55 protein-coding genes, 1 tRNA gene, 1 other RNA gene, 2 pseudogenes and 1 riboswitch (2 of these 60 cut by a window edge) are annotated in these 55,304 nt (G+C 66.3%); of the genes and pseudogenes, 35 read left to right on the top strand and 24 right to left on the bottom strand.

What is annotated here, in order from left to right; translation table 11 throughout:
* The 4 genes from pyrE to PUN71_RS13200 form a co-directional block, all read left to right on the top strand.
* Positions 1-152 carry the end of an orotate phosphoribosyltransferase gene (gene pyrE / locus PUN71_RS13215; protein WP_277798814.1) on the top strand. It extends 433 nt beyond the left edge of the window, so only the last 152 of its 585 coding nucleotides appear in the window; its start codon lies off the left edge, out of view; it ends in the stop codon at positions 150-152.
* Between the two features lie 223 nt (positions 153-375).
* Positions 376-1,122 carry a GAF and ANTAR domain-containing protein gene (locus tag PUN71_RS13210; RefSeq protein WP_277798785.1) on the top strand — a complete coding sequence of 249 codons (747 nt, stop codon included), beginning with the start codon at positions 376-378 and terminating at the stop codon, positions 1,120-1,122.
* An 82-nt stretch (positions 1,123-1,204) separates the two neighbouring features.
* On the top strand, positions 1,205-1,825 hold the full coding sequence (locus PUN71_RS13205; RefSeq protein ID WP_277798784.1) for a hypothetical protein: 621 nt from the start codon (positions 1,205-1,207) through the stop codon (positions 1,823-1,825).
* Positions 1,826-1,893: 68 nt separating this feature from the next.
* Positions 1,894-2,934: a thioesterase domain-containing protein gene (locus PUN71_RS13200; RefSeq protein WP_277798783.1), complete on the top strand. Its 1,041-nt coding sequence runs from the start codon at positions 1,894-1,896 to the stop codon at positions 2,932-2,934.
* Here PUN71_RS13200 and PUN71_RS13195 read toward each other — a convergent pair.
* On the bottom strand, positions 2,931-3,767 hold the full coding sequence (locus PUN71_RS13195) for an HAD-IIA family hydrolase (protein ID WP_043451206.1): 837 nt from the start codon (positions 3,765-3,767) through the stop codon (positions 2,931-2,933). The two genes, PUN71_RS13200 and PUN71_RS13195, sit on opposite strands and share 4 nt — an antisense overlap.
* 72 nt (positions 3,768-3,839) lie before the next feature.
* Here PUN71_RS13195 and PUN71_RS13190 point away from each other — a divergent pair, with 72 nt between their 5' ends.
* From PUN71_RS13190 to PUN71_RS13180, 3 genes are all read left to right on the top strand, one after another.
* Positions 3,840-4,496 carry a TrmH family RNA methyltransferase gene (locus tag PUN71_RS13190; RefSeq protein WP_277798813.1) on the top strand — a complete coding sequence of 219 codons (657 nt, stop codon included), beginning with the start codon at positions 3,840-3,842 and terminating at the stop codon, positions 4,494-4,496.
* A 182-nt stretch (positions 4,497-4,678) separates the two neighbouring features.
* The gene (fbaA, locus tag PUN71_RS13185) at positions 4,679-5,698 is read left to right on the top strand and encodes a class II fructose-bisphosphate aldolase (RefSeq protein WP_277798782.1); all 1,020 of its coding nucleotides are present in this window, start codon (positions 4,679-4,681) and stop codon (positions 5,696-5,698) included.
* A complete protein-coding gene (locus PUN71_RS13180) occupies positions 5,699-6,121 on the top strand; it encodes a DUF3151 domain-containing protein (RefSeq protein ID WP_043451201.1) in 423 nt (140 codons plus the stop codon).
* 149 nt (positions 6,122-6,270) lie between these two features.
* Here PUN71_RS13180 and PUN71_RS13175 read toward each other — a convergent pair whose 3' ends face one another.
* Positions 6,271-6,903, bottom strand: coding sequence for a uracil-DNA glycosylase family protein (locus tag PUN71_RS13175; RefSeq protein WP_277798781.1), 633 nt, complete (start codon positions 6,901-6,903; stop codon positions 6,271-6,273).
* Positions 6,904-7,102: 199 nt separating this feature from the next.
* On the bottom strand, positions 7,103-8,311 hold the full coding sequence (locus tag PUN71_RS13170; protein WP_277798780.1) for a cobalamin-independent methionine synthase II family protein: 1,209 nt from the start codon (positions 8,309-8,311) through the stop codon (positions 7,103-7,105).
* Positions 8,312-8,321: 10 nt separating this feature from the next.
* Positions 8,322-8,426: riboswitch (SAM riboswitch) on the bottom strand.
* A gap of 257 nt (positions 8,427-8,683) precedes the next feature.
* On the opposite strand from PUN71_RS13170, the gene PUN71_RS13165 reads away from it, so the two are divergent.
* The 10 genes from PUN71_RS13165 to PUN71_RS13120 all read left to right on the top strand — a co-directional run bounded on the left by PUN71_RS13165 (position 8,684) and on the right by PUN71_RS13120 (position 17,939).
* Positions 8,684-9,391 (top strand): SipW-dependent-type signal peptide-containing protein, encoded by a 708-nt coding sequence (locus tag PUN71_RS13165; RefSeq protein ID WP_277798779.1) that lies wholly within the window; start codon positions 8,684-8,686, stop codon positions 9,389-9,391.
* A gap of 119 nt (positions 9,392-9,510) precedes the next feature.
* A complete protein-coding gene (locus PUN71_RS13160) occupies positions 9,511-10,023 on the top strand; it encodes a S24/S26 family peptidase (RefSeq protein WP_277798778.1) in 513 nt (170 codons plus the stop codon).
* A 232-nt stretch (positions 10,024-10,255) separates the two neighbouring features.
* Positions 10,256-10,753 (top strand): hypothetical protein, encoded by a 498-nt coding sequence (locus tag PUN71_RS13155; protein ID WP_277798777.1) that lies wholly within the window; start codon positions 10,256-10,258, stop codon positions 10,751-10,753.
* On the top strand, positions 10,750-12,414 hold the full coding sequence (locus PUN71_RS13150) for a choice-of-anchor G family protein (RefSeq protein WP_277798776.1): 1,665 nt from the start codon (positions 10,750-10,752) through the stop codon (positions 12,412-12,414). The genes PUN71_RS13155 and PUN71_RS13150 overlap by 4 nt, the downstream gene beginning before the upstream one ends.
* Before the next feature lie 169 nt (positions 12,415-12,583).
* Positions 12,584-13,669, top strand: a complete 1,086-nt coding sequence (locus tag PUN71_RS13145; protein ID WP_277798775.1) for a M14 family zinc carboxypeptidase — start codon at positions 12,584-12,586, stop codon at positions 13,667-13,669.
* Positions 13,670-13,904: 235 nt separating this feature from the next.
* Positions 13,905-15,194, top strand: coding sequence for an adenylosuccinate synthase (locus tag PUN71_RS13140; protein WP_043451331.1), 1,290 nt, complete (start codon positions 13,905-13,907; stop codon positions 15,192-15,194).
* A gap of 176 nt (positions 15,195-15,370) precedes the next feature.
* On the top strand, positions 15,371-15,739 hold the full coding sequence (locus PUN71_RS13135; RefSeq protein WP_277798774.1) for a YegP family protein: 369 nt from the start codon (positions 15,371-15,373) through the stop codon (positions 15,737-15,739).
* Between the two features lie 251 nt (positions 15,740-15,990).
* Complete coding sequence (locus PUN71_RS13130; protein WP_277798773.1) at positions 15,991-16,542, top strand: RNA polymerase sigma factor; 552 nt, start codon at positions 15,991-15,993, stop codon at positions 16,540-16,542.
* The gene (locus PUN71_RS13125) at positions 16,539-17,441 is read left to right on the top strand and encodes a hypothetical protein (protein ID WP_277798772.1); all 903 of its coding nucleotides are present in this window, start codon (positions 16,539-16,541) and stop codon (positions 17,439-17,441) included. The genes PUN71_RS13130 and PUN71_RS13125 overlap by 4 nt, the downstream gene beginning before the upstream one ends.
* Positions 17,442-17,513: 72 nt before the next feature.
* The gene (locus PUN71_RS13120) at positions 17,514-17,939 is read left to right on the top strand and encodes a CoA-binding protein (protein ID WP_277798771.1); all 426 of its coding nucleotides are present in this window, start codon (positions 17,514-17,516) and stop codon (positions 17,937-17,939) included.
* 4 nt (positions 17,940-17,943) lie between these two features.
* Here PUN71_RS13120 and PUN71_RS13115 read toward each other — a convergent pair whose 3' ends face one another.
* On the bottom strand, positions 17,944-18,981 hold the full coding sequence (locus tag PUN71_RS13115; protein WP_277798770.1) for an isopenicillin N synthase family dioxygenase: 1,038 nt from the start codon (positions 18,979-18,981) through the stop codon (positions 17,944-17,946).
* Between the two features lie 45 nt (positions 18,982-19,026).
* Between PUN71_RS13115 and PUN71_RS13110 the strand changes: the two genes are divergently transcribed.
* From PUN71_RS13110 to PUN71_RS13090, 5 genes are all read left to right on the top strand, one after another.
* Positions 19,027-19,440: an MmcQ/YjbR family DNA-binding protein gene (locus tag PUN71_RS13110; protein ID WP_043451181.1), complete on the top strand. Its 414-nt coding sequence runs from the start codon at positions 19,027-19,029 to the stop codon at positions 19,438-19,440.
* Positions 19,433-19,987 carry a DUF1990 domain-containing protein gene (locus tag PUN71_RS13105; RefSeq protein ID WP_277798769.1) on the top strand — a complete coding sequence of 185 codons (555 nt, stop codon included), beginning with the start codon at positions 19,433-19,435 and terminating at the stop codon, positions 19,985-19,987. Before PUN71_RS13110 ends, PUN71_RS13105 begins: the two co-directional genes overlap by 8 nt.
* The gene (locus PUN71_RS13100) at positions 19,984-20,304 is read left to right on the top strand and encodes a putative quinol monooxygenase (protein WP_043451178.1); all 321 of its coding nucleotides are present in this window, start codon (positions 19,984-19,986) and stop codon (positions 20,302-20,304) included. The genes PUN71_RS13105 and PUN71_RS13100 overlap by 4 nt, the downstream gene beginning before the upstream one ends.
* 15 nt (positions 20,305-20,319) lie before the next feature.
* On the top strand, positions 20,320-20,613 hold the full coding sequence (locus PUN71_RS13095; protein WP_277798768.1) for a DUF503 domain-containing protein: 294 nt from the start codon (positions 20,320-20,322) through the stop codon (positions 20,611-20,613).
* A 117-nt stretch (positions 20,614-20,730) separates the two neighbouring features.
* Positions 20,731-21,828: a type IV toxin-antitoxin system AbiEi family antitoxin gene (locus PUN71_RS13090; protein WP_277798767.1), complete on the top strand. Its 1,098-nt coding sequence runs from the start codon at positions 20,731-20,733 to the stop codon at positions 21,826-21,828.
* Here PUN71_RS13090 and purL read toward each other — a convergent pair.
* Genes purL through purS form a run of 3 tightly spaced genes read right to left on the bottom strand, consistent with a single transcriptional unit; the run spans position 21,752 to position 25,084 of the window.
* The gene (gene purL / locus PUN71_RS13085; RefSeq protein WP_043448899.1) at positions 21,752-24,061 is read right to left on the bottom strand and encodes a phosphoribosylformylglycinamidine synthase subunit PurL; all 2,310 of its coding nucleotides are present in this window, start codon (positions 24,059-24,061) and stop codon (positions 21,752-21,754) included. The genes PUN71_RS13090 and purL overlap by 77 nt on opposite strands.
* Positions 24,058-24,831: a phosphoribosylformylglycinamidine synthase subunit PurQ gene (gene purQ, locus PUN71_RS13080; RefSeq protein ID WP_277798766.1), complete on the bottom strand. Its 774-nt coding sequence runs from the start codon at positions 24,829-24,831 to the stop codon at positions 24,058-24,060. The genes purL and purQ overlap by 4 nt, the downstream gene beginning before the upstream one ends.
* A gap of 1 nt (position 24,832) precedes the next feature.
* Complete coding sequence (gene purS / locus PUN71_RS13075) at positions 24,833-25,084, bottom strand: phosphoribosylformylglycinamidine synthase subunit PurS (RefSeq protein WP_003798434.1); 252 nt, start codon at positions 25,082-25,084, stop codon at positions 24,833-24,835.
* 268 nt (positions 25,085-25,352) lie between these two features.
* On the opposite strand from purS, the gene PUN71_RS13070 reads away from it, so the two are divergent.
* On the top strand, positions 25,353-25,538 hold the full coding sequence (locus tag PUN71_RS13070) for a hypothetical protein (protein WP_043448904.1): 186 nt from the start codon (positions 25,353-25,355) through the stop codon (positions 25,536-25,538).
* A gap of 249 nt (positions 25,539-25,787) precedes the next feature.
* A complete protein-coding gene (locus tag PUN71_RS13065; RefSeq protein WP_277798765.1) occupies positions 25,788-28,919 on the top strand; it encodes a S8 family serine peptidase in 3,132 nt (1,043 codons plus the stop codon).
* A 104-nt stretch (positions 28,920-29,023) separates the two neighbouring features.
* Here PUN71_RS13065 and PUN71_RS13060 read toward each other — a convergent pair whose 3' ends face one another.
* The 4 genes from PUN71_RS13060 to PUN71_RS13045 all read right to left on the bottom strand — a co-directional run bounded on the left by PUN71_RS13060 (position 29,024) and on the right by PUN71_RS13045 (position 31,385).
* The gene (locus PUN71_RS13060) at positions 29,024-29,356 is read right to left on the bottom strand and encodes a serine protease inhibitor (RefSeq protein WP_277798764.1); all 333 of its coding nucleotides are present in this window, start codon (positions 29,354-29,356) and stop codon (positions 29,024-29,026) included.
* Complete coding sequence (locus PUN71_RS13055; RefSeq protein WP_277798763.1) at positions 29,349-30,293, bottom strand: 3-methyladenine DNA glycosylase; 945 nt, start codon at positions 30,291-30,293, stop codon at positions 29,349-29,351. Before PUN71_RS13055 ends, PUN71_RS13060 begins: the two co-directional genes overlap by 8 nt.
* Positions 30,262-30,843: an SSI family serine proteinase inhibitor gene (locus tag PUN71_RS13050; RefSeq protein WP_277798762.1), complete on the bottom strand. Its 582-nt coding sequence runs from the start codon at positions 30,841-30,843 to the stop codon at positions 30,262-30,264. The genes PUN71_RS13055 and PUN71_RS13050 overlap by 32 nt, the downstream gene beginning before the upstream one ends.
* An 86-nt stretch (positions 30,844-30,929) precedes the next feature.
* Positions 30,930-31,385, bottom strand: a complete 456-nt coding sequence (locus tag PUN71_RS13045) for a MarR family winged helix-turn-helix transcriptional regulator (protein ID WP_277798812.1) — start codon at positions 31,383-31,385, stop codon at positions 30,930-30,932.
* A 140-nt stretch (positions 31,386-31,525) separates the two neighbouring features.
* Between PUN71_RS13045 and PUN71_RS13040 the strand changes: the two genes are divergently transcribed.
* Positions 31,526-31,768, top strand: coding sequence for a hypothetical protein (locus PUN71_RS13040; RefSeq protein WP_043448913.1), 243 nt, complete (start codon positions 31,526-31,528; stop codon positions 31,766-31,768).
* Positions 31,769-31,901: 133 nt separating this feature from the next.
* Positions 31,902-32,117 carry a hypothetical protein gene (locus tag PUN71_RS13035; protein WP_043448916.1) on the top strand — a complete coding sequence of 72 codons (216 nt, stop codon included), beginning with the start codon at positions 31,902-31,904 and terminating at the stop codon, positions 32,115-32,117.
* A gap of 76 nt (positions 32,118-32,193) precedes the next feature.
* On the opposite strand, the gene PUN71_RS13030 is transcribed toward PUN71_RS13035, so the two are convergent.
* From PUN71_RS13030 to ffs, 4 genes are all read right to left on the bottom strand, one after another.
* Entirely contained in the window at positions 32,194-33,552 is a 1,359-nt protein-coding gene (locus PUN71_RS13030) for an aspartate kinase (RefSeq protein ID WP_043448918.1), read from the bottom strand.
* 230 nt (positions 33,553-33,782) lie between these two features.
* Positions 33,783-34,382 (bottom strand): recombination mediator RecR, encoded by a 600-nt coding sequence (gene recR, locus PUN71_RS13025; RefSeq protein WP_043448920.1) that lies wholly within the window; start codon positions 34,380-34,382, stop codon positions 33,783-33,785.
* A gap of 87 nt (positions 34,383-34,469) precedes the next feature.
* The gene (locus PUN71_RS13020) at positions 34,470-37,883 is read right to left on the bottom strand and encodes a DNA polymerase III subunit gamma and tau (RefSeq protein ID WP_502860648.1); all 3,414 of its coding nucleotides are present in this window, start codon (positions 37,881-37,883) and stop codon (positions 34,470-34,472) included.
* Positions 37,884-37,904: 21 nt separating this feature from the next.
* Positions 37,905-38,001, bottom strand: an RNA gene (gene ffs, locus PUN71_RS13015) — signal recognition particle sRNA small type.
* A gap of 394 nt (positions 38,002-38,395) precedes the next feature.
* Here ffs and PUN71_RS13010 point away from each other — a divergent pair.
* Positions 38,396-38,480: transfer RNA gene (locus PUN71_RS13010), tRNA-Ser, on the top strand.
* Positions 38,481-38,566: 86 nt separating this feature from the next.
* Here the strand turns inward: PUN71_RS13010 and PUN71_RS13005 are convergent.
* Positions 38,567-39,502 carry an oxygenase MpaB family protein gene (locus PUN71_RS13005; RefSeq protein WP_277798760.1) on the bottom strand — a complete coding sequence of 312 codons (936 nt, stop codon included), beginning with the start codon at positions 39,500-39,502 and terminating at the stop codon, positions 38,567-38,569.
* A gap of 81 nt (positions 39,503-39,583) precedes the next feature.
* On the opposite strand from PUN71_RS13005, the pseudogene PUN71_RS23090 reads away from it, so the two are divergent.
* Positions 39,584-40,441 (top strand): annotated as a pseudogene (locus PUN71_RS23090) (M23 family metallopeptidase); the annotation flags it as partial.
* A gap of 74 nt (positions 40,442-40,515) precedes the next feature.
* Here the strand turns inward: PUN71_RS23090 and PUN71_RS12995 are convergent.
* Entirely contained in the window at positions 40,516-41,085 is a 570-nt protein-coding gene (locus tag PUN71_RS12995; RefSeq protein ID WP_277798816.1) for a hypothetical protein, read from the bottom strand.
* 73 nt (positions 41,086-41,158) lie between these two features.
* On the opposite strand from PUN71_RS12995, the gene PUN71_RS12990 reads away from it, so the two are divergent.
* Positions 41,159-41,671 (top strand): glutathione peroxidase, encoded by a 513-nt coding sequence (locus PUN71_RS12990; protein WP_277798759.1) that lies wholly within the window; start codon positions 41,159-41,161, stop codon positions 41,669-41,671.
* Positions 41,672-41,830: 159 nt separating this feature from the next.
* The gene (locus PUN71_RS12985; RefSeq protein WP_277798758.1) at positions 41,831-42,760 is read left to right on the top strand and encodes a phosphodiesterase; all 930 of its coding nucleotides are present in this window, start codon (positions 41,831-41,833) and stop codon (positions 42,758-42,760) included.
* A gap of 67 nt (positions 42,761-42,827) precedes the next feature.
* On the opposite strand, the pseudogene PUN71_RS12980 reads toward PUN71_RS12985, so the two are convergent.
* Both PUN71_RS12980 and PUN71_RS12975 read right to left on the bottom strand, forming a co-directional pair.
* A pseudogene (locus tag PUN71_RS12980) lies at positions 42,828-44,462 on the bottom strand (stealth family protein); the annotation flags it as partial.
* An 84-nt stretch (positions 44,463-44,546) separates the two neighbouring features.
* Positions 44,547-45,476: a Cof-type HAD-IIB family hydrolase gene (locus PUN71_RS12975; protein WP_277798757.1), complete on the bottom strand. Its 930-nt coding sequence runs from the start codon at positions 45,474-45,476 to the stop codon at positions 44,547-44,549.
* 163 nt (positions 45,477-45,639) lie between these two features.
* On the opposite strand from PUN71_RS12975, the gene PUN71_RS12970 reads away from it, so the two are divergent.
* Together PUN71_RS12970 and PUN71_RS12965 are read left to right on the top strand one after the other, a co-directional pair.
* Positions 45,640-45,939, top strand: a complete 300-nt coding sequence (locus PUN71_RS12970; protein WP_205622207.1) for a type II toxin-antitoxin system VapB family antitoxin — start codon at positions 45,640-45,642, stop codon at positions 45,937-45,939.
* A complete protein-coding gene (locus tag PUN71_RS12965; protein ID WP_277798756.1) occupies positions 45,932-46,594 on the top strand; it encodes a LytR C-terminal domain-containing protein in 663 nt (220 codons plus the stop codon). The genes PUN71_RS12970 and PUN71_RS12965 overlap by 8 nt, the downstream gene beginning before the upstream one ends.
* Before the next feature lie 14 nt (positions 46,595-46,608).
* Here PUN71_RS12965 and PUN71_RS12960 read toward each other — a convergent pair whose 3' ends face one another.
* Both PUN71_RS12960 and PUN71_RS12955 read right to left on the bottom strand, forming a co-directional pair.
* On the bottom strand, positions 46,609-47,259 hold the full coding sequence (locus PUN71_RS12960; protein ID WP_110544300.1) for a TetR/AcrR family transcriptional regulator: 651 nt from the start codon (positions 47,257-47,259) through the stop codon (positions 46,609-46,611).
* Positions 47,260-47,295: 36 nt separating this feature from the next.
* Entirely contained in the window at positions 47,296-47,994 is a 699-nt protein-coding gene (locus PUN71_RS12955) for a DsbA family oxidoreductase (RefSeq protein ID WP_277798755.1), read from the bottom strand.
* Positions 47,995-48,205: 211 nt separating this feature from the next.
* On the opposite strand from PUN71_RS12955, the gene PUN71_RS12950 reads away from it, so the two are divergent.
* On the top strand, positions 48,206-49,267 hold the full coding sequence (locus PUN71_RS12950) for a glycosyltransferase family 4 protein (protein WP_277798754.1): 1,062 nt from the start codon (positions 48,206-48,208) through the stop codon (positions 49,265-49,267).
* A 59-nt stretch (positions 49,268-49,326) separates the two neighbouring features.
* Entirely contained in the window at positions 49,327-51,507 is a 2,181-nt protein-coding gene (locus PUN71_RS12945; RefSeq protein ID WP_277798753.1) for an amylo-alpha-1,6-glucosidase, read from the top strand.
* A gap of 4 nt (positions 51,508-51,511) precedes the next feature.
* Here PUN71_RS12945 and PUN71_RS12940 read toward each other — a convergent pair whose 3' ends face one another.
* Together PUN71_RS12940 and PUN71_RS12935 are read right to left on the bottom strand one after the other, a co-directional pair.
* Entirely contained in the window at positions 51,512-52,045 is a 534-nt protein-coding gene (locus PUN71_RS12940; protein ID WP_277798752.1) for a GNAT family N-acetyltransferase, read from the bottom strand.
* A gap of 30 nt (positions 52,046-52,075) precedes the next feature.
* Complete coding sequence (locus PUN71_RS12935) at positions 52,076-53,035, bottom strand: D-2-hydroxyacid dehydrogenase family protein (protein WP_277798751.1); 960 nt, start codon at positions 53,033-53,035, stop codon at positions 52,076-52,078.
* 142 nt (positions 53,036-53,177) lie between these two features.
* On the opposite strand from PUN71_RS12935, the gene PUN71_RS12930 reads away from it, so the two are divergent.
* Positions 53,178-54,371, top strand: a complete 1,194-nt coding sequence (locus PUN71_RS12930) for an MFS transporter (protein ID WP_277798750.1) — start codon at positions 53,178-53,180, stop codon at positions 54,369-54,371.
* Positions 54,372-54,492: 121 nt separating this feature from the next.
* Here PUN71_RS12930 and aceB read toward each other — a convergent pair whose 3' ends face one another.
* A protein-coding gene (gene aceB, locus PUN71_RS12925) for a malate synthase A (RefSeq protein ID WP_277798749.1) crosses the window boundary here: on the bottom strand, positions 54,493-55,304 show its final stretch. Its footprint extends 841 nt past the window's final position; 812 of the gene's 1,653 nt are visible here — the last part of the coding sequence; its start codon lies beyond the right edge, outside the window; it ends in the stop codon at positions 54,493-54,495.

Here is a 55,304-nt window from a genome sequence, read left to right as displayed (position 1 = left end):
CCGCGGTGGAAGGCGTCCGCAAGGCCGGCGGCAATGTCGTGGCCGTGGCCGTGATTGTTGACCGCGATACCGGCGCCAAGGAAAAGATCGAAGCCGAAACAGGTGTTCCGTACCTCTTCGCGTTCGGCAAGGACGAACTGGGACTCTCCTGATCCAGGCCGCTTTCCGGGCGCCGGCGGTTTGGCGTCGGCGCCCGGCCGAACCGGTGCCCGGCTGGCCGGCAATAAAGGGCCAGGGCTCCGTGACACTGCTCCGTGACGCCCAGGAGCCGGGGCTGCGCCACTGGTGCTGGTCGGGCGTTCAAGGCTGCCATATCATTGGGATAACCCGTTCAGCACTTGGAGACCGTGTACCTTGCTCCCCCCAGAACAGCCCTTGAGCGCAACCGATCAGATCCAGAACCTCATCCTGGACAGCGCTGATTTCGAAAATTTCCTCAACGAACTGGCCCGGTTCTCCGCCCACCAGATGGCGGGCGACGGCGATGACGCCCTCTGCGGCATCACGCTGCTGCGCGACCGCAAGGCAGCAACCATCGGCTGGAGCAGTCCTTCTGCCCGGGAAGTCGACGAAATCCAGTACTCCCTGTCCCGGGGACCCTGCCTTTCGGCCGCCAAGGAAGAGCGCGAAGTTTACGTTCCGGACTTGTTCCAGGAGGACCGGTGGGGGCCCGACTACGCCGCCGCCGTTGCCTCCCACGGGCTGCGGTCAGTCTTGTCCCTGCCCTTCAACCTGCAGGGCGAGGCAAAGGCCGCGCTGAACCTCTACTCCGATGTCCCGCGCAAATTCGACGGTCCTGCAGCGGCCCGGGCCAGGGACTTCACCCGCGAAATCTCACAGGCCCTGCGCCTGGCCGTGCGCTTTTCGCTGCACGCCGACAGCGCGTCCAACCTGCGTGCCACGCTTGAATCCCGGACCACCATCGACATTGCTGTTGGCATCGTCATGGCGCAGAACCGCTGCAGCCAGGAGGCCGCGGTACAAATCCTGACCGAGGCGTCCAGCAACAGCAACACCAAACTGCGGGACGTCGCCAGGTCCATCGTGGACTCGGTGGGAGGTGCCGGCTCCCGCACGTTTTACCAGGAACCGGGGAAGGTCAGCCCCGGCACAAGCGCCTGAGGTCCGGGTTGTGCCGGGACTCGGGCGGGGGTTACGCTTGCGGAGGTTGAGCCGTCGGCCATAGACCTCTTTTGGAGTACCTATGGACCGCGCATTAGACGCTCTCGTCAATCTCGATGTTCCTGCAGACATCGTCCGGATCGAAGTCCGGGGGACCCTTCACCACGATTCCCGTGCTGAACTGGTCCACATCATCCGCCGCGTCCGGAGGATGGGGATGCGATGCCGCATCAGCGTCGACCTGTCCCAGGCGGCGCTGATCGAATCCTCCGCGCTCGCCGGCCTCCGCCACGATCTCAACGCAGTGGACTGCGGTTCCCTGCTGGGAGCCGCCTCCGCCGGAGTCTCCCTCCAGCTCGCGCCCGGCGCCCGGGACTGGGCCATGGAGGACACGTCCAGCCGCCGGCCGCTGGCGATGGACGACGACGTCACGGAACTCTTTCCCGGCGCAGACCTTCCAGGCGGGTTTCCCCAGCTTCCCATGATGTGGATCGAGAGGCTGTACGGCCGCCCGTTGACCGAATACACGGATGAGGAACTGCTGCTGGCCAGTGACGCGCTTTTCGCGCTGCTCGATACCCCGCAGGCGCCGGATGGCGCGGACCTTTTGGGACGCTACAACGACATCGGGCTGGAGATCCACCGCCGCCGCCAGCAATCCGAGGCCCCGTTCCCGGCCGCCGGAGGGCAGGCCGCCTGCTGAGATCCGGTTAACCTAACCTTTACCCGTCCCGTTGCGGCGGCAGGTTTGGCTGGGCTTACGGTAGGAATGTGCCGTATGAGGGGGAGGTCAGTCCGCAGGGCCGGCGCGCGGTTTCCGACGCCCGGCTGCTGTCGGAGGCTGCTGCCCTGAAACGCTTCTCCCGGCGTACCTTCCTGGCCGGAGCCGGGGCGTCCGGGCTGCTCGCTGCGGACATGATCGTCACCCGTGAGGTGCAGTCGCAGCGCCGCTCCACACGGATCCTGCCTGTCGCGGACGACTTCGCCGACGCCTACTATCCGGACGCCAGCTGGTTCCTTTTCCCCGGTTACAAGACCAGCTGGGAGGAGGCCCAGTGGATCCTCAACACGCTCCGGGGTGCGCTGAACAAGCGCGCCCGGCTGGCCGCCGTCGGGTATTCCAACCTGGGGTTGAACGTCACCGAGGTGGTCAACGCCATCACCGACTACGTCACAGCGGAGAAGATCACCAAGCTGTTCTTCTACGGGCACAGCTTCGGAGGCATGCTCGCCACCCAGGTTGCTGCCCGGCTCCTTGCGCTGCAGGGGCTGCAGGTGCAGTTCATCGTGCTGGACTCAAGTCCCTACAGCGCCCACGACGTGCTGGACCAGAGCTGGTTCGACGGCGTGGTGTTCCTTTATGAGCGCGGCGTCCGGTTCCCCTCCACGCTGCGCGGCGGGTACGAACTGGGGGAGCGGATCATCCACAAGGACGAGCGGAGCTGGCGGCAGATCCTGGACCAGACCCTGGAACAGCTGTCCCCGATCGCGCCGTCCAGCGTGCTCATCCAGACCGAGTCCGCCTACATCTACCACTTCGAGGCCAGCCAGTTCGCCGGGAAACTGGGGACCGCGAAGATGGCGTACATCGGCAATCCAAAGGACCGGACCGTGGACTACGAAACCGCAGCGGAAACCTGGGCGGTGGTGTTCAAGGACAACATGGTCTCGAGCAACCTGCAGACCACCGGTGCGTCACCCGCCCATGCCAGCCCCGGCTGGAACCCGCAGATCTACCGGCCCCTGGTGACGGGGCTGCTGGACGAGTACTTCCCCCTGCCCCGGGGCGGCTCCCGGGTCAGCATCTTCTAGATCTGGTTCTTCAGGTCCGCCACCGAGTTCAGCACCTGGTTGGGGCGGAACGGGTACGCGGCAATATCGTCCTTGTGCGTGATGCCGCTCAGGACGAGCACGGTGTGCAGGCCCGCCTCCATGCCCGCAATGATGTCCGTGTCCATCCGGTCACCGATCATGGCGGTGGTCTCGGAATGCGCGTCGATCTGGTTCATCGCGGAGCGGAACATCATGGGGTTCGGCTTGCCCACGATGTAGGGTTCCCGTCCGGTGGCTTTGGTAATCAGGGCGGCGATCGCTCCGGTGGCCGGCATCGGGCCGTCCTTGGACGGGCCCGTGGCATCCGGGTTGGTCGCAATGAACCGGGCGCCGGCCAAGATGAGGCGGATCGCGGTGGTGATCGCCTCAAAGGAGTAGGTCCGCGTCTCGCCAAGCACCACGAAGTCCGGGCTCTGGTCGGTGAGGATGAAGCCGGCCTCGTGCAGCGCCGTCGTCAGCCCTGCCTCGCCGATGGTGTAGGCGCGGTTCCCGGATTCCGAACCGCCTGCGGACACCTGGTCCTTCAGGAACTGCGCAGTGGCAAGGGCCGAGGTCCAGATGTTTTCCTCGGGAATCTCCAGCCCGGATGCGCGCAGGCGGGCGGCCAGGTCGCGCGGCGTGAAGATTGAGTTGTTGGTCAGAACCAGGAACCGCCTGGAGGTGTCCACCCAGCGCTGGATCAGCTCCGCCGCGCCCGGGATCGGCTGGTTCTCGTGGACCAGGACGCCGTCCATGTCCGTCAGCCAGCACTCAATTTCCTGGCCGTTGCGGTAAACCGCCGGGTTGCCTGCCACCTGGTCTTCTTCTGCCATGCCTGTCCTCCACGTGATGATGGTTGCCCGAATGCTCCAGTCTAGTGTTGAAGGGTGAACCAAACGCCCGGAATGACCGACGAACCGCACCACGAGCCCGGGGAGGCCGAATCCGCAAAGGCGGAGGTCGGCGTCGGGCCCTGGGAAGGGGAACTGCCTGAAGGCGACCACTGGGACCCGGACCTGCTGGCGGACGGCGACCGGCGCAACGTGCTGGACAAGTACCGGTACTGGAAACACGAGGCGATTGTTGCCGAGCTGGACTCCCGGCGGCACAACTTCCACGTGGCCATCGAGAACTGGCAGCACGACCTGAACATCGGCACCGTGGTGCGCACCGCCAACGCCTTCCTCGCCAAGGAGGTGCACATCATCGGCCGGCGGCGGTGGAACCGGCGGGGGGCGATGGTCACCGACCGCTACCAGCACGTCAGGCACCACCCCACCGTCGGGGACTTCGTGCAGTGGGCGCAGGGGGAGGGGCTGGCCATTATCGGGATCGACATCTTCCCGGATTCGGTGCCCCTGGAGACCTACGAATTACCCCGTGACTGCGTGCTGGTCTTCGGCCAGGAGGGCCCGGGGCTGACCCCGGAGGTCCACCAGGCCGCCGTCGCCACCCTGTCCATTGAGCAGTTCGGCTCAACCCGGTCCATCAACGCCGCCTCCGCCGCCGCGATCGCCATGCACGCCTGGATCCGCCGGCACGTCTTCGACCAGCACGTGTAGCCAGACCTGCGGGTGGCGGGCCCACTCCCGCGGGGTTCCCTGGCCGAGCTTGCGAGGCCAGGGTGCGGGTGGGGCGTAACCCAGAGCACTCCCGGCCCGGGAATGGCTAGGATGGTGCCAAGCCGTAAGCGGTCTATTTGAGGGTCATCCACCCACAGACGAAACTCAGCAGAGGAGCCAGCATGCCCATTGCAACCCCAGAGATCTACGCCGAGATGATCGACCGCGCGAAGGCGGGCGGCTTCGCCTACCCGGCCGTGAACGTCACGTCCTCGCAGACGCTGAACGCCGCACTGCGCGGCTTCGCCGAAGCGGAGTCCGATGGCATCGTGCAGGTGTCCACCGGCGGTGCCGCCTACTGGTCGGGCGCCTCCACCAAGGACATGGTTGCCGGTTCCCTGGGTTTCGCGGCTTTCGCCCGCGAAGTGGCCAAGAACTACGGCGTCAACATCGCCCTGCACACGGACCACTGCCCCAAGGACAAGCTGGACGGCTTCGTCCTGCCCCTGCTCGAAGCCTCCGAGGCTGAGGTCAAGGCAGGCCGCAACCCGCTGTTCAACTCGCACATGTGGGACGGCTCGGCAGAGACCCTGCAGGAGAACCTGCGCATTGCCCGCGAGCTGCTGCAGCGCACCGCCGCCGCCAAAATGATCCTCGAAGTTGAAATCGGCACCGTCGGCGGCGAGGAAGACGGCGTCGAGAACGCCATCAACGACAAGCTGTACACCACGGTGGAGGACGCCCTGGCCACCATCGACGCCCTGGGTTCCGGCGAGAACGGCCGTTACATCACGGCCCTGACCTTCGGCAACGTGCACGGTGTGTACAAGCCCGGCGGCGTGAAGCTCCGCCCGGAGATCCTCAAGGACATCCAGGCGCAGGTTGGTTCCAAGATCGGCAAGGAGAACCCGTTCGACCTGGTCTTCCACGGCGGATCCGGCTCCTCCGACCAGGAAATCGCCGACGCCGTCTCCTTCGGCGTGATCAAGATGAACATCGACACGGACACCCAGTACGCCTACACGCGTCCCGTGGCTGACCACATGTTCAAGAACTACGACGGCGTCCTGAAGGTTGACGGCGAAGTGGGCAACAAGAAGACCTACGACCCCCGGGTGTGGGGCGCCTCCGCCGAAGCCGGCCTGGCAGCCCGCGTGGTGGAAGCCACCAAGCAGCTCGGCTCGGCCGGAAAGACCTTCTAAATGTCGGACGAGTTCCGCCGGAACCTGATGGGGCCGGAGCCCACGCTCCTGCCTGCCGAAACAGAGGTATACGGGCAGCTCGAGGCCGGGCACGAAGCCCTGGACCTGGTGGAAAAGCACCCCACGTCCTCGCTCCTGTGGGCCATCCTGGCCGAGGAAGCGTGGACCGAGGGCCGCACCATCGACTCCTACGCCTACGCCCGGGTGGGCTACCACCGCGGACTGGACGCGCTGCGCCGCAACGGCTGGCGCGGCGTTGGTCCCATTCCCTGGGAGCACGAGCCGAACCGCGGCTTCCTGCGTGCCCTCTACTCCCTGGGCCGGGCCTCATCGGCCATCGGCGAAGCTGACGAGCCGGAGCGGATCGAGAAGTTCCTCAATGACTCCGACCCCAAAGCCAAGGCGGCCATCGAAGGCTCCTAGATCCCCACCGCCTCCCTGGCGTCGACTCGCTCAGCCAGGGAACCCCCGGCGGCGGAGGCCCCTCCAGATGGACGACGGCGGCCGGTCACCTTTCACATGAAAGGGGACCGGCCGCCGTCGTCCTGGCTATGAAGTCCGTCGAAACGTGGCTAGCCCTTGTTGGCGATGCCCGTGCGCGCCATGGCATCGGCGTAGGCGGCGCGCATGTCCTCGAGGTATTCCTCCTGGCGCGCCGGGGAGCCGGCGAAGGCGCGGCCGCTCAGGGACCGGACTTTGTAGGTCTTCAGGCCGCGGCGCCACAGCAGGGGCACTTCGGTCTTCAGCAGGAGGTTCGCCAGGCGGTTGGCTTCGGTGCCGTGCGCCACGATGACCGAGGCGCGGGGCACCAGGGCCAGGAACTTCAGCAGGGGCTTCAGGCCGGCCTGGATCTGGTCGGGAGTGAACTTGCCGTTGACTTCACCCGGGACATGCCAGGGGTGCATGTTCCACGGCATGACGAACTCGGGGCGCAGGCCCAGCTTCCACTGGATGCCGAGCATACGGGTGGCGGCGTCCTGGTCCCCTGCCGTGATGAACCCGGACTTGTCCGCCTCGCCGATGTTGGAGAAAAGGCTGATGATGCGGCATTCCTCCACGTCGTGCATGGGGTCCACGTAGGGAACCGTGGTTCCGGGCTTGGCTTCCCGCAGGGAGTCGCACAGTTCGTTGACGGCGGCCACGCTGGGTTCGTAGCGGCGGCTCATGAGCTGTTCGTGGAATGTTTCGGGGGCCAGGGCTGTCATGAAGGGCTGGTTCTCCTGCGGGGATTGGCATTGCTGCCGTCACCGAAACGGGCACGCGGGCGCGCGTCATGTCGGTGGCGGTTGGTTGGGGTGGGCCGGCTCCTGGCCGGCCTTGTCCAGTTTAGCAAGCCGCGGGAAGCGAAACGCCGGCCGTGCCTTCCGGTGATGGAAGGCACAGCCGGCGTTTCGGGCTTCAGTGCTACCAGAGATGTTTGGTGGCGCGGCGTGCGCCCTCGCCCAGGGCCTCCAGTTTGGCGAAGGCGATCTGCGGGTGGACGCGGCCGCCCAGGCCGCAGTCGGTGGAGGCGACGACGTTCTCGCGGCCCACGATGTCGGCAAAGCGGACAATGCGGTCTGCCACCAGGTCAGGGTGTTCCACCACGTTGGTGGCGTGCGAAACGACGCCGGGGATGATCGCCTTGCCCTCGGGGAGCCTGGTGTCCTCCCATACCCGCCATTCGTGTTCGTGGCGGACGTTGGCTGCTTCGAAGGAGTATGCGCCGGCGTTGACCTGCAGCACTGACCCGATGATGTCGGCAAGGGGGATGTCCGTGGTGTGCGGGCCGTGCCAGGAACCCCAACAGACATGCAGGCGGATCTGTTCCTGCGGGAGGTCGCGCAGCGCCCAGTTGGTGGCCTCAACGCGCAGCTGGATGAACTTCAGGTAGTCCTCCAGGGACGGTTCGGGGTTGATCTGGTCCCAGCTTTCGGCCAGGGACGGATCATCGAGCTGGACCGTGAGGCCGGCATCGATAATGGCCTTGTATTCCTCCCGCATGGCATCGGCACAGGCGTAGACGAGCTCCTCATCCGTCTTGTAGTACTCATTGGCCAGCCGCGCGCAGGAGCCGGGGGAGAGGGACGCAACGAAGCCGTCCGAGAGCCCGGCCGCAGCCAGTCCGGTCTTCAGGTTCCGGACGTCCGATGCCACCAGGTCCTGGCCGGTGTAGGTCAGGGGCCCGGTGATCTTGGGCTGGGCGACGCTCTTGCGGTGCGTGAGGATGCCGGAGGAGGGGTCGTTGTAGGCCTCGTTGAACGCCTGCCGGTCCCGGCGGTCCGGGAAGGAGGTCAGGACGATGTTGCCGGGGGAAGAGCGGTGCACCTGCGCATCGGCCCAGCGGTCCACATTCGTCGGCTCCAGGCCGCCCAGACGCGCAAAGGAGTAGTTCCACCACGCACCGTAATCCACGGAACTGGACATGGTGTGCCCGTACTCGCCGTCATTTGGGATGTCGATGCCCAGGTCCTTCTGGCGCTGCACCACGTCCACCACGGAACCTTCGAGGAGTTCCAGGAACCCCGGGGTAATTCCCTCGGCCTCCCTGGCGGCGTTGGCCGCGATAAGCTCCGGCGTCCGGGGCAACGAGCCGGCGTGGGTTACGCGGATGTGATCGGTGTTCAAAGACATGCTGGGTTCCTTTCCATCGGTCCTGGCAGTAGCACCTTCGGCCGGCGGCTGTGCTGCCGGACCGTGGTTGCTGCGGCGTCACTGAGCCAGGTCTCTTGGCCGCTCCGGATGGTTCACTCCCACCTAAAGCGACAGCAAGGCGGCGGGGCAAATCGGTTTCAGAATGTGGCGCGGCGCCGTCAGGGGCAGCGGGTCCGCCCCATTCAACCGCGGGAAAGCGGCCGTTGATAACATTTAATACACCGACTTGACTTTAATTAGTAAGTAATGATGGTGTAGAAACATCGGTCTTTTGGGGGAAATACCGATAATCCCCCATACCCGTGTCCCGGTTCTTACCGTTCGGGGTTTAATTCTAATTTGGGGGAAAGCATGGTTGAATCAACCAGCGCTAAGCCGCGCTCGCAAAAAGCTAATAAAGTCCGCGCCATTCTTGCCGGCGGGCTTGTCTTGGGGATCGGCGCGGCCTTCACACTGGCTGCGTGGACGGATAACGAGTGGGTCTTCGGCCAGAGCGAAAACGGCGGCGGCCCGGGCACTAAGGTGTACCAGATGCAGCAGAACACCTGGAGCGGCACCGGCGGCACCGAAGCGTGGAGTGATCAAGAGCTTCGTCCCGGTGGAGCGCTGACCTTCAGTGTCAACGCGGACGATCTGGTGCCCGGCAGCACCGTATACGCGCCTATGCAGCTGCGGGCGGTAGCGGGCTCCGAAGCCCTGGTTGCCAGCTTGACGGAGGCAGCTCAATTACTTCCGATTGACAGCGTCACCAACTCCTCCCAGCTCTACACGGCCCTGCGCTACGAGGCCAAGCAGGGTGTACCCAGGTCCTCATGCAACGCCACCGGCTTTAGTTCAGTACAGAACGGAAACATCGTGCCGGCAGGCTCAAATCTCAATACCATTTCCGTGCCCGGGGCAGCGACAAATATCAACTTGCCCAAGGGTGACAACGTGAACAGTGGCACCGCGGTGGATGTGTGCTTTGCCCTGACCCTTCCCACGGATGCCCCGGCAACGCTGCAGGGGATGAAGACCGTCCCGCTCTGGAAGTTCTCAAGCACTGTAGGCCTGCCGTAGCACCCCGGGTGGGGCGGATATTGGCCATGCCTAAGTCCGGGTTCCGGGCGGCGGGCGTGCCCTCCGGAACCCGGGTCCCGCCGGCTGTTCGAGGCGCGGCCAGGGGGCTCAGGGAGGTCTTGCTTTCCCTCGTTGCCCTGCTGGGACTGGCATGCATCCTCTGCCTGGTCCTCGGCTTTTTCTTCAAGGCGTCCTTCATCGTTTTCCGCACAGGATCGATGGAGCCGCTCTATCCGGTCGGAGCGCTGTCCCTGACCGTGCAGGTCACCGCCAAGGATCTCGTCCCGGGCGACGTCGTGTCGGTCCGCCGGGAAGCGGCGACCGCCCTCGTGACCCACCGCGTGGTGGCAGTTGACCCGCCCAGTGTGGAGGGGGCCACCGCATCGCTAAGGCTTCGCGGCGACGCCAACACGTCGGATGACCCTTTGCCCTACGAGGTGGCCACGGCCCAGAAGGTGCTGTTCACTGTTCCCGGCTTAGGAGCCTGGGTTATGGCTTCACGGGGGCCGGAGTTCCTGGGCGCAGCAACGCTCGCTGTGACGATGCTGGTGACATGGGCCTACTGGCCGCGGCATGGTGCAACTGGCCAGGTGGAGGTCGACGACGAACCCCCGGCGAAACCACAACAGTAAGGTCGTAATTGACATGGCGGGACCCAGCTTCAGGCACGTCGCAAGAGCCGCGGGGGTTATCGCAGTTCTGCTGGCCACCGCTGCGCCCGTCGCAGCGGTGGCTGACGAACCATTGGTGCCGGTTCCGGAGACGGGAGCGGCAGGTTTCCTTTCCCTTTCTTCGTCGGTGTATCCATTGGCCCTTCCTGCGCTTCAAGCAGGGGAGTCCTTCACTTGGCAGATTGGCGTTTCGGTGGACCAGCCCAGCGGTCAGTCGACCCTGCAGTTGACTGCTGATGGCGGGATCGCCGGCACAAACACTTACCTGGTTTCTGTGGACGAATGCGATGTCCAGTGGCAGGGGAGCAGCGGCCTGGGCGGGGATTTGCGCTGTCCCACCGGGTCCACACCGCGCATAGCGCCGGTGGCGCTGGCCGAACACCGGCAGGATGTGCTGGTTCCCTTGCGGGATCTGCGCGGCGGCACTTCACCCTACCTCCGCTTCATCCTGTCCCGGCCTGGGGGTTCGCAGGATCCGCGGGACACATCACTGACCTTGGGTATTGGAGTCACCGCTGCAGGCAATGACGACGCCGTGACCCCGCCGGCGAAGCGGCCGCCAGTACCGCTGGCGAACACAGGGGCAGCGGTGCTCCAGGGACTGCTGGCAGGCAGCGGCCTTCTGCTCCTGGGCGCGGCGGCCGTGGCGGCCGGCCGCCGAACCAGGGCCCGGACCGGGAGAACATCATGACAGCCCCACGCAGGAACCTGCGTCACCGCGCGGCCAGGAATCCGCGCACCTCCCTGGCGATAGCAGCGGCGGCTGCGGTTTCCCTGGTGGCGACCGCCACGGTCACCACGGCGGCGTGGGTGGACAACGAGTGGGCCACCGGCAGCGTAGGCGTTGGCTCTCCGGGGGACTGTGCCACCAACACGCTCTTCAGCGGCGAGGCATCGGCCACCCAGCTCACGGGGAGCGTCCTGGGCACGAACCTGAATTCCATAGCCGGAGTTGAGGGTCTCACCGTTACCAACGCCGACGGTGCGGCGTCACCGCTGCCGCTCACGGCTACTCCGGTGACAGGCGTTCCGGACGCCTTCATCAGTAAGCTGCCTGTCACGGCCCTTGGCACTAATCCGGTGACGGTGGGCCTGGGCCTGGGGCTCCCCGTGGGTGGCCTGGGCACCTACACACAGTGGGCCCAGGCCCTGGACAGCGGGCAAGCCCGTGCTGCAGCCGGGCTCGTCACCGACCAGTCCGGGGCCGTGGACGTGGGTGGAACTGCAGCCGGGGCTGCCACCGCGCCGCAGGCGGCCGCAATCTCGCTGGGAAATATCGTTCCCGCGTCACTGGCTGGCGTAACCCTCGACGTAGGTGCCGTGGCGTCCTCCGCGTCGGTCCAGGCATGCGGCATGATCAACGGCTGGCCTGCGTTGGCCGCGTCCCCAGGCTTCTCAAGGGAGTACGGGGTGGCAAGCCTTGACCTGGGTGCGGATGTCCCCGCCGCCGGTACGATCATGGACGCAACGAACACCGCGCTTGTTGGCGTGCCTACGCTGCAGGATCTGCAGAGCAACCTCATCAGTGCACTGAATACCGGAGTGCAGGAGGCGCTCGGATCTCTGGGCCTTGTCAGGACCACAACAACCGCCGCCGTCGTAGGCCTAGATCTCAGTCCGGTCCGTGCGCTGCTTGAACAGCCGCAGACCCAAGGCGCTGTGACGCTCAGCCTTGACACGGGCCGCCTGACGATAGATCTGGCCAGGCTTCCCGGCGCGGCTGCGCTGAGTAAGGGGCGGCCCCCGAACACTCCGGTGGTTCTGACGCAGGCCGACATCACGCAGTTGCAGGAAGACGTTCGATCGCTCCTTGCACGGGTCGCCACGCGGCTTGGGACCGCAGTCGATGCTGTGACAGTATCGGCGACCGTTAAGGCGAGTGTTGAAGTTCCGCTGGTTGGCACTGTCTTGGGGAGCACCGATATCCAGATCGCCGGAACCGTGGGGCAATACCGGGCGGGCACAGTGCAGCCCGCTATCACCGCCGTCGGGCTGGATCTTACGCCGTTGCTTAGCAACCTCGTGGGGGCGGTTTTGGGAGCTGTCACCACCTCCGTTGTGGTGCCATTGAGCGCAGCGGTGTCCAATCTGGACACGGCACTGGCACCCCTCATTGCGGGCGCCCGCGCCGATGCCGGGGCCATTCTGGATTCAGTGGGCGCCCTGGTGTCCATCCATGTCAACGTTCAGCCTGACCGGCCCTGGCCCGGGGTAAAACCCGCTGATGTGTCAGCCAAAGCAGGGGAATACAAAGTGTCGGCTGTAAGGATTGGCCTGATTAATGATCCGGAATTACTGAGTCTTTCGCTTGGCACTTCTTCCGCTGGGCCGGTTGGTTACCGGCCTTCGTAATTTGCGCCGGCGCGCGGGAACTTTCTTCCGTTATTAACCGTTATTAGCCCTGCTGCCGCTGAAAATAAGAAGTAAACAATTTTTGTCAATGTAATTGACCAAAAGTAGTTTCCTTGGTTGGCTTTCTGTCACAGCCCGCAATGGGGGACATGGCGGCTGGACGCACCCAATGCACTCGAAAGAGGTACCGCACGTGAAGAAATCCTTGGCTACTTTCAGGACCCTTGCCGCTTCAGGAGCCTTGGCGCTGGCCGTTGTTGCCACAGCCGCCCCGGCCCACGCTGTGGGGGAAGGGCCCAGCTACGGCGACAACGGCCAGATCACTACCTCTAAGCTGGCCACCTACGACCAGATGGTTTCCTTCCTGAAGGACCAGGACGCCAGGCAGCCGGCCATGGAGCTCGAAGTCATCGGCCAGACCGTCAAAGGCCGGGACATCCACCTGGTCAAGTACATCTCGGACCCGGCCAAGCCCACCATCCTGTACCTGACCCAGCAGCACGGCAACGAGCAGCTGACCACCGAGGGCGCGATGGAGTTCATCAAGCACCTGGGGACCGGCAAATCCGCGGACATCCTCAAAGGTGTGAACATCCTGGTGGTGCCCATGCTCAACGCGGACGGCGCCATGGGGGACGTGAACTTTTCGCTGGATGACTACCTCGCCAAGGGGGACCGGCACCTCACCCGCTACAACGCGGAGGGCGTGGACCTGAACCGCGACCATGTGGCCAAGGTCCAGCCGGAAACCCAGGCGCTGCACAACAACGTGATGCGCAAATACCGGATCGACTACATGATCGACCTGCACCACCAGGTCACCCGTGCGGAACGCGACGGCAAGCTGGTGTCCGGCTCCATCCTGTATCCCACCACACCCAACGCCGACCCCGCCGTCGTCGAAAAATCCAAGCAGCTGGGCGCTGTGGTCTTCAACAACGTCGACTCCACCGGCTGGGGCCATCTGGGCAAGTACCAGGGCGGCAGCGCCGAGACCATCAGCCGCAACGGCATTGCCGTGGAGTACGGCATCGCCACCCTCCTCTTCGAGATGCGCGGGATGTCGGACCACTACCTGGACGGTTACGCCCTTGGGCAGCGCAGCAACGGCTACCTGATCAAGCAGACAGTCACCACGCTGACATCGACCGCCGCAGCGATCGCGGACGGATCCATTGCCGGCGCCGACACCTCCTTCTGGGACACGCTCGCCGAGCAGACCTCGCGGCCTGCGGGGGAAGCAGAGGACGAGTAGGCGTCTCCGGCCGGCCGCGGTCCAGTTATCCACGGGACCGCGGCGGGCCACACGCTGGACAAAGTGCCCAATCCGCTAAACTTGGGTGGTAAGAGCCCCCGAACTCTTGCGTCGCTGCGCCGCAACGCGGCCTGGCGAAGGCCGGTCTGTTCGGGGCATTCTCATGAACGGCGCTGCACGGGCCCGCCACCTGGTGGCTGGACGCGGGCAGTCCGAACGAATGGGGGAGGATCCCATGCCAGCAATTGTGATCGTAGGAGCCCAGTGGGGCGACGAAGGAAAAGGCAAGGCCACCGACCTGCTGGGCGGCCGTGTTGATTACGTCGTCAAGCCCAACGGCGGCAACAACGCCGGGCACACCGTCGTCGTAGGCGGTGAAAAGTACGAACTCAAGCTGCTGCCGGCAGGCATCCTCAGCCCCAATGCCGTCCCCATCATCGGCAACGGCTGCGTGGTGAACCTGGAGGCACTCTTCCAGGAGATCGACGGACTCCAGGCCCGCGGTGCCGACACGTCCAAGCTGCGGGTATCCGCAAACGCCCACCTGGTGGCCCCGTACCATCAGGTCCTGGACAAGGTGACGGAACGCTTCCTGGGCAGCCGGGCCATCGGCACCACCGGCCGCGGCATCGGCCCCGCCTACATGGACAAGGTGGCCCGCCTGGGCATCCGCGTTCAGGACGTCTTTGACGAATCCATCCTGCGCCAGAAGGTGGAGGGTTCGCTGCGACAGAAGAACGAACTCCTGGTCAAGGTCTACAACCGCCGCAGCGTGGTGGTGGACGAGATCGTGGAGTACTTCCTGTCCTTCGCCGAGCGTCTCCGGCCCCTGGTCATCGACAGCACCCTGGTCCTGAACTCGGCCCTGGACGAAGGCAAGGTGGTCCTGATGGAGGGCGGCCAGGCCACCTTCCTGGACGTCGACCACGGCACCTACCCGTTCGTCACCTCGTCCAACCCGACCGCCGGCGGCGCCTCGGTGGGCTCGGGCATCGGCCCCACCCGCATCTCGCGTTCCATCGGCATCATCAAGGCCTACACCACCCGTGTTGGTGCCGGCCCGTTCCCCACGGAGCTCTTCGATGAGATGGGCGTCTACCTGCAAAAGACCGGCGGCGAGTTCGGCGTGAACACCGGCCGCCCGCGCCGCTGCGGCTGGTACGACGCCGTCCTGGCCCGCCACGCCTCGCGCGTCAACGGCTTCACGGACTACTTCGTCACCAAGCTGGACGTACTCACCGGCATCGAGCAGATCCCGGTGTGCGTGGCCTACGACGTCGACGGTGTGCGCCACGACGAGATGCCCATGACGCAGACCGAATTCCACCACGCCAAGCCCATCTTCGAGTACTTCGACGGCTGGACCGAGGACATCACCGGTGCCCGCACCCTTGCGGACCTGCCGGAAAACGCCCGGAACTACGTCCTGGCGCTGGAGAAGCTCTCCGGCACCCGGTTCTCCGCCATCGGTGTGGGCCCGGACCGGGACCAGACCATCGTGGTGAACGACCTCATCAACGACTGACACGCTCCTCCACAGCAGGATCACGACGGCGGCAGGCCACCTTCCACGGGTGGCCTGCCGCTTGCCGTGGCGGGGTGGAAAGCAATTTACACAGGCTTAACGTGAACGGCCTTGTGGGGTCGCCGCCGTCGCGGCCAGACTCTTTGGTACCCCCTGGTGCCCAAGGAAGGACCGTCATGGCCGGAAAATTCGAAGCTTTCGTTGACGCTGATTCCCTCTTCCGGTTCCGGCTGCTGGCGCCGGACGGCGCCGTGGTGGCGGTTTCCGGACCGTACCAGGACAAACAGGCGCTCGCCGCCGGAATCGCTGCCGTGCGCGAATGCGCGGGGACCGGCCTGGTCACTGATCTTTGTCCCGCAGGGGCTCCGGTCCGTCCCGCGGCCGTACCCCTGGGCGGCGCCGACGCACCCGCCGACGTGCCCCCCGCCGTCGTGCCCGCCTGCGGCGAGGAACGGATGCCCGGCAGGCTGCATACCTTCCCCCTGGCGAAGGTGCCGCGACGGCAGGGGACGGCACCGCGGTGGACCCGGGCAGCGGCCCGCTGACGAACGAAAAAGCTGGTTTCAAAAAAGTTCTTGAAAACGCGTAACCCTTTCGCAGTGCGCAGCGATTACCTCTATGAAGTGCCGGTCTGGAACCTGTCCCCCATCACGTTCCAGGCCGGCTCTTTTGTCTTTCGGCGGGCTTGTGGCGGTACCACCTCCGGTGGTTACCGGAGGGTAAAGTGGGGGCAGCGTTCCGGATGTACTGAACGCCTGCCTAGCCAACACCTTCTTTGACGGAAAGTCCTACGTCAGTGACCGATGCCCAGAAAGATGAGGCCCAGGACCGGTCGGTAACCGGGACCGTTGCCTTCAGCCTCGTCTACAAGACATATGCGTCACAGGTATTGGGTTATCTCACGGCCCGGGGAGTCGAGGATCCGGAGGCGGCAATGCAGGAAGTGTTCCTGTCCGTCCTGCCCCGGCTCGACACTGTCCATGGCGGGGAGGGCGGTCTGCGTACCTTTATCTTTTCCGTTGCCCACGCCCGGATGGTGGACGACCACCGACGCCAGAGCCGGAGCCCCGCCAAGCTGCCGTTCGAGCCGGAACTTGACCAGCGCGAGGACACCTCGGCGGAAAACGAAGCCCTGCAACGCATCTCGCCGGGGGAAGTCCTGGAGCTCCTGGATGGACTGTCCGCTGACCAGCGCGAAGTGTTGTCGCTGCGCCTGGTGGGCGGCCTGACGCTTGAACAGACAGCGGAGGCCATGAATAAGAGTGCCGGTGCCGTGAAACAGCTCCAGCGGCGCGCCCTATTGAAACTCCGGGACCTTGCGGCAGTGAAGGAGTATCTCGCGCCATGACATCCGCTTCCGATAACCTCGCCACCCGTGTCGATGGCATGTTGCAGGACGCAGGCCTCGGCCAGGACGTGGAACTCCGCGGCGTCCTGCTCTCGCTGGGCTCCCTGGCGGCCCTGCCGGCGCCGGAACCTTCCGGTGACCTGGCGGCGCTGCTTCAAACAGGAGACGCGCCAAGGGCCGGAGAGCCTGCCCCCGCCAAACAGCCCGGGGATGAGCTGGCCCGCCGCCGGCGCCGCCGTCACCGTCCCACCGCCCTTGGCCTGGTCCTGGTGGCCGGGATGGGGTTGGGCGTTGGCGGGGTGGCCGCGACCTCCACGGTCTCCGGAAACAATGGCGTGGAGCACCTGCTGGAGGAATGGGCGCCATGGAACAGGCCTGCCACCGCGGCGCCCGCTGCCCCCGGCTACCGTGCCACGGATCCGGCAGCCGGCGCAGAACCGGCAGGTGCCGCATCAGCAGCCGCGCCTGGTGGCACTGTCCGCGCCGGAAGCCATGCCTTCCGGCTGTTGCGGGATCCATCAGGCGTGCCTGCCGCCCCGGTTTGCGCCGGACCGCTTAAGCACGGCACCGGCGCCGCAGCATGCGCGGCCGGCTCCGCCGCATCCTCCACCATGGATGCCGCAACCGGGAACGGCAAGGATCTTGCGGGACCGTCCACAGGTGACCGAACGCCTGCGGAGGCAGCTGGAACCGGCGCCGCTGCGGGGACCGGTGCGCCCGCCGTGCCGGGTGGCGCCAGGACGCCTGAACCAAATCCGGCAGGCGGACTGGACCCCGGGGCTCCGGCACAGAATGCCGGCTCCGCGGACAATGCAGGCCAAGCCCAGAGCCCGCCACAGGGTGCAGGACAAGGCGACGGCCCGGGGAATGGCCGCACCAACGCAGTCCCGGCGAAATAGCCGGTATCCAGCCAAACGGGTGCGCGTGGGCGGGCCCGCGTTGTTGGACAAGTTGCAGCGTAGGCTGATCCCATGGGCCACACGAACGATCCCGCAGTCATCGAACGCCTCCTCCGGACCAAAGGCCGCTGGGCCATCGTCGGCCTGACCACCAATGAGTGGCGGTCGGCCTACGACGTCTCGCTGTTCATCCGTGACAGGTTGGGCATGGAGATCATTCCAGTCAATCTCCGCGGGGATGCCGTCCACGGCGAAACCGGGTACCGCACCCTCGGTGACATCCCGGCGGAAAAGCAGCCCATCGACGTCGTGGACTGCTTTGTGAATTCGCAGAAAGTGGGCGAGGTGGTGGACCAGGCCATTGCCGTCGGGGCAAAGGCGGTATGGATGCAGCTGGGCGTCATGGACGAAGCCGCGGTGGAACGCGCCAAGGCGGCAGGCCTGGACGTGGTGGTCAACGCCTGTCCTGCCCAAGTTGCCTGGAAGTACAACCTTTAGCGCTTCACCGGGTCCGGCCCTTCACCATGTCCGGATAGTGCCGTTCGGTGACGTCCGGGTGTGCGCGCATGCGTCCTTTGAGCATGTTGAGGCCGAATGACGCAAGCAGCGGATTGTCGGGATCGTCGGTGATGCCACGGGCCGCTGCCTTCAGCCCGGGCGCCAGCGGGACGGGCTTAATGACGGCGTCGAGGCGGGGCGACCAGAAGAACGGAACCGAATACCGGTCCACGCCCGGCGGCGGGGCCTGCACGCGGTGGATGGTGGCGGCAAGGTATCCCTCCGTGGCCACCTCCAGCATCTCGCCGAGGTTGACCACCAGCGCGCCCTGGAGCGGCTCCACGGGCAGCCACTGGCTGGTGCCCGGCGGCAGGACCTCGAGGCCGCCCACTTCGTCCTGCAGCAGGAGGGTCACGAATCCGTAATCCGCGTGCGACCCGACGCCCTGATCTCCGGCCGCCTCCACCACCCCACCCACATAGTGCACCAGCTTGCCCATCCAGGCGGGAGTGCCCTGGAAGGGTTCGTCGAAGTAGTCCTCCGGCAACTCCAGGGACACAGCGATAGCGCGCAGGAGTTCCATCCCTACCTCGGACATGAGGTCCGCCCATTCCATGGCCGCGGGTTTCAACTCGGGTAAGGCGTCGTCAGGCCAGAGGTTGGGGCCCTGCAGAAGCCAGTAGGGCTGGTCCGCAGGATAGTCCCTGACCGGTTCACGTTCCGGCGAATAGTCGATCTGTTCCCGTGCGTCTGCCCGACCCTGCGTCACCTCAGTGCCCATGCGGGTGTAGCCGCGGAAGTGGGGAGACAAGCGGTTGTCGAGCTTCAGCCGCTCCTCGAGCGGCAGGTCGAAGAAGCGCCGGACGATGTCCAGTAGGTGCTCTGCCTGGCCCGGCCGTCCGCCATATCCCGTGACCTGGAAGAACCCGACATCGTGGGTGGCATGCCGCAGTTGCTCTATAAACCCGGCACTGAAAGTCCCGTAGGGCTGCCGTGCGGAACTCAGATCCAGAACAGGTATGGCTCCCTGATCGCGTGACATCCTCGCAGACTAGCACCGGGCAGGTCCTGTTTATAGGCTTCCCTTATGGACCCAAATGCGCTGCGCAGGATCTGCCTTTCGTTTCCCGGCGCATACGAGGATTTTCCCTTCGGACCCGAGACTTCGGTCTTCAAGGTCCGCGCCAGCACCGCCGGTGGAGCCCGCCACGAGGCAAAATTGTTTGCCCTGTCCTCCATGGACAAAGACGACTTCTACGTGAACCTCAAGTGCGAGCCGGCCCTGGCGGTTCAGCTGCGCGCGGTCCATCCCGCGATCACCGGCGCATGGCACATGAACAAGACCCACTGGAACGGAGTCCGTCTGGACGGCTCGCTGCCGGATGGGATGATCCGCGACATGGTGGAGGACTCGTACGACCTGGTGGTGTCCGGCTTGAGCCGGAAACAGCAGGAGCAACTGGGCTGGGCGCGGTTCGAAAGGGCAGGCCGCAATGACTGACAGGGAACAGACGGAGGCCGGGCTGGACTACCCGGACGTGGGCGGCACAGAACACGGCCTCGCCCCGGAAGGGTACAGCCGCATCCTCGAGGAGGCCCGGCTGGGGAACGGACTGGACCTCTACCGGCGGGTTGCTGACGGCATCCTGGGCTGGGAGCTGCAGCGGCGGGCAGGGCTCCGGGTCCGCGCCGATTCACCCAGGGCGGTGCCCGGGGCGCGCGTGGTGAGCGGATTCGGCGTCGGGCCGTTCCGCCTGCCCGCCCCCTGCCAGGTGGTGTGGGTGCACGAACCCCTGCCGGACGGTGTTCCCCAATCCGCCGGCTTCGGCTACGGAACGTTGCCCGGCCATCCCGCCCGCGGGGAGGAGTCCTTCGAAGTGGAGATCAACGGCCAGGGGGAAGTGTGGCTGCGGATCCGGGCGTTCAGCAGGCCAGCCAACTGGTTCTACGCCGCCGGCGGTGTGGTCACCCGCGCGGCGCAGCGCCACGTTACTTCCCGGTACATTGAAGGGGCACGCAGTCTCGCCGCGGAAGGAACATCCCAGTGATCTTTATCGTCGTCAAGTTCAAGGTCAAGCCCGAGTGGGCCGAGCGCTGGCCCGCCCTGGTGGCGGACTTCACCGAAGCCACCCGGCAGGAGCCAGGCAACCTGTGGTTCGACTGGTCCCGCAGCCTCGACGACCCCAACGAGTACGTCCTGGTGGAGGCCTTCAAGGACGATGCCGCCGGCGACCACGTCAACAGCGCACACTTCCAGAAGGCCATGGCGGATATGCCGCAGGCCCTCGCCGAAACACCCAGGATCATCAGCCGGCAGCTCGACGGCGACGGGTGGGACCTCATGGGTGAACTCACCATCGAATAACCAAGGGCCAGTGCCATGTGGATCGGCTGGATCGAGTTCGACATTCTTCTGGGCGACGTGCACAGCCTGAAGGAGAAACGCTCGGTCGTGCGGCCGCTCGTTGCTGACGTGAAACGCCGTTTCGAGGTCTCCGTCGCTGAGGTGGGGGACCAGAACCAGTACCGGCGCACGAAGCTGGGGGTGGGGCTGGTGGCAGCTGACCGCAGGCACCTCGTGGAGGTGCTCGACGCCGTCGAACGCTTCGTGGCCGGCCGCCCCGAGCTTGAGATGCTCAGCGCGCGCCAGCGTGAGCTGCACAGCGAGGATTGACTCATCGACTGCTGAGTACTTGTCGTTTTCGGGCCTCAAAACGACAAATACTCAGCAGTCGATTGAGGGTGTGGATAACTTCTGCGGGTGTTGCCGGGATTCTGCTGTCATGGATCGATGAAGACTCCACAGCCGCTGCCGGAGGAACTCCGGGGACGCCCCTTCACTCTTAGTGACGCTTCGGTTGCCGGAGTCTCCCCACGCCGCTGGCGGCACGGATCGCTGACATACCGTGGCAGGGGTATCAGGATGGAGGGCCCGACGGCGGAGCTTGCGTTGGGCGCGCGCGTCCGGCCTTTCATCGAGGTCAACGAGCTTTGTGCTGCCTCTCACGTTACGGCCGCGGAGCTTCATTCACTGCCGCAGCGGCGGCGGGACGAGGTCTCCGACGTCTACCACCTCATACGCCCCGAGGGCGCAGCCTACCTGGACCGGCCCCACGTCATCGTGCACCGCATGAAGCTGTACGGGGATGAAGTCACGGCAATGGACGGGCTTCCGGTCACAACGCCGGCGCGGACCTGGCTGGACATGGCCGGGCTGCTGTCCGTCGACGAGCTCGTGGTGATGGGGGATGCATGCGTCCGCGTGCCCAGGCCGGATTTTGAGGGCCGGGACATGCCGCTGTGCAGCACAAGGGACCTGCAGCGGACGATCGACAGGCACCGGGGAAAACGGGGGCTCCGGAAGGCGAAGGAGGCCCTGGCACTCATTCGGGTCGGAGCTGATTCACCGCAGGAAACCCTGCTCCGGCTGGCGATTGTCCGCGCGGGCCTGCCCGAACCGGAGCTGAATGTGCCGATCATTACTGAGGATGGCGCAAGGCATCATGAGCCGGACCTGTCCTACCGCAAATACAAGATCGGAATCGAGTACGAGGGCGGCCACCACGGCGAGGACAGTCAGATCGCCAGGGACATCACACGATCCGAACGGTACGCCGCGTTGGGGTGGACTGAGGTCAGGATCTCCAAGCGGCACATGGTCAACGACGCGAAGCCTGCCGCCGCCAAAGTGCTTGTTGCCTTGGCCAGGCCGGCTGGCGAAGGGGTTCTTAAAAACGACTGCTGCGTACTTGTCGTTCTGACGGTTCAAAACGACAAGTACGCAGCAGTCGATAGGGAGGCTGTGGGGAGAATCAGCCGAAGTACTTCGGGAGGGTCCCCTCGTGGGCTTCGCGGAGGGCGTCCAGGGACAGGCCCTCCACGCCGTTGATCTCCAGCTTGCCGCTGGCCGCGTCCACCACGCCGATGCGGGTGTGCGCGAAGCCGCGGGCGGTGCACATATCCGTGAAGCGGACTTCCTCGGAGCGGGGAACGCCCACCACGGCACGTCCCTGGGACTCGGAGAAGAGCGCTGTGAACAGGTCCACGCCGTCCCGGTCCATGACGTCCTGCAGTGCGATCCGGGCACCCACGCCGTAGCGCAGGGACGACTCCACCAAGGCAGCCGCCAGGCCGCCCTCGGAAAGGTCATGCGCAGAGTCGATCATGCCGTCACGGGACGCATTGATCAGGATCTCGCCCAGGGCACGTTCTGCCTCGAGGTCCACCTTCGGCGGCTGGCCACCCAGGTGGCCGCGCATGTTGGCCCACTCGGAACCGTCCAGCTCGGCACCCGTGGTACCCAGCAGGTAGATGGCCTGGCCATCCTCGCGCCAGCCCGACGGCGTCCGGCGCGCGACGTCGTCGAGCTTGCCCAGCACTGCCACCACGGGGGAGGGGTGGATGGGCGTGGTGCCCGTCTGGTTGTACAGCGAGACGTTGCCGCCGGTAACCGGGATGCCCAGCACCATGCAGGCGTCCGAGAGGCCACGGATGGCCTCGGCCAGCTGCCACATGACGTCCGGGTCCTCGGGGGAGCCGAAGTTCAGGCAGTCGCTGACGGCCATGGGGATGGCGCCCGCGGTGGCCACGTTGCGGTAGGCCTCAGCCAGTGCCAGCTGCGCGCCGTGGTAGGGGTCGAGGTAGGTGTAGCGGCCGTTGGCGTCGGTGGCCAGGGCAACGCCGAGGCCTGTTTCCTCGTCCACCCGGACCACGCCGGCGTCGTCCGGGAACGCCATGGAGGTGTTGCCGCCGACGTAGCGGTCGTACTGGTTGGTGATCCAGGACTTGGAGCACATGTTCGGCGACGCCACCAGCTCGGTCACGGCCTTCGCCAGCTCGGCGGGAGCGGCCGGGCGGCCGGCGTCCTGCACGGAGCCGGTGAAGGTGTCGGCCTGGACGGCATCCTGCCACTCGGGGCGGGCGTACGGGCGGTCGTAGACCGGGCCGTCGTGGGCTACGGTGCGGGGATCGACGTCGACGATTACCTCGCCTTCCCAGGTGATGATGAGGCGGCCGGTATCGGTCACCTCGCCCAGCCAGGAGTACTCCACGGCCCACTTGTCCATCACGGCCTCGAACGCTTCCACGTTCTCCGGCGTGACGACGGCCATCATGCGTTCCTGGGACTCGGACATGAGGATCTCGCCCGGGGTCAGCGTGGGGTCGCGCAGCAGCACGGAGGTCAGCTCAACCTGCATGCCGCCGTCACCGTTGGAGGCCAGCTCGGATGTGGCGCAGGAGATGCCGGCCGCGCCGAGGTCCTGGATGCCTTCCACCAGGGAGCCCTTGAAGAGCTCCAGGCAGCATTCGATGAGGACCTTCTCGGCGAAGGGGTCGCCCACCTGCACGGCGGGGCGCTTGGACGGCTTGGTGTCGTCGAAGGACTCGGAGGCCAGCACCGACGCGCCGCCGATGCCGTCACCGCCGGTGCGCGCACCGAACAGGACCACCTTGTTGCCCTTGCCGGAGGCGTTGGCCAGGCGGATGTCCTCGTGCCGCATGACGCCCACGGCGAGGGCGTTGACCAGCGGGTTGCCCTGGTAGACGGAGTCGAAGACCATCTCTCCACCGATGTTGGGCAGGCCCAGCGAGTTGCCGTAGCCGCCGATGCCGGCCACTGCACCGTGCATGACGCGCGCGGTGTCCGGGTGGTCGATCGCGCCGAAACGCAGCGGATCCATGACGGCCACCGGGCGGGCGCCCATCGAGATGATGTCGCGGACGATGCCGCCGATGCCCGTTGCGGCACCCTGGTAGGGCTCAACGAACGACGGCGAGTTGTGCGATTCGATCTTGAAGGTCACGGCCCAGCCGTCCCCCAGGTTGGTCACGCCGGCGTTTTCGCCGATGCCCACCAGCATGTCCTTCTTCATTTCCTCGGTGACCTTCTGGCCGAACTGGCGCAGGTGGTTCTTGGAGGACTTGTAGGAGCAGTGCTCGCTCCACATGACGGAGTACATGGCCAGCTCGGCGCCGGTGGGGCGGCGGCCCAGGACCTTGACGATCTCGTCGAACTCGTTCCGCTTCAGGCCCAGCTCGGCCCAGGGCAGCTCGGTGTCCGGGGTCTTCGCGGCGTTCTCGACGGTGTCGATGTTGAACTTCTTGGTGGTTTCGGTGGTCACTTGTCGCCTCCCACAATCTTGTTCAGTACGGAGGTGAAGAATCCGAGTCCGTCGGTGTCGGACCCGCCGATGCCGTCCAGTGACTCGGGGCCAAAGCCAGGCTCAACGGCGTGCTCGGGGTGGGGCATGAGGCCCACCACGTTGCCGGCGGCGTTGGAGATGCCGGCGATGTCGCGGCGCGAACCGTTCGGGTTGAAGCCGACGTACCGGAAGACCACGCGGCCCTCGGCCTCAAGGGCATCCAGGGTGTTTTCGTCCGCGATGTACTGGCCGTCCTGGTTCTTCAACGGGATGGTGATCTCCTGGCCCGCCTCGTAGTCCAGGGTCCACGCCGTGTTGCTGTTCTCGACGCGCAGCACCTGGTCGCGGCAGAGGAACTTCAGGTGGTCGTTCTTGATCATCGAACCGGGCAGCAGGTGCGACTCGGTGAGGATCTGGAAGCCGTTGCAGATGCCCAGGACGGGCAGCTTGGCATCGGAGTTCGCGGCGTCGATGATTTTGGACATCAGCGGGGCGAAACGGGCGATGGCGCCGGCGCGCAGGTAGTCACCGTAGGAGAATCCACCGGGGATGATGACGGCGTCGACGTCACCGAGTTCGGCGTCGCCATGCCAGAGTTCGACGGCGGTGGCACCGGCCAGGCGCACGGCACGGGCGGCGTCGCGGTCATCCAGGGTGCCGGGGAAGGTCACGACGCCGATTCGGGCGCCAGCGAGGCGCGGCTCCGCCGCGACGGCGACGGCCTCGCCGATCAGGGGAAGTTCACTCATCTCAGGCCTCGACGACCTCGACGTTGACGACGTCTTCGATCACCGGGTTGGACAGGAGGGTCTCGGCGGCGTCGCGGGCCTGGGCCAGGATGTCCTCCGTCACCTCGCCGTCGACCGTCAGTTCGAAACGCTTGCCCTGGCGGACAGAGCTGAAGCTGGTGAAGCCCAGCCGGGGGAGAGCGCCAACGATTGCCTTCCCCTGCGGGTCCAGAATCTCGGGCTTGGGCATGACGTCAACAACGATCCGGGGCATCCGGTAACTCCTGTGCGTGAGCTTGGGTAAGGGCGCAGCGGAGTGGTGCCGTCTCACGCCGTACCGGGGTTTGGGGGACTGGGGTCACCTGCGTTGGTTCACCATGAGGTCGGGCGCTCCGCGAGCTTGCCCTATCATTCTACCGGCCCGGGCGCGCCCCTCTGTATTCGGTGAATCCGGACCGGCGCAGAGCGGCTGGAGATTTCCGCGCAGGCCTCCTGCAGGCGTGGTTCTGGAGTTGCCGGAAGGCCTTCACTAGGATTGCTGGATGGCTGAGAATTCGAAGTCCGTGCTGTTGCCCATGGTCGCCGCGGCGGTATTCGCGGGCCTCGGCAGGATGGTGTTCCAGAAGATAAAGGCCGACCGCGTCGCCCGCCAAACCCGGCTGGCCGGGCCGGTCGATGAGAAGACGCGGCAATGGATCAGTGACGTGGTCCGCACCCCGCGGCAGTAGGGCGCCACCTCTTCATCCGTCCTTGGCAGGGCATCCTTCGGGATGCCCTTTTTTGTGCAGCAGGAGGGCTATCGGCGCACCGTGTGACAAGCGAAAATTTCCGGAATGTGCCCTATGTCATAACGCGCTATCAGTCTGTACTCTTTGAACAGTCTGGTCTCAGCAAATTACAAAACCTGTAATTTTCTCTGCGGATCCAGTCGTTCGGCGCCCACCAAGGCTGGGCGGCACATCGTGAAAGGGTTGCGCGTGAAATCAACTGGAAAGAGCCCCACGGGGGCTGGGGGACTCCGGAAAGCGGCCGCACTGGCCGTCGGGTTGCCCCTTCTCCTCAGCTCGCTGGCAGTCGGGCCCGCCTCGGCCGCGCCCGGTGGCCAGGGTCGGGAGAATCCCTCCTCCGCTGCCACGGACAGTCAGTTCAAGGACGGCAGGTACATCGTGGTGCTTGCCGGGCCGGCTGCCGCGGCGTATGAAGGGGGAACTGCCGGCCTGGGTGCTACAAAGCCGCAGCAGGGAAGGAAGCTGGACGCCGGCAGCCCCAACTACCAGGCCTACGACGCGCACCTCCGAAAGCAGCAGCGGGACGTTGCCGCTGCCCAGGGCGTCAGCCCGGCCAAGCAGTACACGGCGGCTCTCAACGGGTTCACCGCCGAGCTGACCGCCGGGCAGGCGGCAGCCCTGTCCAAGGACAGCCGCGTCGTGGTGGTGGCGCCCGACGTCGAAAACAGACCTGACTACACCACCACCGACTTCCTCAAGCTCACCGGGCCCGAGGGTGCATGGGCCAGGCAGTTCGGCGGAGAAGCCAACGCCGGCAAGGGCGTCGTGGTGGGGGTCATCGACTCCGGCTACGCGCCGGACAATCCCTTCCTGCAGGGCGAACCGGTGAAACCGCTGCAGGGAAACCCGCAGGTCGGCGTCCCCTACCGCACCGGCGACGGCAAGATCGCCATGCTCAAGGCGGACGGCACCACCTTCGAAGGCGAATGCCAAAAGGGCGAGGGATCCGGGGCCGCCTTTGACGGTTCCCTGTGCAACTCCAAGGTCATCGGCGCCCGCTATTTCGCCGATTCCTTCCTCCAGTACGTGGCCCCGGGAAACCGGGCGCCGGAAGAACTGATTTCCCCCGTGGACGTCGGCAGCCACGGTACGCACACTGCCACCACGGCAGCCGGCAATGCGAATGTCGAGCAGGTGATCGACGGAACCAGCTTCGGAAAGAGCTCGGGTGTGGCTCCCGCGGCCAAAGTCTCCGTCTACAAGGTCTGCTGGGAGGACACCAACCCGGACACCGGAGGGTGCTACTCCTCCGCATCGGTGGAAGCCGTGGATGCCGCCATCAAGGACGGGGTCGACGTCCTGAACTACTCCATTTCGGGCAACAACAACAGCACCACCGACCCCGTGGCGCTTGCATTCCTCAATGCCGCTGCCGCGGGCATTTTTGTTTCGGCATCGGCCGGCAACTCCGGCCCTGCGGCCTCCACCGTGAACCACGCATCCCCGTGGCTCACCACGGTTGCTGCCTCGACCTTCCCCAGTGATCTGGTGGGGACCGTCAAGGTCTCGGACGGTTCGCTCTACCGCGGCGCGTCCATCATGAAGTCCGAGGTCGCGGACAAGCCGGCCGTCCTGGCTGCGGCGGCCGCGGCCCCCGGGGCCGCAAACGCCAATCTTTGCGGGCCCGGATCCCTTGACGCCACCAAGGTGGCGGGCAAGGTAGTTGTCTGTGACCGCGGCGTGGTGGACCGCACTGCCAAGAGCCAGGAAGTCCTGGACAAGGGCGGTGTGGGCATGATCCTGGTGAACCTCACCAGCAGCTCGGAGGACGCGGACAACCATGTCCTCCCCACGGTCCATGTCAATGCCCCCAAGAGCCTGGAGCTGAAGTCGAAGCTGGAAGCGAATCCGGCGCTGACGGTCAGCCTGGTCAAGGGCGACCTGACCGGGCTGCCCCCCGCTGCGGCCCCCCAGGTCGCAGGCTTCTCGTCCCGCGGCCCCACCCTCGCGTCCGGCGGGGACCTGCTGAAGCCGGATATTTCCGCCCCGGGCGTCAACGTCCTGGCCGGTGTCTCCACGATCGGCAACGACGGTGACCAGTTCGGATTCATGTCCGGGACCTCGATGGCTGCCCCGCACATCGCCGGTTTCGGCGCCCTGGTCCTGGGCAAGCAGCCCAAGTGGAGCCCCGCAATGGTGAAGTCCGCCATGATGACCACCGCCTACCCGCTGGTCAACGCCGACGGTTCACCCAACACCGACCCCTTCCAGGGCGGCGCGGGCCACATCGACTCCACCCGCGTCACCGACCCTGGACTGGTTTACGACTCCGGCATCCAGGACTGGCTCGCCTTCCTGAACGGCCAGGGCGTGGAAACCGGTACGCCGCAGGCAGGAACCATTGCTGCCCGCGATCTCAACCTGCCCTCCATCGCCCTGGGCAGCCTCGTGGGGGAAGTCCAGGTGAAGCGGAAGTTGACTGCACTGGTGCCGGGCATGTACCGGCCGGAGGTGGACATGGCGGGCTTCAGCGTCAACGTCGAACCCAAGGCGCTGAACTTCTCGAAGGCAGGCCAGACCCGTGAAGTGACAGTGACCATCCGGAACGTCAGCGCACCGGTGGGCAAGTTCAGCGCAGGAAGCATCAGGTGGACGGGCCCGCGGACCGTGACGTCGCCCATCGCCATCCGGCCTGTAGACGCCCAGATCGCGCCGTCGTTCTCGTTCAGCTCTGCCACCGGTACCGGCAGCGGCACCATGGAGCTCGTGTCCGGCTCGGACAGCCCCATCGCCGTGGGGGTGGAGGGGCTGGCACCGCTCAGCCAGACCGCCATCACCAAGACCCCGGGTGAGTACGCACCGACGAATGACGCGCACAATGCCCTGCTTCAGGTGAAGATCCCTGCCGGGGCCTCGTTTGCCCGGCTGGGCATCCAGGCGCAGTCGAACGAGGTCGACTGGGACATGGTGGTCTACGCGCCGAACGCTGCGGGCGGCCTTACGGCCACCCAGGTTGCCACCGCTTCCGCGAGCGAATTCCTGGACCTGGAAACACCAAGGGCAGGCACCTATTATGTGGTGGCCAACCTGTATGCCACTCCGGACAACGGGCCCGCCACCGCGTCCGTGCAGGCGGTGAGCTTCGCCGGGGATGCCGGCAACCTCACGGTTGACCCGAATCCGATCGTGGCGCCGAACGGAACCGCCACCTCGGCAACCCTGAACTGGACCGGGCTCCCGGAGGGATCCTACCTCTCGCGGCTGAGCCTGGGCAGCAACGGCATCAGGACCTGGGTGAACGTGCAGGTGGGACCAGGCTCTGCCTCCGCTCCTGCCGGTGCTCCGCAGCTTGACCGTGCGCAGGCGGTTCCCGGAACCTGACCGGAAGAACTTGGGGGGGAGGTCCCGGGTGGTCGATACGGCCGCCCGGGACCTTTTCTGTTCCTGCCCTGGCTCCATCCCGTTCCGCAACGCGGCCGGGGAGGTTAGACCGCAGTTCCGCCCAGTAAAGGTGCCATGGCCTTCCAGCGCGCAATCTCGCAGCCATCGGTGCGGGTGAAGGTTGCGTGCACGGGACGCCCGTGGAATGTTCCAGTGACAACGGCGACCTGGGGTCCGCCGTACTGCTGGGTGCACAGTTTGGGCGGCCCGGGCTTGGGGAAAAAGATCTCCTCGCCGAACCGCTCCACTGCGGTCAGGGCGGCCCCGGGATCCGGCACAGTGGTGCCGGCGGCCGGCTGGTTGTCCCTGGCCACCAGGCGGAATACGTGTCCGGCCGCCCCGGGCGCCTCCCGGAGGCTGATGGTCAGGTCAATCAACGCTGTGCCCCCGAGACAGGGCCTCGAGTTCCGAGGCGAGCCTTTCCCGCAGGACTCCGGCTTCGGCGGCAAACGCACGCTGGTGTTCGACGTACGCCGCCTTCCCGTGTGGCGTCTCAATGGGAATGGCAGGGTAGCCCCAAGCGGCAAGGTCGTACGGGGATGCCTGCATGTCCATGGTCCTGATCCGCCAGGACAGTTCAAAGCAGTCCATCACCAGCTCGCTCGGCAGGGCAGGCAGCAGCTTGTACGCCCACTTGTAGAGGTCCATGTTGGCGTGCAGGCAGCCGGGCTGTTCCAGGTGGCGCTGGGTTTCACGGCTGGGTGCATGCTCATTGAGCGGGATGGCATCGGGCGTGTAGAACCGGAAGGCGTCGAAGTGGGTGCAGCGGATCCTGTTCTCCTCCACCACCTTGTCGGTGCCTTCCGCGCCCAGCCGCAGCTGAAGATACTCATGGCGAAGGTCGAACTTGTCCTGGCGGTACACCATGGCCCACTCGTGCAGGCCAAAGCAGCCGAACTGTGCCGGCCTCGCCGCGGTGCCCCGCAGGATGACGCCGGCAAAGGCCACCGCATCCTTGCGGTCCGCCAGGAAGGCGCGCCGGTCAAAGGTGACCGCAGTGCTTCCCGCCGCCAGCCCAAGGGAGGCGAGCTCGCCGTCGTCGAGCGTCCTGTAATGCTTCCAGCCGGACCGCTGGACGGCCTGGCCGCCGGTAAGGACTGCCCCGGCACCAGGGTGCCAGCGCTTCAGCTGGCCGGGCTTTTGGGTGTAGTACGTGAAGAGGAAATCCTCCACAGGATGTTTTTGCCCCGCCGACCGGCGGGCCAGATAGGGATCGGCATAGCGGCTGACGCGCTGCACGTGGGCTTCTTCCCGGGTGAGTGCAGTGTCCACCGCGAGGAGCTTAAGAGGCTCCACCGGCAGCGCCCAACACATCTTTGGCGGCATCCCAGGCGCTGATCTCGCAACCATTGGTACGTGCGAAGGTTGAATCCACGGCAACACCGTCAACCATGCCCGTCACAGTTGCCTTCTGCGGGCCGCCGTACTGCTGGGTGCAGGGCTGGGAGCTCCCCGGTGCGGCCGGGGCCACGATGCCAGGGTTGGCTTTCAGCGCTGCGCAGGCGGCGACGGCATTGGGGTGGCTGCTTTCCGCTGCAGGTGTGCCGGCGGAACAGACCAGGGTGAAGTCGAGTTCCGGTGCGCCTTGGGACGGCACCACGGTGATGGCAAGTTCAGCGTTCCCCTGGCCCGGCCCGGCGCTGGGCCGCGACGTGGCCGGGGCCGGGGCGGCCACGGTGGTTTCGGTATCAGGCGAAGGAGTGGCGGAACCGGCGGGTGGACTGCCTGCCGGGGCTGTGGGACTGCCCGACGTGGAGGGCGCCGGCGTTGCCGGGGACGTGCTGCTGTCCGGAGTGCCGCTGCAACCTGATACCAGCCCGGCGCTGACGGCCAGGACTGCTGCGAGCATCCGAAAATCACGCATCAGGCCACCTCTCCTTGGTCCAGTCATTCTAGCCGTTGCGCTTGGTATGGCCGCGCTTCCGGCCTCCCAGGGTTCACGGCTGGCGCCTACGCGGACGTCGCAGCGATCAGCGCCATCATCGACGCATGCAGGTCCGTGACCTGTTCCCGCGTCAACCCCAGCCGCTCCATCATGGTCCCCGGCACCTGCAGCGCCTGCTGCCGAAGGGCGGCACCCTTGGGCGTGAGTTCGACGGCGAGTGCACGCTCGTTTCCGTCCATGCGGCGCCGTGTGATCAGCTCCGCTGCTTCCAGCCTGCGCAGGAGCGGGGAAATAGTGGCCGGCTCCTGGGCCAGGGCCTCGCTGATGTTCCGTACGGTGCGCGGGCTGTGTTCCCACAGGCAGAGCATCACCAGGTATTGCGGATGCGTGAGGTTGAGTTTCTCCAGCACCGGCTTGTAGGCGCCCACAACGCTTCGGGCAGCCACCGTGAGGGCGAAGCAGAGCTGGTGTTCAAGCAGCAGGTCTTCCTCCTCGGCTGCATCCGCCCCCGCGCGGTCCATCACCCCGGGGTGGTTGCCTTTGGTCTCCATTGCTGCTGCATCCGTTGCCGCTGTGGCGGGCATGGCTTCCTCCAACTATTAGTGCACTAATCATTAGTGTACATTTGGTGGTGGTAGCAATGAGTGGAAGGAACCTCTTCATGGCCAGGGACAGGTCTGCGGACAAGGGCAACGCTTCCCAGCGCTTCATGCGTGCAACGGGGAAGCTCAGGGCCGTTTTCGGTCCCGCGAACCGGACCGCCCTGGGACATGACATGTCCGAGGAAAACCGCCGGCTGTTGGCGCAGCGCCAGGCGGAGACCCGGCAGTGGGAGACCATTACCAGGCCCGACGGCAGCACCTACGTCGTACCGAGGAACCCTGAAGACCGCTCCCTGCGCTAGCCGTACCCTCTCCACGTTTGCCGCCCGAATGGACCGGCGCCTTTTTCCTGCCCCGGGCTTAAAATGAGGGCACTGGCTCCTGCCGGAGCCCAGTGCGCTTTCGCCCGGGGATTCGGGAAGGGGGTGGAAAACAGTGGCACATGTCCTCAGCAGTTTCATGGGCCTGACCGAGAGGCTACGCTTCGTCTTTGGTCCCGCCACCCGGCTGGATGCTGATACGCCCGTGGTGCACAAACACGACGAATTCGAGCAGGCTTCCGAAGAAGACCTTTCGCATTTCGTGGTCGAGACCGATTCAACCGGCCATCACTACGCAGTGCGCCGCGAAGACCTGGAACGCGAAAGCTGACTGTCCAGGCCGCACCCGGAACCAAAAATGCCGGGTTGCCCTTCCTGCGGAAAGGCAACCCGGCATTTCTCTGCGCCTAGCGGCCGGTGCCGCCGTAAACGGTTGCTTCGCTTTCGGTGTCCAGCCCAAACGCCTTGTGGATCACGCGCACAGCCTCATCCAGCAGGTCGGCGTGGGTCACCACGGAGATGCGAATCTCGGAGGTGGAGATCATGTTGATGTTGATGCCGGCGTCCGACAGCGCCTTGAAGAAGGTGGCGGAGACGCCGGGGTGGGAGCGCATCCCCGCACCGATGAGGGAAAGTTTGCCGATCTGCTCGTTGTATTCGATGGCTTCGAAGCCGATCTGGTCCTGGGCCGCGTGCAGGGCGGCCAGGGCGTCGGCGCCTTCCACGATGGGCAGCGTGAAGGAGATGTCGGTCTTGCCCGTGCCGTGGGTGGACACGTTCTGGACGATCATGTCGATGTTGGAGTGGGCGTCGGCGATGACCTGGAAGATCGCAGCGGCCTTGCCGGGGATGTCGGGGACACCGACCACGGTGACCTTTGCTTCGGAACGGTCATGCGCAACGCCGGAGATGATTGGCTGCTCCAAGGCAACTCCCTCTTGAGTGGTGATCTTGTCGTCGGCGCTGGGAATGACCCAGGTGCCTTCGTGCTGGCTGAATGAGGAACGGACGTGCAGCGGGACGCCGAACCGGCGGGCGTATTCCACGCAGCGCAGGTGCAGGATCTTGGCGCCCGAAGCGGCCAGTTCCAGCATTTCCTCGCTGGAGATGGTCTCAATCTTCTGGGCCGACGGGACCACCCTCGGATCCGCGGTGAAGATGCCGTCCACGTCTGTGTAGATCTCGCAGACATCCGCTTCGAGGGCTGCCGCCAGCGCCACCGCCGTGGTGTCCGAACCGCCGCGGCCCAGGGTGGTGATTTCGTTGGTGGTCCGGCTCATGCCCTGGAAGCCTGCCACGATGGCGATGTTGCCCTTGTCCAGCGCGGTGCGGATACGGTGCGGGTCGACGTCGATAATCCGGGCCTTGCCGTGGATGCCGTCGGTGATCATGCCCGCCTGCGATCCGGTAAAGGACTGGGCGGAGGCGCCGAGCTTGTTGATGGCCATGGCCAGCAGCGCCATGGAGATGCGCTCGCCGGCAGAGAGGAGCATATCCATCTCGCGGGCCGGGGCTGAATCGGTCACCTGGGCAGCGAGGTCCAGGAGTTCGTCCGTGGTGTCGCCCATCGCAGAGACCACAACCACAACTTCGTTGCCGGCTTCCTGGGCATCGACCACACGCTTGGCGACGCGCTTGATCCCGTCAGCGTCCGCAACGGAGGAGCCGCCGAATTTCTGCACGATGAGCTGTTTGGTCACCGCGCCGGAGGTGGGTTCCACCCGGGGCTGGGTTGCGTTGTGCACTTCGGTAGTGGGCGTACTCATGCGCGTACCTTCATTGGATCAATTGGAGTTCGGAGGCCAGGCAGCCTGACGCCGGGCGGCGCGACTTTCCTCCGACAGTTTATCGCCGCGTCCAGACCCGCGCTGAATTGTGACCACATACCGGCCCCAGCCCGCTATTGGGGCCGGACTCAGCCGCCTGGGCGCGGACCCCATCGTTTCCCATGGGACAAATTCAGCGCTGCCAGCGGCCGCCGTTCGTAGACAAGGCGTCAGGCCAGGGCATTCCGGCGGCCTTCGAAGGCGCGGCCCAGGGTCACTTCGTCCGCGTATTCGAGGTCGCCGCCCACGGGCAGGCCGGACGCCAGGCGGGTGACCGCGATGCCGATGGTCTTCAGCATCCTGGCCAGATACGTGGCCGTTGCCTCACCCTCCAGGTTCGGGTCGGTGGCGATGATGACTTCCTGGATTTCGCCGTCGTTCAGCCGGGTGAGGAGTTCGCGGATCCGCAGCTGTTCCGGGCCTACCCCGGCGATCGGATTAATGGCGCCGCCCAGCACATGGTACCGGCCACGGAACGAGCGGGTCCGTTCCACGGCGAGGACGTCTTTGGACTCTTCCACGACGCAAATGACAGCGGGGTCGCGGCGGGGATCGCGGCAGATGTTGCACAACTCCTGCTCCGTGACGTTGCCGCAGACGGTGCAGAACTTGACCCTTTCCTTGACAGTGGTGATCGCCTCCACCAACCGCTTCATGTCCTGCGGGTCAGCTTCAAGGATGTGGAACGCCAGCCGCTGCGCGGACTTGGGGCCCACCCCCGGAAGGCGTCCGAGCTCGTCGATCAGCTCCTGGACTGCACCTTCGTACACTTTTCCCTCTTTAGCTTGGTGTGGATGGCGGGTGGAACAAAACGGCGGGTTGAGCGCCGGGACAGCTTGTCAGGCGTTCAACAGGCCCTAATAGCGCGGCGGAATCGGGCTTCCGTCCGGGGACCGCTCTTCGATCAATTTTCCACCGAGGATGCGTTCCACGGCCGCGCGGCCGAACACGCCCGATTCCTCAATCGTCTCGTCGTCCGCGCTCGGGATGTCCTGGATGTAGGCGCTGGGTTCGGCGACGGTCCTCGCGGGCGCCTGGGCCCGGCCTGCCTCGGCCTCCGGGCTGTTGGACAGCCGCTGGTAAAGGCTTTGCCGTGTTTCCATCCGAACCGCCGACGGCGCAGCGGCCGTTGGCTGGGGACGGGCGGGGACAGCCGTGGTCGCGGCAGCCGCCGTGGGTGGGGCTACGGCAGGCGCGGCGGAGGCCATGGCGAATTCGGGCGCCGGAGACCGTTCGGGGGATGCAGCCTGGAAACGTCCGCCAGCCGGGCCGCTGCCGGAATTGGCGGCGGTTCCAGGCTCCCAGCCTGCCCCCGCAACCGGGGCAGGGGCCGCGGCGGCGACGGGGATGGAGGGCTGCGGCACCTGCGCCGTGGCAGGAGCGTAATGGGGAACGGTTGCCTGTGTTCCGAGGTTGTCAGCTGTCGCCGCGGGCGCGGGCTTGGCGCCTACGTTGCTTTTGTCGCCAACCACCCACACGCCGGGAGCCTGTTCCACGGCCCGGGACCAAGGATCGTGCGGGGCACCCGCCGGCGGTGTGGCGGGCCGGGCAGAGGCTGCCGGGCTCGAGCCGTTCCTTTCAGTCTCCCGGCTGGGCGCAGCACCATTCCGGCCGCTGGTGCCGTTGTTGCTGCTGCCGGTTGCAGACGGGGAAACAGCAGGGGAAGCAGCTCCTGGACGGTTCCCTGGACGGTTCCCTGGACGGGCGGAGGGCTCCCAGTCCATGGGAGGTTCCTCGTCCAGCGGGGGAGCGTCCTCGTCCCGCGGCGGGCCCCAGTCGTCATCCGAGTACGAGTAGTCGCCCCCGGCCGGCGGGTAGGGGGACTGCCCTGCGTCCGCGCTGGCTGCGTTGACAGGGGTTCCCAGGCCTTGGCCGACTGGTCGTGCAGGTGCAGCACTTACAGCAGCTGCGGCTGACGGACTGGCGGCAACAGCGGAGCTGCCGGAATGTCCGGTGCGTGGAGAACCTGGTGCCTTGCCGGCAACGGCGGAGCTTGCTGCAGCATTGGCAGTGCCAGGGCCGGCTGGGGCGCCGGCAACGGCGGAGCTTTCGGCCGACCCGGCTGCCCCGGCCGGGGCAGCCTGTCCCTGAGCCGGTTGGGCAGGTGCGGGGGCAAGCCCCCATGCAACGTCAGCCGAAGTGGCCTGGACTACCGGGCTGGCGGGTGCTTTTGGGTTTGGCTCAGAGCTCGCCTGGCTGGCGCCGCCGGCCACCGCATGGATCTGGCAGTCGATGCCAACGGTCTTGTGGATGGCTTGGCGCAGGTTGTCCGAGTGGTCGGCCCGGCCAAAGGCTCCGGCAAGTCCCTGGGTGGTGAAGGACAGCGTAAGCACTGTGCCATCGAAGGCGCTGACCTGTGCATTGGGCTCGACAAGGGCCCAGGTGCTGCGCTTGATCCTGGTCAGGGCCTGGAGGACATCGGGCCACGCCCTCCGGAGGACCTCGACGTCGCCCATGGCCGGGGGAGCGGCTGGACTGGAGCCGGCAGGTGGCTGCTGGCTCGGGCCAGGCGACTGCGGTGCGGATGCCTGGGGTGCGGATGCCTGGGGTGCTGGTGCCTGCGGGCTTGAGGCTTGCTGGCCGGCTGCGTTGGACTGAGATGCGCCGTCGGCGCGGGGTCCAACAGGTGATTGGGATGCTGCATCGGGTTGCGTTGCTGCGGGGATGCTGGCTGCGGCAGCACCCTGCGCGCGCTGGCGGCCCGGTTCTTCCACAGGCCAGTCGTTGGTGCTTACCCGGGGCGGAGTGAGCGGACTCCGGGGACCGGCAGCAACCGGGGCAACGTCCTGGCCGGCGGCAGCCTCGGAAGGAGCATGGACGGTAGCGGACTGGGCAGCCGGTGCCTGGGCCGCCGGCTGGTGCCCGGCCGGGCTATCGGAAACCGGAGGCTGCGCAGGGGTGCCCTGTTCGGGACGCGGAGCAGGATGGCCCTCCTCGGAGCCAGGACGGGATCCAGCCGGGGAGATGGGGGAGGCTGCGGCAGGAGCCGCTGCCGGGACAGGTGCCGCGGGGGCTGCTGCCGGGACAGGTGCCGCGGGCACGGCCGCCGCGGGAGCACCGACGTCGTTTCCTGCGTAGTTCAGCCGCCGCTCCACCCGGTCGATGCGTGCGGCGATGCCGCGCTCATTCTGCTCTGAGCTGGGCAGCAGGATCCGGGCGCACAGCAGTTCCAGGTGCAGCCGGGGCGACGTGGCACCGGTCATCTCCGTGAGGGCGGTGTTGGTGACGTCCGCGGCACGGGACAGTTCAGCGGCGCCAAGATTGTGGGCCTGGTTCTGGAGGCGGGCAATCTGGTCCGCCGGCATGCCCCGCAGGATGGCGTGGGCGCTCTCGGGCATGGCCTGGACAATGATCAGGTCCCGGAACCGCTCCAGCAGGTCCTCAACAAAGCGACGGGGATCGTGGCCGGTCTGGATGACCCGGTCCACGGCACGGAAGACCGTGGCGGCGTCGGACGCGGCAATCGCCTCCACGACGTCGTCCAGCAGCGATGCGTGGGTGTAGCCCAGCAACGCGACTGCAAGCTCATAGTCCAGTCCGTTGGGTCCTGCCCCCGCCATGAGCTGGTCCAGGACGGAAAGCGAGTCGCGGACGGACCCGCCGCCGGCCCGGATGACCAGCGAAAGGACGCCGGGAGCCACGGGAACGTTCTCCTGGCGGCACAGGAGTTCCAGGTAGGCCATCAGGGGCTCGGGCGGGACCAGGCGGAACGGGTAATGGTGCGTCCGTGACCGGATGGTTCCGATGACCTTGTCCGGCTCCGTGGTGGCGAAGATGAACTTGATGTGTTCCGGCGGTTCCTCCACGATTTTCAGCAGGGCGTTGAACCCCGCGGAGGTGACCATGTGGGCCTCGTCGATGATGAAGATCTTGTAGCGGTCCCGCACGGGCGCGAAGGTGGCCCGCTCGCGCAGGTCCCGGGCGTCATCCACGCCACCGTGGCTGGCAGCGTCGATCTCAATGACGTCCAGTGAGCCGGACCCGCCGCGTGCCAGCTCCACGCAGCTTGGGCAGGTTCCGCAGGGGGTGTCCGTGGGCCCCTGGGCGCAGTTGAGGCAGCGGGCCAGGATGCGGGCGGACGTGGTCTTGCCGCAGCCCCTGGGGCCGGAAAAAAGGTAGGCATGGTTCACGCGGTTTTTCCGCAGGGCCGTCATCAGCGGCTCGGTGACATGCTCCTGTCCGATAACGTCAGCGAACGAGTCGGGACGGTATCTGCGGTACAGGGCGGTAGTAACTGTCACAGAGAAAACCCTACCAATCCGGGCTGACATCATGCCGCCCTGTGGGGGAATAGTAAAGACCCCCCATGCACCCGCCAGAGCCCGTCTACCCTTGCTACCTTCCGGTCCTGGGGGAGTTCAACAGGATGACGCCACATGAGGGGCCGTCAGATACTTTACCCGATCATCCGGCACGACTCGAATCGGCCTTTACGCTTGCCGCCGGCCCGGCCAATGTCCGGCGGCGGACTTCGGGCAACCGGGTGTCTCCCGGATTTTCATTGCTTATCTTTGCCTCAGCGACGATCATTGGGCTTGTACACCGATTGGGGCAATCTCAAGGTTGTGAGCTGCGTGGCCTGGCGTGAAGATCCGGACCCGGCAGCTCAACGGTGCAACAGGGAATGGGCGCGTTGGGGGCGTCCATTTTCCGATTAAGGCGACCCGGCCCGGCAGGCGCGGCGGGCACCGGGGCGGGCGTGCAAAAGTGCGCTGCAAGGGCCAATTGGTCCACGCGGAAAAGTTCAGGTAGTCTTGTACCTGCTTTTGATTCAGAAGCAGTTGGAGAATTCGCCTAGCGGCCTATGGCGCACGCCTGGAACGCGTGTTGGGTTAACGCCCTCGGGGGTTCAAATCCCCCATTCTCCGCCGGTCAGGAAGCCGGTCCCGGTAATCCCGGGGCCGGCTTCCTGCATTTTCAGGCCAGAGCTGCCAGGTCCCGGGGGATTTTCAGGTCAGGCAAAGTCGGCAGCCGGTACTCCAAGCCGTTTCAGGCGCTTCCGCGCGGCCGCTTCGCTGGGTCCCATCCCCCGATGGAGTCCGCCCAGTGCGAGATGCACGACGCCGAGCACCACCTTTGTGGCCAGCTTCACCGGCAGGGGGAACGGCCCCAGCCGTGGAATGGACAGTCCCAGCATCTGCCGGTACCTGGGCTCCAGGCTGTACACGGCGGCGGCAAAGAGGATCCGGTAACCGGGCCGGAGCAGGGGGTGAAGCGGGGCGTCACGGATGAACTCCACAGTTTCCCTGACCCTGTCGTCTGCCCGCAGCTCTCCGCTCCGGTACCACTCGTCGAGCTGGCTGCGCATCTCCGCCTCCGTGACCGGCGGATTTGCCACCCCCATCAGCTGACCTGCCTGCGCCCACTCGCGGACGTAGGCGTCCGCGCCGCCGGGAATGGGTCCACCCCAGATCCTGTGCGCCGACAGGAAGCCGTCCGTGAAGGCGATGTGGATCCAGCCCGCGAGCCCGGGATCGTTGGCACTGTAGGTGCGGAGGCCGCCGTCGTTGTCCCTGTAGTTGCCTTGGACAGGCTCATGCAGCAGCCGGACGCGCCTCGTTGCCTCCTGCGCCGCTGCCGTCGAGCCGTAGGTCACGGTGAAGATCCAGCGGATGGTGTTGGCCAGCCTGCGCAGCGGATCTTCGCGGAAGTTGGAGTGCTCGTGCACCCCCGCCAGCGCGCCCGGGTGGAGCGACTGCATCAGCAGCGTGCGGATGCCTCCGACGATCGGCGTCATGGAACCGTGCACGGCCCAGACCGCCGAGCCTGGCAGGTGGTAGCCGGGATCGTCTCCTTCGGCCAGCCGCACCGTCCAGTCGGGCGGGGCATCGGCCCTGCCCGAGAAGGTCTTCTTGATCTCGTCCCGCCAGGTACGGAAGACATTGCGCATGGAACATTGTTGCCCATTTTGGCGGGAGCAGTATTCCCGCTGGTGACAGGGGCATCCCCCTAACGCCCCCATTGTCCGGCGATGGGGTTTCCAGCTCTGCGGTCCTGTGGTCCCATGGGGAATACCGTCGAGACACCGTGCGGCAGGCCACATTGTGGAGTCAGTGTATTGGGCAAGAAAACCGTGCCCGGCGACAGCAGACCGGGCAAGCGACCCTTAATACCGGTTACCCGTGCCGTCGCTGCTGCCGGTGTCCTTGCTGCCTCCGTCTGCGCCGTGAATCTTTCCGCCAGTTCGGCAGACCAGGCATGGATGGCCGCGTCCGAGGCCCGGCCCGGCGCCTCGCCGGCCGCGGCTCCCGCCGGAAGTTCCGGTGCCGGCCATCCGGAGGGTGGGATAGCCCCTTCGGCCTCGGACGTGGTTGGTGCCGGCACCCTTCCCTCTGTCGTTGAGTCCGACCCGCATGCCGTGCTGGCTTTCCCGCGGACGTCACTGCAGACGTCCCTTGGGAACGCCGAGCACGGTGACGCGGGCGCCCTGGCGGTGGGCCCCACAGGTGCGGACCGGCCCTTATCCGGGTTCCTCATGGCTCCGCTGCAGGTCCTGACGCCCAGTTCACCCTTCGGTCCCAGGGTCAGCCCGCTCAGCGGGGCAGCGGGCGACTTCCACCTTGGCCAGGACTATGCCGCAGCGTGCGGCACCCCGGTGTATGCTGCGGACTCGGGGGCTGTGCGGGCAGCCGGCTGGCATCCCTGGGGCGGCGGCAACCGGGTGGAGATCGACCACGGCGACGGCCTCATTACCACCTACAACCATCTCGAATCCATTGCCGTCCGCACGGGGGACAGAGTCCAGGCAGGGCAAGCTCTGGCGCGGGTGGGGACGACCGGCTGGTCCACCGGATGCCACCTGCACTTCGAAGCCATCATGAACGGCCGCTACACCAACCCCTTGCGATGGACGTTCCTCCCGCTCCGCAAGCCGAACCAGGCGATACCGGGCGAGATGGTTTCCTACGCCTCCGGCCAGTTCTCCGGGGCATGGATCAGCTGGACCATTCCGCTCCAGATTGACAGTGGATTCCCCGCGGCCGGGCTCCAGGCGTCGCCCTTTCCTCCTGTCCCGGAGCCGTCCGCGGCGTCTTCGCCGTCCGAGGCGACGGGGGTGGTGCTTCCGCCGCCTGACGCGCAATTGACGACGGCGGCACCACCATCCGCCGATCCTTCAGTCAGCGCCGGATCGCCGACGCCCACAACGACTGCGACTGCGTCGCCGACGCCGACTACGACTGCGACTGCGTCGCCGACGCCGACTACGACTGCGACTGCGTCGCCGACCACGATTACGACTGCGACTGCGTCGCCGACGCCCACTACGACTACGACTGCGACTGCGTCGCCGACGCCCACTACGACTACGACTGCGACTGCGTCGCCGACGCCCACTACGACTACGACCACGTCTGCGTCGCCGACGCCCACACCGACCACGACTGCGACTGCGTCGCCAACGCTCACTACGACTGCGACTGCCTCGCCGACGCCCACACCGACCACGACCACGTCTGCGTCGCCGACGCCCACACCGACCGAATCGTTAACCCCTTAATCTTCATCGCGGACCCGTACGCCGCGCGCTCGGCAACGAACCTACGGTATGAACAATCTTTCGCAACTGCGCCGCCCGCGTCCCCTGTATCCGATCCCGCTGATCCTCAACGACGGGACCAGGACCAATTTCGGGCAATTCAAAGGAAAAGTGGTGCTGGTGGTCAACGTGGCCTCCAACTGCGGTTTCACCCGGCAATACGCCGGCCTGGAAGCTCTCTACGGCAAGTTTCGGGACCGTGGGTTCGAGGTCCTGGGCGTGCCGTGCAACCAGTTCGCGGGGCAGGAGCCGGGAACGGACAGCGAAATCGCGGACTTCTGCGAACGGAACTTTGGTGTCACCTTCCCGCTGACGGCCAAAGCCGACGTCCGTGGAAGGAACCAGCACCTGCTGTACACCGAGCTCACCAAGTTCAAGACCGGCCTGCTTCCGGGGCTGGTGAAGTGGAATTTCGAGAAGTTCCTGGTCAACCGGGAAGGTGACGTGGTGGCCCGTTTCGCCCCAACCGTGGAGCCGGATTCCCCTGAGGTGATCGACGCGATTGAAGAAGCACTCCGGTAAACGCGTTCTCAGCGAATCAGATCTGCAAAAGCGCAGTTCTTCCAACTTTTTCCACATCAGCTCCGGCGATTTACCCCATGTTTGCCAAATGTCTGATTGGATAAATATTACTGAAGGGTACAAGGGAAGAGAGCCTTCCCACCGACCATAGAGGTAGCAATGGAGCACATCGAGGCCGAGCATCCCCGGCCACGCCACTTCCTACTCCACCTGAGCGATTCCCACCTGTTGGGAGGTCCGGACCCCCTCTACGGATCAGTCGACAGCGAAGCCAGGCTCATCCAGCTGTTCGACGAAGTCAAAGCGTCCGGGGCCAAGCCTGAAGCCGTGATTTTCACCGGTGACCTCGCTGACAAGGGCGACCCGGAAGCCTACGTAAAGCTCCGGGCCATTGTCGATCCTGCCTGCAAGGAACTCGGCGCGCAGGTCATCTGGGCCATGGGCAACCACGATGACCGGGCGAATTTCCGTCGGGGCCTGCTTGACCAGCCCGGCAGTGACGAACCTGTGGACCACAGCTACTTCATCAACGGGCTGCGCGTCATCACCCTCGACACCACCGTGCCCGGCTTCCACCACGGCGAACTGAGTGCGGCACAACTGGAATGGCTCGCCGGGCAGTTGGAGACCCCTGCCCCGGACGGCACCATCCTGGCCCTGCACCACCCGCCGGTGCCGTCCGTGCTGGACCTCTCGGTGCTGGTGGAACTGCGGGACCAGGCGTCGCTGGCCGCCGTCGTCCGCAACTCGGATGTCCGCACCATCCTGGCAGGCCACCTGCACTACTCCACCACCGCCAGCTTCGCCGGAGTTCCCGTGTCCGTGGCCTCCGCATCCTGCTACACCCAGGACCTCAACGTGCCGGTGGGAGGGACCCGCGGGCAGGACGGCGGCCAGGCCTTCAACCTGGTCCATGTGTACGAGCACACCATCGTGCACTCCGTGGTTCCGCTGGGCAGCTCACCCACCGTTGGCGAGTATGTATCGCCCGAGGAAACGGCCCGGCGGCTCGAGGCGGCCGGCATCCGGATCCCGGAGACCACTAAGCAGCGCGGCAACTCCAGGCTCGGGGCTTCCACGGGCCGCTAGGGCAGTTAACGCAAAGGGAGCCGGTCCTGCCACAGGACCGGCTCCCGACGCGTGTGCTGCGCGGCTACTTCTCCCAGGGTGCCTTGATGGGGAAGTACCGCTCCAGGAAGTCCGTTACGACGTCGGCACGTTCGTCTGCGCTGACCTCCGGGAAGCTGCCGTCGTTCAGGCAGAAGAAGTCCATGTTCCGCTTGGCCAGCAGCTTGGGCAGGTACTTGAGTCCGGAGCGCATCGTGGTGTCCACGTAGCGCACCTTGGCGGCCGTCTGCGTGACCGCGCGGCCGGTGAGCAGCGCGTAGTAGTGGTAGAACGAGTTGGTCACGGAGATGTTGTCGGCCGCACGGAAGCGGCTGGCCGCAGTCTTGCGGAACTCCTCGGGGAACTCCTCCTCCATCTGCGCCACCAGGCTGCGGCGCAGCGGCGCGGCGGTGTGCTCCAGGTGGCGGGTGGTGATCCGGCCGAACCGGTTCCAGAGGAGCTTGCGGTTCACCCTGGCGGCATTTTCGAACCCGCTCCGCTCGGCGGCATTCTCGCCCAGGCCGATCCTGGTTTCCGCCTCGATGAACTTGGTGATGCCGCCGGGGGTAAAGAACATGTCCGGCCCCACGGGGCGGCCAAAGAACATGTCGTCATTGGAGTACAGGAAGTGCTCGGACAACCCCTCGATGTGGTGCAGCTGGCACTCCACCGCCTGCGAGTTGTGCGTGGGCAGCACTGACGGATCGGCAAAGAACTCTTCGCTGCGGACGATCGTGACGGACGGGTGGTCCGCCAGCCAGGCGGGCGCGGGGGAGTCCGTGGCGATGAAGATGCGCCGGATCCAGGGCGCGAACATGTACACCGAACGCAGCGCGTACTTGAGTTCGTTGATCTGCCGGAACCGGGCTTCGTGGTCGTCACCCTCGCCCAGGACGTGTCCCTGCTGCTGGGCCCGGCGGGCGGCAATGTATTCCGGGGAGCTTCCGTCCACCCAGGAGAAGACAAGGTCGATATCGAAGCTGATGTCGCTTGCGTGGTCGGCGAACATGTTCTCGATGGTGGGCCAGGTGTGGCCGTAGCGTTCCACGGTGCCGCGGACGGCGTCCTGCCGCAGCAGGGTCCTGCGGGTCAGGGAGTTTTCGATGGGAAGGATCAGTTCGTCGCCCTCGAAGGACCACAGCTCAATTTGGACCCCGGCGGAGGCGCCGAACTCGAAGCCGCCCACCGGCTCGACCCGGGGCCGGTACAGGCGGAAGATACGTGCCTGCCGGTTGGGGGAGAGCTCGCCGTCTGCCACCAGCACCGAGGTTTTCTTCTTGGCGTCCACGGTCATGGAATAGAAGGGCTCGTCCCGGCACGCCTCCACCAGGGCAGCCCGCAGCTTCTTCCGGTCCTTCCAGTCCAGGGCCAGGACGGGACGGTCGTTGTTGCCCCGGACCAGGAGGTACGCAAGGTTGGCGTTCGCCAGGACGTTGCGCATGAACAGCAGGTCCTCCACCATGGCCTGGTAGGGCGTCCTGGTGTCATTGATCAGGGCATACCGGCCCTTGTGCCGGATGACGTCAGGCCGGTGGCCGAGCCGCTGCTCAGCCGCCGCCGATGTGATCTCGGCGTGAAATTGTTCCTCCACGGACGCCTGGCCGCCGTAGTAGACCTCGTCCTGGACCGGTGCTTCTGTAATGGTTGTCTCCGTGCTGGTGGATGTGGGCATTCTTACCTGCATGATAGTCCTGCCAAGGTAACGGCAGGTTTCCGGGACCACACAGGCGTCCCGTGGTGACTTGTGCGGCGGCGGCCCGGCAGGGGCTCAGGCATCCAGCGCCTCGCGCCAGGCGCGCAGGAAGGCGCCGCCGGCGTCGTCGTGGATCACTGTGCCGTCCAGCCCCAGGTCCGCCGCCGTCAGCACCGGGTAGGGCTTGCTGGGCACACCGTCCGCCGGCCGCACGTCCACGTGCTTGACCGGGTGGTCGTTGTGGTGCAGCCAGTCCGCCATGGCGTAGTCGGTGCGCGAGTCCCCAACCGTCCGCCACGCCTGGGGCGTGATGCCCTGGGCCGCCAGGAGTTCCACCGCCCGGCTGGCGCCGAGGTCCTTGCCCAGCCGCACGGACTCGATGTCCGTGGAGATGATGGTGGGATCCACGCGGTAGTCCACCTCGTCGTCGGAATTGGGGGCATGGTGGTCCAGCCGCACCACGCCCAGGCCGTGGCGCACCATGAGTTCCATGGCGTCGGCGTCGAACAGTTTCTGCTCGGCCAGGTAGTCGGCGCTGGGCACGTCGATGTGCTGCTCCACGGACACCATGGCCCGCTTGGTCTCGTCGAAGAACATGTGGGCGGCGTAGTCCGCGGCCACCAGGCGGCGGACATCATCCCCGTACGCCGCCGGCACGGCGAGTTCCCGGTCCACGTGGATGGGGCCGGGGCCGGCAGCCGTGTAGCTGAACCAGACGGCACCCTTTTCGCAGATGGCATGGATAATGGTGCCGGCCGGGATGCCGGCCGCGATCATGGGCTCCATGACCTGCTCCCGGATGAAGGCATCGGAGCGGCCGGTGTTGAAGATGACGGGAATTCCCGCAGCTGCCAGCGCCACCAGGTCCAGGATGATCTCCGGCTTGACGTCACGGGTCACGGGGCTGGCCACGGGCCCGTCCACGTCCAGCAGGAGCGCCAGCGGTGGTGCGGACGGCAGGCGGATTCCGGGCACGGGAACGGCAGGGGACTCGGATGCTGTCATGGCTCCATTCTGTCAGCAGGAGCGGGCCCGCCGGTGCGGCGTGCTGCCCTGGCGCCGCGCAGCCGTCCTTCACTTCCCTGGTGTTGGTCACTGTTTGGCTACAACCTGCCGCCGGTCACCCCTGCTACTTTCGCTGGAGCAGCGCGGTGCCTACTGTGGCATGGTGATATTCAAAGCTGTGGGCGAGGGCCGCCCTTACCCCGACCATGGTTACAACACCCCCAAACAATGGGCGTCGCTGCCCCCGCGGCCGGTCCGGCTGGACGAGCTGGTGACCACCAAGCGCACCTTGGACCTGGAAGCCCTGCTGGCGGAGGATTCAACGTTCTTCGGGGACCTGTTCCCGCACGTGGTGCAGTACCGGGGGACCCTCTACCTGGAGGACGGGCTGCACCGCGCCGTCCGCACCGCACTGCACCAGCGCACCGCCATCCACGCCCGGGTCCTGGTGCTCGATGGCTAGGACGCGGACGAAGGACCCGGGAGTCCTTCACGGCCACCACGTTGTCTCCGGTGCTGAGCTGCGGGCGGCGATGGCTGCCGCCCGGGACGCCGATGAAACGGCCCGCGTCCGGCGCCGGGTGCTGCACGGGGCGGTGCTGGTCCTGTTGGTCGGCTTGATCGCCGCCGGCATCATCGTGGCACTTGCCGTCATCAATGGCCGCCTGAAGATCCCGACTGCCGAGCCCGCCCCCACACCGGTGTCCTCGTGCCCGGCCACAATCTTCGACTACGCACCCAACGACAAGGTCAACGTCAACGTCTTCAACTCCACCGGCCGTGCCGGACTGGCCCGCTTGGTGGCGGACGAGCTGCTGGCGCGGAAGTTCGCGGTGGGGAACGTGTCCAACACCAGCGCCGGATACCGGGGCGTGGCCGCCGTGGTGTCAGGCGCTGCCGGGCAGGTTGCTGCGTTTACCGTGCAGCGGAACCTGCAGGGCTCGGATTACTTCCAGGACGGCAGGACGGACGCCAGCGTTGACGTGATCCTGTCGCAGGACTACAAGGCGCTGGTCCCGCCCGAGCTGGTGGATCAAACGCCCGGCAAGCTCAGCTGCCCCCGGGAAAGCCGGCGCACGGCAGACCCTGACAAACTGCCCGTCGCACCGGTGCCCTGACGGCCGGCCGGAACCTACCCGGCCGCCGCGGGAAGCTGCGCCACGCGAAGGGGCCGCCCGTCGTCGTCGAACCTCGCGCCGGCACCCAGCTGGATGAAACGCACCGTCCGGGCCACCCGGGCTTCAAGTTCCGCAGGCTCGTCGCTGCCCCTCGCGGCGCTGGAGGACAGGGTGCCCAGGATTAACTGGGACTGCTGGCCCACGTCCGCCACCGGCAGGTAGCCCTGCTCCATGCCGTCCCGCAGGATGCCCTGGAGCAGGACGCTGAGCTCACCCACATGATCGGAAAGTTTGGCAAAGGACGACGGCGAGAGTACCGCCCCCATGGCAGGTCCGGGCGGGAGGTGGCGGCGGCTGAGGTCAACCACCTGGGCACGGACGTACAGGGCCAGCCGCTCCACCGGGTTCTCCAGGCGGTTCAGCGACTCGCGCAGGTCGGAGAGGAACTTCTCCGTCTCGTCCAGCGCGTAGGAAATGAGGAGTTCCTCAATGTCCGCGTAGTAGTTGTAGACGGCGGTGCGGCCAATTCCCGCATGGCGCGCCACATCCGTCATGGTCAGCCCTGGCAGGCCGTGGGTGAAGAGGAGCTCGCCAAACGCCGTGAGAATGCGTCGCTGGGTATCCGCACGCTGTTCCGCGTTGCTGGCGGCTGTAATCCGGGGCATACAGACACTTTACCGTGATGTGTCAGTAAAAGACCGCTACACCGCGCAGCCGTCGGGACCACAGGCCTCGGCGTCCGTGGAGTTGACCAGGACCAGTGGGTTGGCTTCCTGCCATGCCTGGTTGAGGGCGGCGGTGAATGTCTCGGTGGGCTGGGCGCCGGACAGGCCGAACTTGCGGTCGATGACGAAAAACGGAACGCCGCTGATGCCCAGTGCCCGGGCCTCCTGGAAGTCGAACCTGACCTCATCGGTGTACTTGTCCGTGGTGAAGAGTTCCTCCACTTCGCCGGCAGGCAGGCCGAGGTCAGCGCCGAGGGAGGACAGGTACCCGCGGTTGCCAATGTCCTTCCCGTGTTCGAAGTGGTCGCTGAGCAGCCGTTCCTTGGCGGCATCCTGCTTTCCATGGGCTGCTGCAAGGTGGATGAGGCGGTGTGCAGTGAAACTGTTGGCCACCACCACCTTGTCGAAGTGGTAGTCCAGGCCTTCGCCCTTTGCCTGCTGGGCTACGTGGTCGAACATCCGGGCGACCTGCTCGGCCGGCATGCCCTTGCGGCTGCCCAGGTACTCGAGTTCGGTCCCGTCGAAGTGTTCGGGCAATGTGGGGTCCAGCTGGTAGCTGCGCCACGTGACGTCGACGGCGTCGCGGTGCGGGAATGACGCCAGGGCTGCCTCGAAGCGGCGCTTGCCGATAAAACACCACGGGCAGGCAACGTCGGACCAGATCTCAATCTTCATGCCTTGCACAACCCTGGCGTTGCTGCGGCAATTCCGGCCGCCGGCTATGACATGCCCCACAAACAGGTCTTGTGGCGCGGGCCATGGTGGGCAATAGTTCTGAAGTAGGTGAAGCAGTCGCCACAAACCTAGACCGCCACGGGATTGCACTTTCCGTGGCGGGAAGTGCCTGGCAGCTGGGAGTCCGGGCCTCGTGCCCTGGAGGCCAGATATGCGTATTGGACTTATTGCCGGACCATGGATTCCCATTCCCCCGCTGACGTACGGCGGCATCGAAAGGGTGGTGGACACCCTGGCACGCGGCTTCGCAGAGGCCGGACACGAGGTCCTGCTCGCGGCGCCGTCTGAAAGCACCTGCCCCGTGCCGCTGGTAAAGGGGATGCGGCCGGCATGCCGGGATGAGCTCGGCTTGACCATGTCCGAGCTCAGCCACGTGATCCGGGCCTACGACGGGCTCAGGGATGTGGACCTGATCCATGACCACACCCTGGCGGGACCGCTCTATGCACGCCGGCCGGCCAACATCCCCGTGGTGACCACCATCCACGGTCCGCTCCACCAGGATGCAGAGGACCTCTACCGGGCCATGGCCAAGGACGTGGCCATTGTGGCGATCTCCCGTGACCAGGCGTCGCATGCCCCGGAGGTCCCCGTGACCCAGGTGATCCACCACGGCATGGACGTTTCCGCGGTTCCCGTAGGCACTGGCCGCGGTGGCTATCTTTGTTTTGTGGGGCGCGCCTGCCAGGACAAGGGTTTGTTCGAGGCCATCACCGTCGCCCGGGAGGTGGGCATGCACCTCAAGATCGCCGTCAAGATGCGGGAGCCGGATGAGATCCGCTATTTCCGGGAAGTCATCGAACCGATGCTCGGTCCCAACGAGGACTTCGTAGGGGAAGTCGACGATGCCGAGAAGTACCGCTTGATGGGCGAGGCCACCGCCTTCCTGAACCCCATCCAGTGGTCGGAACCCTTCGGCCTGGTCATGATCGAGGCGTTGGCCACCGGAACCCCCGTCATCGGCACGAGGATCGGCTCAGCCCCTGAGATCGTGGAACACGGCCGTACGGGCTTCCTCGGAAAGACCGAGGAACTGCCGGGCTTCGTCGAGGCAGCCGCGTCCCTCAGCCGGGAACGCTGCCGTGCGTCAGTGCAGGAGCGGTTCAGTGCCCAGCGGATGGTGGCGCAGCACCTCAGGCTCTTTGACGACCTGCTGGCCGGGAGATTGCCGGGAGGGGTTCCGGTTACTCCGCCGGTGCACCAGAATCGTTAAGGGGGACGGGCGGGCATCGGGCTCCCCGGCAGCATCCAGCCTGAGAAGGGAGTCCTTCCATGACCGCCTGGAACGAAGACAATGAGGCCTCCGGCTCCGATGTTGGTGCCGTCACCGTGCTGGAAGGCTCCTCGTTTTGCATTTCTGCCGGAACCGGCGACATCAGTGCTGACGGAAGCACAAACGGCGCGTTTTACCAGGACACCCGGATCGTCTCGGGCTGGGTGCTGCGGATCAACGGCTCACGGCGCGAACCGCTGTCGGCCCAGAAGGCCCAGCCTTTCGAAGCAACCTTCGTTGGCCGCGCCACGTGGCCGGGAGGCCGGTTCGACAGTCCGCTGGTGGTCCGCCAGGTCCGCCACATCGGACCGGGCCTGCAGGACGACATCATCCTGGAGAATTACGCAGCGGAACCCGTTGAATGCGACATCGAGCTGCTGGTGGACGCGGACCAGGCCGACCTCTTCGAAGTGAAAGGCGGCCGGACCACGGGCCCCGATGACACCACCCGCAGTGTGGTGGACGGAAAGCTCATCATCGAAGCATCCCGCCACGGCCAGCAGCGCGGCTCCGCCATCGGGGCCAAGGATGCGGAGGTGGGCACCGACGGACTCCGCTTCCGCGTTACCGTCCCGGCCCGCGGCAAGTGGAGCACCAGCGTGATTGTGGTGCCGCTGGTCAACGGGGAGGCCCCGGAAAAGCCCTTCACGGAGGGCCAGCTGCCGCACCACCGCGAGGGCGTGCGGCGCCACCTGGCCTGGGAGGAGAACGTGCCGCGGATCAGCATCGAGGACACCAGTTTCCAGAACGTGCTCAACCGCAGCCAAAGCGACCTCGGTGCCCTGAGGATCTTCGATGCCCACCACCCCAACCGCGCGGCGGTCGCGGCGGGTGCGCCCTGGTTCATGGCGCTGTTCGGGCGGGATTCGCTGCTGACGTCCTACATGAGCATGATGGTCAACCCCAATCTCGCCCTGGGCACGCTGCAGACCCTGGCCGGGATCCAGGGGAAGAAAGTGGACGTGGACTCCGAAGAGGAACCCGGACGGATTCCGCACGAGGTCCGGCTGGGCGTCACCGCGGGCCTGTCGCTGGGCGGCACCGCGTACTACGGCACGGCCGACGCAACCCCGCTTTTCGTGGCAACCCTGGGCGAGCTGAGCCGGTGGGGACTGTCCCGCGACGCGATCCAGCCGCTCCTGTCCCACGCCGACCGGGCCTTGGAATGGATCGAAAAATACGGCGACCGCGACGGCGACGGCTTCGTGGAGTACCTCCGGCCCAACGACCACGGCTTGGTCAACCAGGGCTGGAAAGACTCCTGGGACGGCATCAATTTTGCGGACGGGACCATCGCGGAAGCCCCCATCGCGCTCTGCGAGGTCCAGGCCTATGTCTACGCGGCCTACCTCGGCAGGTCGCTGCTGGCCCACTGGACCGGGGACCCAGACCTGGAAAAGCACTGGGCCGACAAGGCCGCAGCCTTCAAGGAGGAGTTCAACCGGAAGTTCTGGCTGCCGGACAAGGGTTACTTTGCGGTGGCACTGGACAAGGACAAACGGCACGTCGATGCGCTGACGTCCAACATCGGCCACTGCCTGTGGACGGGCATCGTGGACGAGGACAAAGCCGTGTCCGTCATGGAAAACCTGATGTCCCCTCAGATGTTTACCGGCTGGGGCATCCGCACGCTGGCCTCCGACATGGGCGCCTACAACCCCGTCAGCTACCACAACGGCTCGGTGTGGCCACACGACACCGCGCTGGTGGCTACAGGGCTGATGCGTTACGGGTTCGTGGACGAGGCGAAACGGGTCGCGCTGGGCATCCTCGACGCAGCCCGGCACTTTGATGGCCGGCTGCCGGAACTGTTCTGCGGGTTCGACCGCGGCGAGTTCCCGGGCCCTGTTCCGTATCCCACCGCGTGCTCCCCGCAGGCGTGGGCGGCGGCGGCCCCCGTGCAGCTCGCGCGGATCCTGCTGCGGTTCGACCCCGTCTTCACCCGCCGGGTGGTGCACCTGGCGCCGATCCTGCCGGAGTCCGTGGGAACCTTCCGGGCTGAAAATGTCCTGCTGGACACCAGCAGGGTGACCATCAGTGCCACAGGCTCCAGCGGCACCATCGACGGACTGCCGCCGGGCCTGAAACTGCTGGATGAACCGCGCCCGCCGCTGGCCTATCCGCTGGAGGAGTCGATGGCAGGCCCGGACATCCGGCGGCTGCATCAACCGGAAGCCTGAGAGGCTACGGCAGGGGCCGCTCCAGCACAAAGTCGTGTTCCACCGTGCTGCCCAGCCGGAAGGACTTGGTTCCCACTTTGCGGAAGCCCGATTTTTCGTAGAAGCGGATGGCGCGGGCATTCTGGCTGTTGACCCCCAGCCAGGCTCCCGCGCCGCCCAGGGCGGCGGACGCCTCCAGGCTTGCGTGCATCAGCTCAACGGCGGCGCCAAGCCCGTGGTAGTCGGGGTGGACGTAGCATTTGCTGATTTCCACGGAGGGCAGCAGGGACAGGACGGAGGCAACGTCCGGGTCCGTGGCGGGCCTGTTCACCAGGAGGCTGTAGCCGCTGAGGTCCCCGTCTGCGTCGATCGCCAGGATCGTGGTGTCCGGGTCGGCCAGGTATTCGTTGAAGTGGTCCTCGCTGAGCGTGTTGGCCAGGTGGGCGGCAATGTCGTCAGGCGACGACGACGGCGGGCAGGCCAGCGGAAAGGTGACGGCCGCCAGCACGGCGAGGCGGCCGGCGTCGTCTGCTGTTGCTTTGCGGATGGTGTGGGTCATGATGCTTCTTCCGGGTCGGTTCTTCCCCGCTCAGGCGGTGATGGTGCGGATGGGGGAGCCGGCCAGCCACGCGGTGATGTCCTCCAGCGCGCCGCCGTAGAACTGGCGGTAGCTTTCCTGTGTGACGTAGCCAAGGTGGGGGGACAGCACGGTATTCGGGGCGGCAAGGAGCGGGTGCCCGGCCTGCAGGGGTTCCTGGTCGAAGACGTCCAGGGCGGCGCCGCGGATCCATCCGTTGGTGAGGGCCTTGACCAGGGCATCCTGGTCGACCAGGGGACCGCGGGCGGTGTTCACCAGGATGCCTTCGGGGCCCAGCAGGCGCAGCTCGGCCTCGCCGACCGTGTTCTCCGACCTCGGGGAGAGCCGCAGGTGGAGGGTGGCGACGTCGGCGACGGTGAAGAGTTCCTCCTTGGAGACCAGCCGGGCTCCGGCGTCGGCGGCAGCGTCCGCGGTCAGGTTCTGGCTCCAGGCCACCACGTCCATTCCGAAGGCCTGGCCGTAGGCCGCGATCCGCCGCCCGATCTTTCCCAGCCCCACGATGCCCAGGGTCTTCCCGGCGAGCTCCACGCCGACCGTTGACTGCCAGGTTCCGGCCCGGAGGGAGTTCTCCTCCGCCGGGAGGTGCCGCGCGATGGCGAGCAGCAGGGCCCAGGTCAGTTCCGGTGCGGCCGTGGGCGAGCCCGCGGTGCCGCACACGGTCACCCCGTGCTCGGCTGCGGCAGCGAGGTCGATCGCGGCGTTGGCCATTCCGGTGGTGACCAGCAGCTCAAGTGCGGGCAGCTTCTCGAACACCTCGCGCGGGAACGCCGTCCTCTCGCGCATGGCGATCACCATGGTGGTGTCTGCCAGCGCCGAGACGAGGGCGTCCCGGGAAGGGAACGGCTCGCGGTAGGAGGTGACGGAGACTCCCTCAGCCTCCAGGGCCGCGAAGTCGGCGAAGCCGTTGGCCACGTCCTGGTAGTCGTCGAGGATGGCAAGGCGGTGCGTCATGGGTGTCCTCCGCGGGTGCTTCGTCCTGGGCTCAGGTTCATCGTATGGCAGCACCGGCGGACAGGGCGCCTGAAACTCCAGCACCGCGGGGCGTGATAGCAATGGAAGTGATGAATCCACGCCCATTCCCGATTTTGCCGCTGTGAGCGGCCGCGTCCTGTCCCGCGTCCCAAAGAGCTGGGTCCTGCTGGCCTGCATCGGCCTGCTGGCGCTGAACCTCCGCGGCCCGTTCGTGGCCGTCGCGCCCCTGGTGGGCCCGATGCAGGCGGAACTGCACTTTTCGCCGGTCCTGCTGGGACTGCTGACCAGCATCCCCGTGCTCTGCTTCTCGCTCGCCGCACCGCTGGCCTCCCTGGCAGCCCGGAAGTTCGGCGCCGAGTTCGCCGTCACGCTGACCATCCTTGGCGTGCTCGCCGGGGTGCTGGTCCGCTCTGCGGGAGGACCGGTGCTGGTGGTGGCCGGAACGGTGGTCATCGGTGTGGCCATCACGGTGGGCAACATCGCGGTGCCGCTGATCATCCGGCGCGATTTTGCCCCACGGCGGCAGGGGACAGCGATGGGAATCTACACCGCCGCCCTGAACATCGGCTCGTTCCTGACCTCGGTGGCCATGGCCCCGCTGGCGTCCCTGACGGGCTGGCGGCTTGCCCTGGCGTCCGTGGCGCTCCTGGCCGTGGCCGCGGTGGCGGTGTGGGTCCTGGCCGTGGGGCCGCGGACCGCATTCCTGGTGGACGGCGGGGACGGGGCAGGTGTGGCGGCGGCCCGGGTTTCCGGCTCGGGCTGGACCACATTCGGGCTCACCGCAGGATTCGGCGGCCAGGCGTTTTCCTACTACGGCGTTACGGCGTGGCTGCCCAGCTACCTGCACGACGAGCTGGCCATGTCCACGTCCGAGGCCGGCGCCGCGTCCTCGATCTTCCAGATCCTGGCCATTGTGGGCGGCCTTGGTGTGCCCTTTGCGGCCAAGTACATGAGTACGACGGCGGTGGCGGTCACCCTGGGCACGCTGTGGCTTGCCGTTCCCGTGGGGCTGCTCTTCCTGCCGCAGCTGTGGTGGCTGTGGTCCACCTCCGGCGGGATTGCCCAGGGCGGCGGCATCACCCTGATCTTCATCGCCATCATCAAGCTCGCCCGCGACCAGGCCTCCGCGGGGCGGATGTCGGCTACGGTGCAGGGCCTGGGCTACTGCCTCGCCGCCGTCGCGCCGCCGCTCGTGGGCTTCGTCCATGACAGCTCCGGATCGTGGACCCCGGCACTGCTGGTCATCCTGGCTTCCGTGCTGGCCTTCTTCGTCAGCACCACCCTGTCCGTCCGGAAGGTGCCGAAGGGCCGCTGAGGCGAGGGCCGCCGTCGTACATTCTCGCGTGGTCATTCGGTTGCTCCGTCGCCGGGCCGGCGCCCCGGATTTCGGGGGGCCTGTTGCGAAGGGCGTGCCGGCCCGGCGGACGGAAGTCTTGCTATGCCGCGGCCAGCTCCTCGACGGTGGCCTTTTCACGGGCCTCGGTCAGGTAGCGGGCGTAGGCGGGGAGGGTAAGGAAGGACGGGAACTCGCGGCTCAGCGTGACCTCTTCAAAGATGTCGCGGGCGTCCTCGAACCGGTCGCCGTCGAAGCGCTCCAGCCGGGCGAATTCCTCGTCCAGGAGTTCCTCCACCCACTCGTGGCTGATGATCTCTCCGTGGTCGGTGATGGCCCGGGCGTAGATCCACTGCCAGAGCTGGGAGCGGGAGATTTCGGCGGTGGCGGCGTCCTCCATGAGGTTGTGGATGGCCACCGCGCCGTTGCCGCGCAGCCAGGACTCGATGTAGCGGATGCCCACTTCGATGTTGTTCCGGATGCCCTGCTCGGTGATGGTGCCGGTGGTGGCGGCAACGTCGATGAGCGCGCGGTCGTCCGGGGTGACGTCCTCGCGGAGCCGGTCCAGCTGGTTGGGCTTGCTGCCCAGGACGCCGTCGAACACCTCGCGGCACACGGGCACCAGGTCCGGGTGCGCCACCCAGGAGCCGTCGAAGCCGTCGTTGGCTTCGCGGGTCTTGTCCGCCCGCACCTTTTCGAGAGCGTTGGCGTTGGCTTCCGGGTCCTTGCGGTTGGGAACTGCTGCCGCCATGCCGCCGATGGCCATGGCGCCGCGCTTGTGGCAGGCCCGCACGAGCTGTTCGGTGTAGGCACGCATGAACGGCTGCGTCATGGTCACCTGGCCGCGGTCCGGGAGGACGAAACGGGGGCCGCGGGTGCGGAAGTTCTTGATGAGCGAGAAGATGTAGTCCCAGC

Source organism: Arthrobacter sp. NQ7, assembly GCF_029581595.2.
Taxonomy (GTDB): domain Bacteria; phylum Actinomycetota; class Actinomycetes; order Actinomycetales; family Micrococcaceae; genus Arthrobacter; species Arthrobacter phenanthrenivorans_B.
The sequence above is the reverse complement of the archived record's forward strand: the minus strand, read 5'-3'. Positions and strand labels throughout refer to the sequence as shown.

What these genes read in the sequence shown, in the direction of transcription:
- PUN71_RS13205 (WP_277798784.1), top strand. Translation starts at nt 1,205, where the DNA reads ATGGACCGCGCATTAGACGCTCTCGTCAATCTCGATGTTCCTGCAGAC.
- PUN71_RS13195 (WP_043451206.1), bottom strand. Translation starts at nt 3,767, where the DNA reads ATGGCAGAAGAAGACCAGGTGGCAGGCAACCCGGCGGTTTACCGCAAC.
- PUN71_RS13190 (WP_277798813.1), top strand. Translation starts at nt 3,840, where the DNA reads ATGACCGACGAACCGCACCACGAGCCCGGGGAGGCCGAATCCGCAAAG.
- fbaA (WP_277798782.1), top strand. Translation starts at nt 4,679, where the DNA reads ATGCCCATTGCAACCCCAGAGATCTACGCCGAGATGATCGACCGCGCG.
- PUN71_RS13180 (WP_043451201.1), top strand. Translation starts at nt 5,699, where the DNA reads ATGTCGGACGAGTTCCGCCGGAACCTGATGGGGCCGGAGCCCACGCTC.
- PUN71_RS13175 (WP_277798781.1), bottom strand. Translation starts at nt 6,903, where the DNA reads ATGACAGCCCTGGCCCCCGAAACATTCCACGAACAGCTCATGAGCCGC.
- PUN71_RS13170 (WP_277798780.1), bottom strand. Translation starts at nt 8,311, where the DNA reads ATGTCTTTGAACACCGATCACATCCGCGTAACCCACGCCGGCTCGTTG.
- PUN71_RS13165 (WP_277798779.1), top strand. Translation starts at nt 8,684, where the DNA reads ATGGTTGAATCAACCAGCGCTAAGCCGCGCTCGCAAAAAGCTAATAAA.
- PUN71_RS13150 (WP_277798776.1), top strand. Translation starts at nt 10,750, where the DNA reads ATGACAGCCCCACGCAGGAACCTGCGTCACCGCGCGGCCAGGAATCCG.
- PUN71_RS13145 (WP_277798775.1), top strand. Translation starts at nt 12,584, where the DNA reads ATGCACTCGAAAGAGGTACCGCACGTGAAGAAATCCTTGGCTACTTTC.
- PUN71_RS13140 (WP_043451331.1), top strand. Translation starts at nt 13,905, where the DNA reads ATGCCAGCAATTGTGATCGTAGGAGCCCAGTGGGGCGACGAAGGAAAA.
- PUN71_RS13135 (WP_277798774.1), top strand. Translation starts at nt 15,371, where the DNA reads ATGGCCGGAAAATTCGAAGCTTTCGTTGACGCTGATTCCCTCTTCCGG.
- PUN71_RS13125 (WP_277798772.1), top strand. Translation starts at nt 16,539, where the DNA reads ATGACATCCGCTTCCGATAACCTCGCCACCCGTGTCGATGGCATGTTG.
- PUN71_RS13120 (WP_277798771.1), top strand. Translation starts at nt 17,514, where the DNA reads ATGGGCCACACGAACGATCCCGCAGTCATCGAACGCCTCCTCCGGACC.
- PUN71_RS13115 (WP_277798770.1), bottom strand. Translation starts at nt 18,981, where the DNA reads ATGTCACGCGATCAGGGAGCCATACCTGTTCTGGATCTGAGTTCCGCA.
- PUN71_RS13110 (WP_043451181.1), top strand. Translation starts at nt 19,027, where the DNA reads ATGGACCCAAATGCGCTGCGCAGGATCTGCCTTTCGTTTCCCGGCGCA.
- PUN71_RS13105 (WP_277798769.1), top strand. Translation starts at nt 19,433, where the DNA reads ATGACTGACAGGGAACAGACGGAGGCCGGGCTGGACTACCCGGACGTG.
- PUN71_RS13095 (WP_277798768.1), top strand. Translation starts at nt 20,320, where the DNA reads ATGTGGATCGGCTGGATCGAGTTCGACATTCTTCTGGGCGACGTGCAC.
- PUN71_RS13090 (WP_277798767.1), top strand. Translation starts at nt 20,731, where the DNA reads ATGAAGACTCCACAGCCGCTGCCGGAGGAACTCCGGGGACGCCCCTTC.
- purQ (WP_277798766.1), bottom strand. Translation starts at nt 24,831, where the DNA reads ATGAGTGAACTTCCCCTGATCGGCGAGGCCGTCGCCGTCGCGGCGGAG.
- purS (WP_003798434.1), bottom strand. Translation starts at nt 25,084, where the DNA reads ATGCCCCGGATCGTTGTTGACGTCATGCCCAAGCCCGAGATTCTGGAC.
- PUN71_RS13070 (WP_043448904.1), top strand. Translation starts at nt 25,353, where the DNA reads ATGGCTGAGAATTCGAAGTCCGTGCTGTTGCCCATGGTCGCCGCGGCG.
- PUN71_RS13055 (WP_277798763.1), bottom strand. Translation starts at nt 30,293, where the DNA reads ATGTGTTGGGCGCTGCCGGTGGAGCCTCTTAAGCTCCTCGCGGTGGAC.
- PUN71_RS13050 (WP_277798762.1), bottom strand. Translation starts at nt 30,843, where the DNA reads ATGCGTGATTTTCGGATGCTCGCAGCAGTCCTGGCCGTCAGCGCCGGG.
- PUN71_RS13045 (WP_277798812.1), bottom strand. Translation starts at nt 31,385, where the DNA reads ATGGACCGCGCGGGGGCGGATGCAGCCGAGGAGGAAGACCTGCTGCTT.
- PUN71_RS13040 (WP_043448913.1), top strand. Translation starts at nt 31,526, where the DNA reads ATGGCCAGGGACAGGTCTGCGGACAAGGGCAACGCTTCCCAGCGCTTC.
- PUN71_RS13030 (WP_043448918.1), bottom strand. Translation starts at nt 33,552, where the DNA reads ATGAGTACGCCCACTACCGAAGTGCACAACGCAACCCAGCCCCGGGTG.
- PUN71_RS13020 (WP_502860648.1), bottom strand. Translation starts at nt 37,883, where the DNA reads ATGTCAGCCCGGATTGGTAGGGTTTTCTCTGTGACAGTTACTACCGCC.
- PUN71_RS13005 (WP_277798760.1), bottom strand. Translation starts at nt 39,502, where the DNA reads ATGCGCAATGTCTTCCGTACCTGGCGGGACGAGATCAAGAAGACCTTC.
- PUN71_RS12990 (WP_277798759.1), top strand. Translation starts at nt 41,159, where the DNA reads ATGAACAATCTTTCGCAACTGCGCCGCCCGCGTCCCCTGTATCCGATC.
- PUN71_RS12985 (WP_277798758.1), top strand. Translation starts at nt 41,831, where the DNA reads ATGGAGCACATCGAGGCCGAGCATCCCCGGCCACGCCACTTCCTACTC.
- PUN71_RS12975 (WP_277798757.1), bottom strand. Translation starts at nt 45,476, where the DNA reads ATGACAGCATCCGAGTCCCCTGCCGTTCCCGTGCCCGGAATCCGCCTG.
- PUN71_RS12965 (WP_277798756.1), top strand. Translation starts at nt 45,932, where the DNA reads ATGGCTAGGACGCGGACGAAGGACCCGGGAGTCCTTCACGGCCACCAC.
- PUN71_RS12960 (WP_110544300.1), bottom strand. Translation starts at nt 47,259, where the DNA reads ATGCCCCGGATTACAGCCGCCAGCAACGCGGAACAGCGTGCGGATACC.
- PUN71_RS12955 (WP_277798755.1), bottom strand. Translation starts at nt 47,994, where the DNA reads ATGAAGATTGAGATCTGGTCCGACGTTGCCTGCCCGTGGTGTTTTATC.
- PUN71_RS12950 (WP_277798754.1), top strand. Translation starts at nt 48,206, where the DNA reads ATGCGTATTGGACTTATTGCCGGACCATGGATTCCCATTCCCCCGCTG.
- PUN71_RS12945 (WP_277798753.1), top strand. Translation starts at nt 49,327, where the DNA reads ATGACCGCCTGGAACGAAGACAATGAGGCCTCCGGCTCCGATGTTGGT.
- PUN71_RS12940 (WP_277798752.1), bottom strand. Translation starts at nt 52,045, where the DNA reads ATGACCCACACCATCCGCAAAGCAACAGCAGACGACGCCGGCCGCCTC.
- PUN71_RS12935 (WP_277798751.1), bottom strand. Translation starts at nt 53,035, where the DNA reads ATGACGCACCGCCTTGCCATCCTCGACGACTACCAGGACGTGGCCAAC.